Annotated in this window: 54 protein-coding genes, 1 tRNA gene and 1 pseudogene (2 of these 56 only partly in view); 31 read left to right on the top strand and 25 right to left on the bottom strand. The window is 72.9% G+C overall.

Features of this window, described 5'->3' with window-relative positions:
- The 6 genes in view from ACIBBA_RS04225 to ACIBBA_RS04250 are tightly spaced (at most 37 nt apart) and all read right to left on the bottom strand, a layout consistent with a single transcriptional unit that may run on beyond the window.
- On the bottom strand, positions 1-883 hold the 5' portion of the coding sequence (locus ACIBBA_RS04225; RefSeq protein ID WP_396693612.1) for a type II secretion system F family protein. 20 nt of this gene lie to the left of the window's left edge; the window shows 883 of its 903 coding nt (coding positions 1-883); its start codon is at positions 881-883; its stop codon lies beyond the left edge, outside the window.
- 4 nt (positions 884-887) lie between these two features.
- A complete protein-coding gene (locus ACIBBA_RS04230) occupies positions 888-2,429 on the bottom strand; it encodes a CpaF family protein (RefSeq protein ID WP_396693614.1) in 1,542 nt (513 codons plus the stop codon).
- Entirely contained in the window at positions 2,419-3,219 is an 801-nt protein-coding gene (locus tag ACIBBA_RS04235) for a ParA family protein (protein ID WP_396693616.1), read from the bottom strand. The genes ACIBBA_RS04230 and ACIBBA_RS04235 overlap by 11 nt, the downstream gene beginning before the upstream one ends.
- A gap of 2 nt (positions 3,220-3,221) precedes the next feature.
- Positions 3,222-3,881 (bottom strand): SAF domain-containing protein, encoded by a 660-nt coding sequence (locus ACIBBA_RS04240; protein ID WP_396693618.1) that lies wholly within the window; start codon positions 3,879-3,881, stop codon positions 3,222-3,224.
- Between the two features lie 37 nt (positions 3,882-3,918).
- Positions 3,919-4,893 (bottom strand): hypothetical protein, encoded by a 975-nt coding sequence (locus ACIBBA_RS04245; RefSeq protein ID WP_396693620.1) that lies wholly within the window; start codon positions 4,891-4,893, stop codon positions 3,919-3,921.
- A complete protein-coding gene (locus ACIBBA_RS04250; RefSeq protein WP_396693622.1) occupies positions 4,887-5,453 on the bottom strand; it encodes a hypothetical protein in 567 nt (188 codons plus the stop codon). Before ACIBBA_RS04250 ends, ACIBBA_RS04245 begins: the two co-directional genes overlap by 7 nt.
- A 591-nt stretch (positions 5,454-6,044) precedes the next feature.
- On the opposite strand from ACIBBA_RS04250, the gene ACIBBA_RS04255 reads away from it, so the two are divergent.
- A complete protein-coding gene (locus tag ACIBBA_RS04255) occupies positions 6,045-6,860 on the top strand; it encodes a prepilin peptidase (protein ID WP_396693624.1) in 816 nt (271 codons plus the stop codon).
- Positions 6,861-6,892: 32 nt separating this feature from the next.
- Here ACIBBA_RS04255 and ACIBBA_RS04260 read toward each other — a convergent pair whose 3' ends face one another.
- The gene (locus ACIBBA_RS04260) at positions 6,893-7,540 is read right to left on the bottom strand and encodes a phosphatase PAP2 family protein (RefSeq protein ID WP_396693626.1); all 648 of its coding nucleotides are present in this window, start codon (positions 7,538-7,540) and stop codon (positions 6,893-6,895) included.
- 156 nt (positions 7,541-7,696) lie between these two features.
- Here ACIBBA_RS04260 and ACIBBA_RS04265 point away from each other — a divergent pair.
- A pseudogene (locus ACIBBA_RS04265) lies at positions 7,697-10,094 on the top strand (glycoside hydrolase family 65 protein).
- 3 nt (positions 10,095-10,097) lie between these two features.
- Here the strand turns inward: ACIBBA_RS04265 and ACIBBA_RS04270 are convergent.
- Entirely contained in the window at positions 10,098-10,562 is a 465-nt protein-coding gene (locus ACIBBA_RS04270; protein ID WP_357047047.1) for a hypothetical protein, read from the bottom strand.
- A gap of 166 nt (positions 10,563-10,728) precedes the next feature.
- On the opposite strand from ACIBBA_RS04270, the gene ACIBBA_RS04275 reads away from it, so the two are divergent.
- Positions 10,729-11,877 (top strand): low temperature requirement protein A, encoded by a 1,149-nt coding sequence (locus tag ACIBBA_RS04275; protein WP_396693629.1) that lies wholly within the window; start codon positions 10,729-10,731, stop codon positions 11,875-11,877.
- 62 nt (positions 11,878-11,939) lie between these two features.
- On the top strand, positions 11,940-12,614 hold the full coding sequence (locus tag ACIBBA_RS04280; RefSeq protein WP_396693631.1) for a formylglycine-generating enzyme family protein: 675 nt from the start codon (positions 11,940-11,942) through the stop codon (positions 12,612-12,614).
- 128 nt (positions 12,615-12,742) lie between these two features.
- Here ACIBBA_RS04280 and ACIBBA_RS04285 read toward each other — a convergent pair whose 3' ends face one another.
- Positions 12,743-13,579: a hypothetical protein gene (locus ACIBBA_RS04285; protein WP_396693633.1), complete on the bottom strand. Its 837-nt coding sequence runs from the start codon at positions 13,577-13,579 to the stop codon at positions 12,743-12,745.
- A 173-nt stretch (positions 13,580-13,752) separates the two neighbouring features.
- Here ACIBBA_RS04285 and ACIBBA_RS04290 point away from each other — a divergent pair, with 173 nt between their 5' ends.
- The 8 genes from ACIBBA_RS04290 (at position 13,753) to ACIBBA_RS04325 (ending at position 21,300) form a co-directional block, all read left to right on the top strand.
- Positions 13,753-14,349 (top strand): hypothetical protein, encoded by a 597-nt coding sequence (locus tag ACIBBA_RS04290; RefSeq protein ID WP_396693635.1) that lies wholly within the window; start codon positions 13,753-13,755, stop codon positions 14,347-14,349.
- 37 nt (positions 14,350-14,386) lie between these two features.
- Entirely contained in the window at positions 14,387-14,716 is a 330-nt protein-coding gene (locus ACIBBA_RS04295) for a hypothetical protein (RefSeq protein ID WP_396693637.1), read from the top strand.
- 129 nt (positions 14,717-14,845) lie between these two features.
- Positions 14,846-16,108: an epoxide hydrolase family protein gene (locus ACIBBA_RS04300; protein ID WP_396693639.1), complete on the top strand. Its 1,263-nt coding sequence runs from the start codon at positions 14,846-14,848 to the stop codon at positions 16,106-16,108.
- Between the two features lie 495 nt (positions 16,109-16,603).
- Entirely contained in the window at positions 16,604-17,647 is a 1,044-nt protein-coding gene (locus ACIBBA_RS04305; protein ID WP_396693641.1) for a hypothetical protein, read from the top strand.
- Between the two features lie 158 nt (positions 17,648-17,805).
- On the top strand, positions 17,806-18,531 hold the full coding sequence (locus tag ACIBBA_RS04310; protein WP_396693643.1) for an ABC transporter ATP-binding protein: 726 nt from the start codon (positions 17,806-17,808) through the stop codon (positions 18,529-18,531).
- The gene (locus ACIBBA_RS04315; RefSeq protein WP_396693645.1) at positions 18,528-19,298 is read left to right on the top strand and encodes an ABC transporter permease; all 771 of its coding nucleotides are present in this window, start codon (positions 18,528-18,530) and stop codon (positions 19,296-19,298) included. Before ACIBBA_RS04310 ends, ACIBBA_RS04315 begins: the two co-directional genes overlap by 4 nt.
- 17 nt (positions 19,299-19,315) lie before the next feature.
- A complete protein-coding gene (locus tag ACIBBA_RS04320; protein ID WP_396693647.1) occupies positions 19,316-20,641 on the top strand; it encodes a sensor domain-containing protein in 1,326 nt (441 codons plus the stop codon).
- Positions 20,642-20,655: 14 nt separating this feature from the next.
- Entirely contained in the window at positions 20,656-21,300 is a 645-nt protein-coding gene (locus tag ACIBBA_RS04325) for a response regulator (RefSeq protein ID WP_396693649.1), read from the top strand.
- A gap of 268 nt (positions 21,301-21,568) precedes the next feature.
- On the opposite strand, the gene ACIBBA_RS04330 is transcribed toward ACIBBA_RS04325, so the two are convergent.
- Positions 21,569-21,640: transfer RNA gene (locus ACIBBA_RS04330), tRNA-Lys, on the bottom strand.
- Positions 21,641-21,736: 96 nt separating this feature from the next.
- On the opposite strand from ACIBBA_RS04330, the gene ACIBBA_RS04335 reads away from it, so the two are divergent.
- Both ACIBBA_RS04335 and ACIBBA_RS04340 read left to right on the top strand, forming a co-directional pair.
- Positions 21,737-22,039: a hypothetical protein gene (locus ACIBBA_RS04335; RefSeq protein ID WP_396693651.1), complete on the top strand. Its 303-nt coding sequence runs from the start codon at positions 21,737-21,739 to the stop codon at positions 22,037-22,039.
- Positions 22,040-22,164: 125 nt separating this feature from the next.
- A complete protein-coding gene (locus ACIBBA_RS04340; protein WP_396693653.1) occupies positions 22,165-23,247 on the top strand; it encodes an NAD-dependent epimerase/dehydratase family protein in 1,083 nt (360 codons plus the stop codon).
- 104 nt (positions 23,248-23,351) lie between these two features.
- Here the strand turns inward: ACIBBA_RS04340 and ACIBBA_RS04345 are convergent, their stop codons facing one another.
- The 3 genes from ACIBBA_RS04345 to ACIBBA_RS04355 all read right to left on the bottom strand — a co-directional run bounded on the left by ACIBBA_RS04345 (position 23,352) and on the right by ACIBBA_RS04355 (position 26,585).
- The gene (locus tag ACIBBA_RS04345; RefSeq protein ID WP_396693655.1) at positions 23,352-24,545 is read right to left on the bottom strand and encodes a hypothetical protein; all 1,194 of its coding nucleotides are present in this window, start codon (positions 24,543-24,545) and stop codon (positions 23,352-23,354) included.
- Between the two features lie 122 nt (positions 24,546-24,667).
- Positions 24,668-25,861, bottom strand: a complete 1,194-nt coding sequence (eis, locus tag ACIBBA_RS04350; protein ID WP_396693657.1) for an enhanced intracellular survival protein Eis — start codon at positions 25,859-25,861, stop codon at positions 24,668-24,670.
- 1 nt (position 25,862) lies between these two features.
- Positions 25,863-26,585, bottom strand: a complete 723-nt coding sequence (locus tag ACIBBA_RS04355; protein ID WP_357047099.1) for a PP2C family serine/threonine-protein phosphatase — start codon at positions 26,583-26,585, stop codon at positions 25,863-25,865.
- Positions 26,586-26,648: 63 nt separating this feature from the next.
- Here ACIBBA_RS04355 and ACIBBA_RS04360 point away from each other — a divergent pair, with 63 nt between their 5' ends.
- Entirely contained in the window at positions 26,649-27,707 is a 1,059-nt protein-coding gene (locus tag ACIBBA_RS04360) for an AAA family ATPase (protein WP_396693659.1), read from the top strand.
- Here the strand turns inward: ACIBBA_RS04360 and ACIBBA_RS04365 are convergent, their stop codons facing one another.
- Positions 27,708-28,268 (bottom strand): helix-turn-helix domain-containing protein, encoded by a 561-nt coding sequence (locus tag ACIBBA_RS04365; protein ID WP_396693661.1) that lies wholly within the window; start codon positions 28,266-28,268, stop codon positions 27,708-27,710.
- 61 nt (positions 28,269-28,329) lie between these two features.
- Between ACIBBA_RS04365 and ACIBBA_RS04370 the strand changes: the two genes are divergently transcribed.
- Positions 28,330-29,613 (top strand): benzoate/H(+) symporter BenE family transporter, encoded by a 1,284-nt coding sequence (locus ACIBBA_RS04370; RefSeq protein ID WP_396693663.1) that lies wholly within the window; start codon positions 28,330-28,332, stop codon positions 29,611-29,613.
- A 101-nt stretch (positions 29,614-29,714) separates the two neighbouring features.
- Here ACIBBA_RS04370 and ACIBBA_RS04375 read toward each other — a convergent pair whose 3' ends face one another.
- The 5 genes from ACIBBA_RS04375 to ACIBBA_RS04395 all read right to left on the bottom strand — a co-directional run bounded on the left by ACIBBA_RS04375 (position 29,715) and on the right by ACIBBA_RS04395 (position 32,065).
- Positions 29,715-29,987 (bottom strand): hypothetical protein, encoded by a 273-nt coding sequence (locus tag ACIBBA_RS04375; protein ID WP_396693665.1) that lies wholly within the window; start codon positions 29,985-29,987, stop codon positions 29,715-29,717.
- A 129-nt stretch (positions 29,988-30,116) separates the two neighbouring features.
- Positions 30,117-30,476 (bottom strand): hypothetical protein, encoded by a 360-nt coding sequence (locus ACIBBA_RS04380; protein WP_396693667.1) that lies wholly within the window; start codon positions 30,474-30,476, stop codon positions 30,117-30,119.
- Positions 30,477-30,535: 59 nt separating this feature from the next.
- Positions 30,536-30,787, bottom strand: coding sequence for a hypothetical protein (locus ACIBBA_RS04385; protein WP_357047112.1), 252 nt, complete (start codon positions 30,785-30,787; stop codon positions 30,536-30,538).
- 81 nt (positions 30,788-30,868) lie between these two features.
- Positions 30,869-31,342: a large conductance mechanosensitive channel protein MscL gene (mscL, locus tag ACIBBA_RS04390; protein WP_396693670.1), complete on the bottom strand. Its 474-nt coding sequence runs from the start codon at positions 31,340-31,342 to the stop codon at positions 30,869-30,871.
- 39 nt (positions 31,343-31,381) lie between these two features.
- Positions 31,382-32,065 (bottom strand): FadR/GntR family transcriptional regulator, encoded by a 684-nt coding sequence (locus ACIBBA_RS04395; protein WP_396693672.1) that lies wholly within the window; start codon positions 32,063-32,065, stop codon positions 31,382-31,384.
- 50 nt (positions 32,066-32,115) lie between these two features.
- Between ACIBBA_RS04395 and ACIBBA_RS04400 the strand changes: the two genes are divergently transcribed.
- On the top strand, positions 32,116-33,408 hold the full coding sequence (locus ACIBBA_RS04400) for an MFS transporter (RefSeq protein ID WP_396693674.1): 1,293 nt from the start codon (positions 32,116-32,118) through the stop codon (positions 33,406-33,408).
- Between the two features lie 10 nt (positions 33,409-33,418).
- On the opposite strand, the gene ACIBBA_RS04405 is transcribed toward ACIBBA_RS04400, so the two are convergent.
- Positions 33,419-33,775 carry an STAS domain-containing protein gene (locus tag ACIBBA_RS04405; protein WP_350868210.1) on the bottom strand — a complete coding sequence of 119 codons (357 nt, stop codon included), beginning with the start codon at positions 33,773-33,775 and terminating at the stop codon, positions 33,419-33,421.
- Between the two features lie 164 nt (positions 33,776-33,939).
- On the opposite strand from ACIBBA_RS04405, the gene ACIBBA_RS04410 reads away from it, so the two are divergent.
- From ACIBBA_RS04410 to ACIBBA_RS04435, 6 genes are read left to right on the top strand one after another with little or no spacing between them, the layout of a single operon-like run.
- Complete coding sequence (locus ACIBBA_RS04410) at positions 33,940-34,800, top strand: STAS domain-containing protein (RefSeq protein ID WP_396693676.1); 861 nt, start codon at positions 33,940-33,942, stop codon at positions 34,798-34,800.
- The gene (locus ACIBBA_RS04415) at positions 34,800-35,216 is read left to right on the top strand and encodes an STAS domain-containing protein (RefSeq protein ID WP_396693678.1); all 417 of its coding nucleotides are present in this window, start codon (positions 34,800-34,802) and stop codon (positions 35,214-35,216) included. The genes ACIBBA_RS04410 and ACIBBA_RS04415 overlap by 1 nt, the downstream gene beginning before the upstream one ends.
- On the top strand, positions 35,213-35,632 hold the full coding sequence (locus ACIBBA_RS04420; protein ID WP_350868205.1) for an ATP-binding protein: 420 nt from the start codon (positions 35,213-35,215) through the stop codon (positions 35,630-35,632). Before ACIBBA_RS04415 ends, ACIBBA_RS04420 begins: the two co-directional genes overlap by 4 nt.
- Positions 35,629-36,642, top strand: a complete 1,014-nt coding sequence (locus tag ACIBBA_RS04425; RefSeq protein WP_396693681.1) for a SpoIIE family protein phosphatase — start codon at positions 35,629-35,631, stop codon at positions 36,640-36,642. Before ACIBBA_RS04420 ends, ACIBBA_RS04425 begins: the two co-directional genes overlap by 4 nt.
- Entirely contained in the window at positions 36,639-38,000 is a 1,362-nt protein-coding gene (locus tag ACIBBA_RS04430; RefSeq protein WP_396693683.1) for a sensor histidine kinase, read from the top strand. The genes ACIBBA_RS04425 and ACIBBA_RS04430 overlap by 4 nt, the downstream gene beginning before the upstream one ends.
- 1 nt (position 38,001) lies before the next feature.
- A complete protein-coding gene (locus ACIBBA_RS04435; protein ID WP_396693685.1) occupies positions 38,002-39,537 on the top strand; it encodes a SpoIIE family protein phosphatase in 1,536 nt (511 codons plus the stop codon).
- Between the two features lie 341 nt (positions 39,538-39,878).
- On the opposite strand, the gene ACIBBA_RS04440 is transcribed toward ACIBBA_RS04435, so the two are convergent.
- Positions 39,879-40,694, bottom strand: a complete 816-nt coding sequence (locus ACIBBA_RS04440; protein ID WP_396693687.1) for a DUF6597 domain-containing transcriptional factor — start codon at positions 40,692-40,694, stop codon at positions 39,879-39,881.
- Between the two features lie 31 nt (positions 40,695-40,725).
- On the opposite strand from ACIBBA_RS04440, the gene ACIBBA_RS04445 reads away from it, so the two are divergent.
- The 6 genes from ACIBBA_RS04445 (at position 40,726) to ACIBBA_RS04470 (ending at position 46,799) form a co-directional block, all read left to right on the top strand.
- Positions 40,726-41,295 carry a TIGR03086 family metal-binding protein gene (locus ACIBBA_RS04445; protein WP_396693689.1) on the top strand — a complete coding sequence of 190 codons (570 nt, stop codon included), beginning with the start codon at positions 40,726-40,728 and terminating at the stop codon, positions 41,293-41,295.
- Between the two features lie 63 nt (positions 41,296-41,358).
- Positions 41,359-41,895: a PadR family transcriptional regulator gene (locus ACIBBA_RS04450; protein WP_396693691.1), complete on the top strand. Its 537-nt coding sequence runs from the start codon at positions 41,359-41,361 to the stop codon at positions 41,893-41,895.
- Positions 41,892-42,593: an ABC transporter ATP-binding protein gene (locus ACIBBA_RS04455; RefSeq protein ID WP_396693693.1), complete on the top strand. Its 702-nt coding sequence runs from the start codon at positions 41,892-41,894 to the stop codon at positions 42,591-42,593. Before ACIBBA_RS04450 ends, ACIBBA_RS04455 begins: the two co-directional genes overlap by 4 nt.
- Positions 42,590-44,113 (top strand): FtsX-like permease family protein, encoded by a 1,524-nt coding sequence (locus ACIBBA_RS04460; protein ID WP_396693695.1) that lies wholly within the window; start codon positions 42,590-42,592, stop codon positions 44,111-44,113. Before ACIBBA_RS04455 ends, ACIBBA_RS04460 begins: the two co-directional genes overlap by 4 nt.
- Before the next feature lie 113 nt (positions 44,114-44,226).
- Entirely contained in the window at positions 44,227-44,646 is a 420-nt protein-coding gene (locus ACIBBA_RS04465; RefSeq protein WP_396693697.1) for a hypothetical protein, read from the top strand.
- Positions 44,643-46,799 carry a bifunctional polysaccharide deacetylase/glycosyltransferase family 2 protein gene (locus ACIBBA_RS04470; protein WP_396693699.1) on the top strand — a complete coding sequence of 719 codons (2,157 nt, stop codon included), beginning with the start codon at positions 44,643-44,645 and terminating at the stop codon, positions 46,797-46,799. The genes ACIBBA_RS04465 and ACIBBA_RS04470 overlap by 4 nt, the downstream gene beginning before the upstream one ends.
- Before the next feature lie 84 nt (positions 46,800-46,883).
- Here the strand turns inward: ACIBBA_RS04470 and ACIBBA_RS04475 are convergent, their stop codons facing one another.
- Positions 46,884-47,078, bottom strand: a complete 195-nt coding sequence (locus tag ACIBBA_RS04475; RefSeq protein ID WP_396693701.1) for a hypothetical protein — start codon at positions 47,076-47,078, stop codon at positions 46,884-46,886.
- Between the two features lie 160 nt (positions 47,079-47,238).
- The gene (locus tag ACIBBA_RS04480; RefSeq protein WP_396693703.1) at positions 47,239-49,335 is read right to left on the bottom strand and encodes a S9 family peptidase; all 2,097 of its coding nucleotides are present in this window, start codon (positions 49,333-49,335) and stop codon (positions 47,239-47,241) included.
- Positions 49,336-49,436: 101 nt separating this feature from the next.
- Between ACIBBA_RS04480 and ACIBBA_RS04485 the strand changes: the two genes are divergently transcribed.
- Positions 49,437-50,795 carry an FAD-binding oxidoreductase gene (locus ACIBBA_RS04485; RefSeq protein ID WP_396693705.1) on the top strand — a complete coding sequence of 453 codons (1,359 nt, stop codon included), beginning with the start codon at positions 49,437-49,439 and terminating at the stop codon, positions 50,793-50,795.
- Between the two features lie 35 nt (positions 50,796-50,830).
- Here the strand turns inward: ACIBBA_RS04485 and ACIBBA_RS04490 are convergent, their stop codons facing one another.
- Complete coding sequence (locus ACIBBA_RS04490) at positions 50,831-51,262, bottom strand: hypothetical protein (protein ID WP_396693707.1); 432 nt, start codon at positions 51,260-51,262, stop codon at positions 50,831-50,833.
- Between the two features lie 206 nt (positions 51,263-51,468).
- Positions 51,469-53,553 (bottom strand): SpoIIE family protein phosphatase, encoded by a 2,085-nt coding sequence (locus ACIBBA_RS04495; protein WP_396693709.1) that lies wholly within the window; start codon positions 53,551-53,553, stop codon positions 51,469-51,471.
- Positions 53,554-53,735: 182 nt separating this feature from the next.
- On the opposite strand from ACIBBA_RS04495, the gene ACIBBA_RS04500 reads away from it, so the two are divergent.
- Positions 53,736-55,682 carry the beginning of a HAMP domain-containing protein gene (locus tag ACIBBA_RS04500; protein WP_396693711.1) on the top strand. 2,418 nt of this gene lie beyond the right edge of the window, so only the first 1,947 of its 4,365 coding nucleotides appear in the window; its start codon is at positions 53,736-53,738; the stop codon falls past the right edge of the window.

Consider the following 55,682-nt stretch of genomic DNA (forward strand, 5'->3'; position numbering starts at 1 on the left):
GGTCGGGGGCGGGCAGGAAGCGGGCCGGGCGCTGCGGCTGGCTCATCGAGCGCACCCAGGCCAGGAGGCCGATGAACGCCGCGCCGAGCGCCGCCATCACCATCTGCCCGGTCGGCGTGCCGTACGGGCGGACGTACTCGGCGTTCAGCAGCCCGTAGACGAGGGTGGCCAGGGTCATTCCGGTGAGGAAGCGGACCGCGAACCGCGGTTGGGTGCGCTTGGCCTCGACCTCCCGACGGGTCGCGACCTCGGCGGCGGCGGCCCCGGCGATCGAGCCGAGCACGTCGCCGAGCCGCTCACCCCGGTCGGTGAGGTGCAGGATCAGCGCGGCCACCACCTGGTCGCAGACCGGGTCGCCGATCTCGTCGGCGAAGGCGAGCAGGGCGGTGCGGGCCAGCCAACCGGCCTGGAGCCGGGCGGCGAGCAGCCGTACCTCCTCCTCGATCTCCTCCGGTGCGGTGCCGACCGTGCCGATGATCGACTGTTGCAGCCCCTGCCCGGTGGCGGAGACGTCCTTGAGCCGGCGGGTCCACTCGCCGACCGCCTCGATCCGGGCGATGGCCCGCTGCTCGGCCCGGCCGACGTTGAACAGCCAGGGCGTGCCGGGCACCGCCACCGCGACCAGCAGGCCGACCACCGGAAGGCCGGTGAGCAGGAAGGCCAGCGCCCCGGTCGCCACCGCGCCGAGCAGCAGCGCCTGGTGCGCCCGCCGTTCCCTGAGGGTGGTGCCCGAGCCGTACCAGAGCCAGCTCAACCCGGGGCTAGCGCCCGGCTGCGGACCGGGTGGCCGCCGGGTGCCGACCAGGGCGACGACCACCAGCAGCAGGCCGGCCACGCAGGCGGCCCCGGAGACCACAGCGATCAGTTCGATGTTGTCGCGCATGCCGTCACCGCCGGCCCAGTCGGGTCTGCCGGGACCGCCGCCAGGCGCCGGTGCCGGCCTCGATCCACCGGGTCAGCAGCCGGGCGTCGTAGCCGACGCGGAGCAGTTGGTCGCGTACCCGTTCCGGCAGGTGCCGGGGGACCGCCCGGCCGTCCGGCCCCGGGGCGAAGACGGCGGTGGTGGTGATCCGGCCGTGCTCGCCGGCCCCGATCACCTCCTCGACGTGCGAGACGAAACGGTGCTTGCGCCCGCCGATCGCGGTCTCGTCCTCGATCGTCACGTAGACGATCAGGTCGAGCGCGTTGCCGGCCATCCGGCGCGCCTGGTCGACGGTCATCTCCCGGCCGTGCGCCAGCGCCAGCTCGACGATCCGCTCGCTCACCCCGGCCGGGGTACGGGCGTGGATGGTGCACATGGAACCCCGGCTGGTGGTCATCGCCTGGAGCATCGGGACGATCTCCCGGGACCGGACCTCGCCGACGATGATCCGCAGCACGCCCATCCGCAGCGAGACCGGGATCAGGTCGGCGATGGTCACCTCACCGGCCGGCCGGCCGTCCAGTCCGCGCTCGCCGTGCCCCTCCCGGGCCTCGAAGCTCATCACCGCCCGGTGCCGCAGCCGGCGGCGGGCCGGCAACAGCTCCCGGCTCTCCTCCAGCAGCACGTACGGCTCGTCCGGCGGGATCTCGTTCATCAACGCCCGGATGACGGTGGTCTTCCCGGCCCCGGCGAGGCCCGCGACCATGATGTTCAGCCCGGCGCGCATCGACGCGCGGAGGAAGTCGCGCAGCAGCGGGTCGATCATCTCGTCCAGGTCGGCCCGGGAACCGGCGATGTCGTCCAGGCTGACGTCCAGCGTGTTGTGCTTGCGGATCACCGCGTACGGGCGGTGGCTGACCAGGAACACCGCGGCCAGCCGGCTGCCGTCGGGCAGTTGCAGGTCCAGGGTGGGCTTGGAGGTGGAGAGCGACCGCTCGGTGGCCCCGGCCCGGCGGGCCGCCGCCTGGAGGATCTCCACCAGTTCGGCGTCGCTGTCGGCGATCGGCTCGGCCCAGTCGACGCCGCCGCCGTGCCGGGTGATGCGCACCTGGTCGCAGCCGAGGATGTGGACCTCCTCGATGGTGTCGTCGACCAGCAGGGTCTGCAGCCGGCCGAGGCCGATCAGCTCCGCGGTCACCTGGTCCAGCAGCAGCCGCTCCTCGCCGGCGGGCATCGGCGTGCCGGCCCGGCGGACCGAGTCGGCGTACTCGGCGACCACCGTCACGGCGAGCCGGGCCCGCTCGGTGTCCTCCTCGTCGACGGTGAACTCCCGGCCGCGTTGCCACAGGGTGAGCCGTTCGGTCAGCTCCCGGCGCAGCTCGCGGACCACCTGGAAGTCGACCCGGGGCCGGGGTGGCGACTCCGGTGCCGGCGCGCCGGCCGGCGTCGCAGGGGCATCGGGCGGCGGGTGGTGCCGGCCGTTGGGCGGCGTCAGCGGCGGCGCGGTGGAGGTGGCGCCGCCGGGCGGCTGCCGGCGCGGATCTCCGGAGAGCGGCTCAAATCGCATCCGGCACCCCCTGCTGGACGGGCCAGGCGAGCCGCGCCCGCCGCCGGTCCAGCAGCGCGCCGACCGGCACCTCCAGCCCGGCCGCCGCGCGCATCAGCGGCCGTCCGGCCCGCACGGTCCCGCCGAGGGCGAGCACTTTGGCGGTACGCGGGTCGTCCGGCAACCGCGCGATCACCGGCAGCCGCAGCGCCCGGCTGATCTCGCTGCGACCGTGTCCACCGCCGACCAGCAGCAGCCGCAGCGTGCCCGGCGGCACCCGGTGCTCGCCGAAGTCCCGCTCGATCGCCGTCACCGTCGCCCGGGCGGCGGAGAGGTCGGGCAGCTCGGAGCGGGTCACCACCAGCACCACCGAGGCGGCGCGCAACAGCGGCCAGGGCGGGTTCGCCACGTGCAGCCGTCCGCAGTCGACCAGCACGTCGTACGGGGGCGCCCCGCGGTCGAGACCGGTGAAGAAGTCGGCGAAGCGTTGCCACAGGGGGGTGACGCTGCCGGACTGGGTCGGGTCGACCACCCCGGGCAGCAGCAGCCGCTCGCGGTGCGGCGCGTCCAGGTCCACCAGCTGCGACCAGAACGCGCTGTCCAGGTTGCCGTCGCGCAGCTCGCCGACCGCCAGCTCGCCGATGCCGCGCGGCCCGTCGAGCGCGCCACCCAGGTAGCCGGCGAGGATCGAGCCTCCGGCCGGGTCGCACTCGGCGAGTACCAGCCGCCGGTGCCAGGTCAACGCGGCGGCCAGCGCCGAGGTGGTGACGCCCGGGGAGCCCTTCGCCGACACCAGCGCGATGATCGCCATGCTCAGGCCGCCTCGGTCAGCACGACGGCGATCCGCTCCTGCGCGTTCAACGCCACCACCGCCGGCACGTCCCGGACGGCGAGCGCCAGGTAGACCACCACCTCGTCGTCGTTCTCAGAGGTGCTGGTGTCGATCACGGTCGCCTCGAACCGGGTGCCGGCCGTGGCGCTCGGCCCGGCGTTGTCGTCGGGGGTGCTGACCAGCAGGACCTTGTCACCGGGGTGCAGCTCCCGGGCGGGCACCTCGGCGAGGTCCAGGCCCAGCGCCACCTGCTGCTGCCCGGGGCCGAGCAGCGGATCGTCGGTCAGCTGGGTCATGGTCAGCAGGGTGCCCGGGGTCAGCGACACCGCGGCCCGCTTGCCGACGACCTCGTCGAGCCGGTCGGCCGCTACCGGGGAGAGCCCCTGCCCGCCGGCCACCTGCACCGGCACCAGGTCGTCGGCGCTGAGCTGCCGACCGACCTCCACCGGGCGGGCCACCGCCAGGTAGCTGCCGGTGGCCCGGACCGAGGTGACCGCGAAGGCGGCGCCGAGCCCGCCGAGGGCGATCAGCAGCACGGCCAGGCCGAGCAGGCCGGGGCGCATCCGGCGTTGCCGGACCACCTTCGGCGGGCTCACCGGTGCCTCCACCGGTCCGGTTCCGTTGCGTGTCGCCAGGCTCATCGGGCCACCGCCGTCCAGATCTGCTCGTTCGTCGCGTTCATCGCGTCACCACCTGGAGTTCGTTGATCTGGATCGGCACGGTGCCGGTGGACCGGGTCACCGGGATGACCCCGCTCTGGCCGCCCCCGCGCCAGGTCACCGTCCAGTACGTGGTGGCGTCCACCGCGTACCTGCCGGCCTTGGCGTAACCGCGGTGGTAGCCGCAGGTCGGGGAGCGTTTGCCGGCGTGCGGGCCGGAGACCTTGTACTCGGTGCCGGCGCCGGTGCAGGTGACGTGCTGACCGTCGTCCATGTCCCAGACGATCCGGTCGAACCGGGCCTCGATCGTCACGGTGAGCCCACGCTCGGTCTCGGACTCACGGATCACCGGGCCGAAGTACTGCCGGCCCTTGCTGCCCCACATCCAGACCGGCAGCCCGACCAGGCCGGGACCGGTGCTGCGGCGCGGGGCCACCGCGACCCGGGGCGGCGAGATGGTGATCCGGGCCAGCGCCCGGCGGGCCAGCTCCTCCGGGTCGGGCGGGGCGCCGTAACCGGGCGGGGGACCGTCGAGCAGTTCGGTGCGCTGATCGCCGAGGTCGCCGCCGTTGCAGGTGAGCAGGTACCACTGCTTGCCCTCGGGGGTGTCGGCCCGCTGCGGCTCCTCCAGCTTGTAGTAGCAACCGTTGCCGTTGTTGAACCAGCCGAGCACGTCGTCGTAGCAGCGAACGGTGCGGCCGGCCCAGGAACACTTGCCGGTGCCGCCGCCGGAGTCGCCGCCCCCGCCGTTGTCGCCACCCCCGCCGTTGTCCCCGCCACCGCCCGGCGTGCCGGGTTCGTCGTCCCAGACGCTGCAGTCGTGCTGCCCGGGTGGGCACTCGCCGCCCGGGTCGGCCCGGCGGGCGGCGGCCGGCGCGGTGCCGGCAGCGACCAGCAGCAACGCCACCCCGAGCACCAGCCCGAGCCATGCCCGGCGGGGTGCCCCGGTCCGGGGTGGACGGACCGGGACACCCCTTCCTCCCCAGGTCAGCACGGCTGGTCCTGGTGAGCCGCGCCCGCGCTGATCAGCCAGCGGCCGTCGGGGTAGCGGGTCGCGGTGGCGGTGGCCAGGTACCGTTTCGCGCCACTGCCGGGCACCACCCGCTGGTCCTTGGCGTAGACCAGCCGGTATCCGGTCGCGTCGAGACAGTCCTGGATCTCCACGGTGGCCGGCACCGAGTCGAGGCTGACGGCGGTCACCGTGGGGTCGGACTTCAGCGTCCCGGTACGCATCGCGCCGTGCTCCTTCGCCTCACGAATTGCCATTCGGACCCGGGTCAAGAGCGGATCCGCGAGGAACCGGGACAGTTCCGGCGCGTGCGGATCACTGCGTCGACCCGCCGTACGGGATGCGGCGAGATAGCCGGAATACGCGTTCAGCGCGGCCTTTCCCGCAGCTTGTTCGTCGGCGTTCCGATCCGTCGCGTGTTCGGCTGCCGGGTGTGCCGGCGGCTGGACGACCGCCTCCCGGCCGGTGCCGCACGCCGGCGCCGATGCCAGCGCCGCGACCGTCAACAGGCAGATTGCCGTTCGGCTGTGCTGCCATCCTTGCACCGCCGTGCCTCCTCGGTGGCGACCCGGCGGCCACCGCGTCGTCGGCCGCCGGGCATGCGGAAGCGCGCCCGAATGGTCACATCCGGAGCTGTGGATTCACTGCCGCATTTACGTTTACGGATCTTTCACAAATGCAAAGTTTCGGTGTCGTCCTATCGGCTCGGTGAGGCTTGCGTCACACCCAAGGGGCGAGCATAGGCTGACGTTCGCCGATGCAACAGAGGCAATTCATTCGAACACTCTCCGTGATGACAGGTGGTGGTGAGGGGTGGCGGCGGTCGAGTCCGACCCGGACGTGCGCCAGCGGTACGCGACGAACTCCGGCACTCTGCGCGGTTCGCCCCCGGTCGGACGGTGCGACCGCCCGGAGCAGGGCTCCGCGCGACCCGCTCGCGGCATCTGGCCCGATCCGTCCCCTGACGCCGTGCCCCGGTCAACCGGCCCGCAGGTCGGCGCGGCACGGCGTCCGGCGGCGCCGGAGGAGGCGCAGCGCGAGGTCGCTTTCCGCGCCATCCGCTACACCCTAGCGATCGTTCAGTTACGATCCGTGTTCGTCTTCGGCCGATCCGGCTGCCCGTCCGGACGGCCGTCATGGCGCTGACCGGCCCGTCGACGACCCCGTCCGGTGCCGGGCCGGCACCGAAATCGGCACCCTCCGAGGCGGTCGAGCCACCCACCCTCGGCCGGTCGGCGGGGGTGCTGGCCGCGCTGGCGCTGACCCCGCTGCTGCGACTGGCGGTGCTACGGCACGCCGTGCCGCCGGGGGCCGCACCCGGGGCCGGCTGCGCCGCCTGCGGCACGCCGGTCAACCTGCGGCACCCATGGCCGGCGCTCGGTCCGACGGCCCGCTGCGCGCGGTGCCGGTGCCGGATCGGGCCGCCGGCGGCCACCGTCGAGCTGGCCGTGCTGGCGGCCGGGGCGGTGCTGCTGCTACTCGGTACGCCCGCCGCCGACCTGGCCGCGGTCGCCTGGTGGCTCGGCTGGGCGGTGCCGCTCTGCTTCGTCGACGTGGCCGTGCACCGGCTGCCGGACCGGCTCACCTACCCGGCGGCGGCCGGGGCCTGGGCGCTGCTCGGGCTGGCCGCGCTCGCCGGCGGCGGAGCGGGGCCCTGGCTGCGGGCCACGCTGGCCGGTGCCGGGCTGGCGCTCTTCTTCGCCGCCACCACCCTGCTGCTCGGCCGGCGGGGTTTCGGGCTGGGCGACGCCAAGCTGGCGCTCGGCGTCGGCGTGCTGCTCGGCTGGTACGGCTGGCCGGTCCTGGTGGCCGGGCTGCTGCTCGCCCTCGGTCTGGCCGCTCTGGTCAGTCTCGGTCTGCTGGTGGCCGGGCGGGCCCGGTGGTCCAGCCATCTCCCGTTCGGCCCGTTCCTGGTGCTCGGCACGGTCGGCGCCCTGCTGCTGGCCAACTGACCGCCGCTCGGCGGGCGCGCCGCCGTGCCGGCTCAGCGGCGGCCGGCCCCGCCCACCGGGTCGGTGACCGGCCCCTCGGCCTGGCGCGACCGGCGGCGCAGGAGCTCGGCGGTCGGGCGGGCCAGCAACGGCGTCACCAGCAGGACGACCAGGGCGCCGAGCAGCACGCCGGCGACCACGTCGTGCGGATAGTGCACGCCGACGAAGGTGCGGGAGAACGCGGCCAGGGCGGCGATCGGCGCCGCGATCAACCCGAACCGGCGGGACAGCAGCAGGGTCGCGACCGCCAGGGCGCCGGCGATGGTGGAGTGGTTGCTCGGGAACGACCAGTCGCCCGGCGGCGGGCAGCTGCCGGCGATGATCACCCTGGTGGCCGCCCGACACGGCCGGTCCTCGTCCACCACCGTCTTGAGCCATTCGCTGCACCCGTACGCCAGGACCACCGGAACCGGCGCGACCAGGGCGAGCGCCCGGTCCCGCGGACCGCCACCGAGCCGGGTGAAGGCCGCCACCAGCAGCAGCACGCCCAGCAGCAGGATCGACACCTCGGTGAAGTGCCCGGCGAACCACTGCACCGGTTGCGGGCTGTCGGCGGCCGCGTCGACGATGTCCTGGTACCAGTTGACGCTGATCTCCGGTACGTCGGTCGCGCCGGCCTCCACCATGAGCCACCCCACCATCCGTTCATGCTGTGTTCACCTTGGGTAAAGGTACCGATTCCCGAAGTGTCACCGCAGTGTGCTTTGGTCAGCACCCCTCCCTGACCTTCGTCCTCAGCGGTCTCACAGCCGGGTCTGCCACGATCCGGGGGCGTCGTCGGAACCACAGGAGGCTGCGTGCACACCACCGCCACGGCCGGGCCGGCTGGGAGCAGGTCGTCGGAGGGTGACGAGAGCTGGCGGATCCGCCGGACGGCGGCCGACCTGGACCGGCTCGGCGAGACAGAATCGATCTTCGCGCTGAGCAACGGCTGGATCGGCTGGCGTGGCACCCTCGACGAGGGCGCGCCCTACGGGATGCCGGGCAGTTACCTCAACGGCTTCCACGAGCGGCGCGAACTCGGCTACCCGGAGGACGGCTACGCCTTCCCGGAGTTCAGCGACACTGTGGTCAGCGCGCCGAACGCCACGCTGATCCGACTCTGGGTCGACGGCGAGCCGCTGGACGTCCGCACCGGCACCCTGCGCACCCACGAACGGGTGCTGGACCTGCGGTCCGGGGTGCTGCGCCGGGAGACCGAGTGGATCTCACCCGGCGGGCGCGGCGTACGGATCCGCAGCACCCGGCTGGTCTCCCTGCCCCGGCGGCGGATCGCCGCCGTCCGCTACGAGGTGGAGCCGCTGGACGCGACCGTCGAGCTGCGGGTCTGCTCGGATCTGCTGGCCAACGAGCGGGTGCCGGAGCGCTCCGACGACCCGCGGGCCGCCTCGGTCGTCACCGATCCGCTGACCGCCGAGACGCGCCGCTCGCACGGGCCGGACGGGGTGCTGGTGCACCGCACCGAGCGGAGCGCGCAGCGGGTCGCGGTGGCGGTCGCGCATCTGGTCGACGCGCCGGAGCGCGTGTCCGCCGACAGTGACTGCACCCTGGACCGGATGCGGCTGACCCTGACCGGCCCGCTGCGCCCCGGGGAGCGGCTCCGGTTGACCAAGTTCGCCGCGTACGAGTGCGCGCCGGCGCGGGGGACGCCTCCCGACGAGCTGGCCGACCTGGTCGTCGCCGAGGCGGACGCCGCTCGGGCGGACGGCTTCGACGCGCTGCTCGCCGCACAGCGGGCCGCGCTGGACGGCGCCTGGCGGACCGCCGACGTGGAGCTGGACGGCGACCCGGAACTTCAGCAGGCGATCCGGTTCGCGCTCTTCCACCTGGTACAGGCGGGTCGGCCGGACGGCGACCGGACCATCCCGGCCAAGGGGCTCACCGGCAACGGCTACGACGGCCACGTGCTCTGGGACACCGAGAGCTACGTGCTGCCGGTGCTCACCTACCTGGCCCCGGCGGTGGCCCGCTCCGCGCTGCGCTGGCGACACGCGCACCTGCCGGAGGCCCGCGAACGGGCCGCGAAGCTGCGGCTGGCCGGCGCCACCTTCCCGTGGCGGACCATCGGCGGTCGCGAGTGCTCCGGCTACTGGCCGGCCAGCACCGCCGGGTTACACCCTCAACGCCGACATCGCCGACGCCGTCCTGCGCTACGTCGCGGCCACCGGCGACCGGGAGTTCCTCGCCGAGGCGGGCGTGGACCTGCTGGTGGAGACGGCCCGGCTCTGGCACCGCTTCGGCCACTGGTCGGACACCGGCGCCTTCCACCTGCACGGGGTGACCGGCCCCGACGAGTACGCCGCCCTGGTCAACGACAACGTCTTCACCAACCTGATGGCCCGGTGCAACCTGACCGGCGCGGCCGACGCCGTCGAGCGCCACCCCGAGCAGGCCGAGCGCCTCGGCGTCGACCCGGCCGAGGTGGCCGGCTGGCGGGCCGCGGCCGAAGCGATGTTCGTCCCCTACGATCGCAAGCGTGGGGTGCACCAGCAGTCGGCCGGCTTCACCGAGCAGCCGGAGTGGGACTTCGCCGGCACCGGCGAGGAGGAGTACCCGCTCCTGCTGCACTTCCCCTACCTGGAGCTCTACCGCAAGCAGGTGGTCAAGCAGGCCGACCTGGTGCTGGCCATGCTGCGCTGCCCCGGCGAGTTCACCGCCGAGGAGAAGGCGCGCAACGTCGCGTACTACGAGGCCCGCACCGTCCGCGACTCGTCCCTGTCGGCCGCGCCGCAGGCGGTGCTCGCCGCCGAGGTCGGCCACCTCGATCTGGCGTACGACCTGTTCGCCGAGTCGGTCCGTCAGGACCTCGCCGACCTCGGCGACAAGACCGCGGACGGGCTGCACCTGGCCTCGCTGGCCGGGTCGTGGCTGGCGCTGGTGCAGGGCTTCGGCGGGCTGCGCGACGACCGGGGCGTGCTCTCCTTCGACCCCCGGCTGCCGCGGCGCATCCACCGGCTCGCGTTCCACCTGCGGTGGCACGGCCACCGGCTGCGGGTCACGCTGACCCCCGACGAGGCCTGCTACGAGCTGCCCGACGCCGGGCCGGAGGCCACCGTCGAGCTGTGGCACCACGGCGAGCGGGTGCGGGTCGCCGGCGGGGCGCCGGTCAGCCGGGCGATGCCCCCGGTGCCCGACCCCGGGCCCGAGCCGCCCTCCCCGCCGGGCCGGCGGCCGGCCCGCCGCGCCGCGAGCTGACACTCACGCCGTCTCGAGCCCGCCGGACATCCGCTCGCGGACCTTCTCCAGCTCCTCGAAGGCGTACGCCCAGTTGTGGCACTTGAAGCTGCGCAGGCCGTCGATGGCGGTGTGGCAGTCACCGCAACGGACCCCGGGGATGGCGTCCGGCACCTCGGTGTTGACGTACTTGCGGTCGCCGAGGATCACCATGGCGATCATCGTGCGGTCGTGCACACCGGAAAGCGCCGACGAGACGATGTCGTACCAGGTCACCCGACGGCCGCACTTGGGACAGTCCGGCTCGTCGCCGCTGACCCAGAGCGGGGCGCCGATGCTGCGGGGCGGGATGCCGAGCAGCTTCTCCAGCCGCCGTACGTCCGCCTCCGGGGTGGTCCAGCGGTGCCGGCCGGGCAGCGAGGCCGGTGAGTCGTAGACGGTGCGGAACAGGTCCGAGTCGACCTGCACGGTCTCCCGCTGACTGGTCATCGGCGTTCCCCCTCGACGATCGGTGCCCCCACCGTGTCCGTCGGCGGCGGGGGGTGCAGCCGGATCAACGACACGACGGGCCGCCGGGTCGTTCTCCGCGTTCCACCGTCACCCACCCTCTCGCCCGTGGTACGACATCGGCAGGGCGCCACCGGAAGGAGTGCCGATGGCGAGCGCGCCGGAACGGCTGCTGCGGCACCGTGAAGATCCGGTGAGCGCCTCCTTCCTGGAACTCTTCTTCGACCTGGCGTTCGTTCTCGCGCTCAGTCAACTGGCCAGCATGCTGCTGGCCGACCTGGACGTCGGCGGTGCGCTGCGCACCGCGCTGCTGTTGGCCGCGCTCTGGTGGGTCTGGGTGTCGACCACCTGGTTTACCGACTGGTTCGCGCCGAGCGCCGCGGTCGTGCGGTTCATCCTGGTCGCCGCCGCGCTGGGCAGCCTGCTGATGGGCGCGGCCGTGCCGCAGGCGCTGGGTGACCGGGCGCTGCTCTTCGCGGGTGCCTTCGTCGCGCTCAACGTCGGCCGCAACGTGCTCACGAGCCTTCTGCTGCGCGGCCACCCGCGGCGTCCGCGCAGCCTGCGGATCCTGTTCTGGTTCTGCGCCAGCGGGGTGCTGTGGCTGGCCGGCGCGCTGGTGCCGGCGGCGCGGGTCCCGCTCTGGCTGACCGCCATGGCGACGGACTATGTCGGGCCGAGCATCGGATGGCCCACGCCGGGGCTCGGCCGGGCCCGCGGGGACGAGTTGCGGCTGACCGGCGGGCACCTGTCCGAGCGGTTCCAGCAGATCTTCATCATCTCGCTCGGCGAGTTGATCCTGGTCGCCGGCGTGGCGTACGCCGCGACCGACATCGGCCCGGCGCAGACCGCCGCCTTCCTGCTGGTCTTCACCATGGCCGTGCTGACCGGGCTGCTCTACATCACGCCGGCCGGCGGACATCTGGGCCAGGCCCTCGAGCGGGCCGACCCGTCCCGGCTCGGCCCGGCCTCCGCCTACCTGCACCTGGTGATGGTCGGTGGGGTGGTGGCCACCGCCGTCGGGGCGAAGCTGGCCATCGCCCACCCGACCGAGCCGGGCGCGGTGGCGGTGGTCGTCGCCGGTCCGGCTCTCTTCCTGACCGGTCGGCTGCTGCTCTCCGCCGCCATCAACCGGCGGTTCTCCTGGCCCCGGCTGGCCGCGCTGCCGGCGCTGCTCGTGGTGGGCCTGCTGACGGCGGGACTGCCCCTGCTGGTGGCGACCGCGGCCACCGCCGCGATCCTGCTCGTCGCGGCCGTGCTGGAGCGGACCGGGGTCTTCGCACCCCGCGAGCGCGGGTGAGGCGGCGCAGCTCGCCTGTCCCACCCGCCCCCGCGGTGGAGCGCGACTACGATCGGCCGTCCATGGACGAGAGCCCGGAGCACGAGATGATCGCCGTACCGGCGGGCCGGGTGACGCTCTCCGACCGGCGGACGCAGCGGCAGTGGTCGGTGCCGCTCGCGCCCTACCAACTCTCGGCGTTCCCGGTCACCCAGGCCCAGTACGCGCAGGTCACCGGCAAGCGGCTGAGCAGCCACCAGGGCGATCGACTGCCCGTCCAGAGCGTCTCCTGGTGGGACGCGATCCGCTACTGCAACGCCCTGTCCCGACGCGAGGGCCTGGCGCCCGCGTACCGGCTCGACGCGGACGGCGAGGACGTCGAGTGGGACGCCACCGTCGACGGCTACCGGCTGCCGACCGAAGCCGAGTGGGAGTACGCCTGCCGGGCCGGCACCACCGGCCCGCGCTACGGGCCGCTCGACGAGATCGCCTGGTATCGCGGCAATTCCCAGGAGCGGATCCACGAGGTGGGCGGCAAGCGCCCCAACGCGTGGGGCCTGCACGACATGCTCGGCAACGTCTGGGACTGGTGCTGGGACGTCTACGACGCCGAGGTCTACGGCAGCTACCGGGTGCTCCGGGGCGGCGGCTGGTTCGACGAGCACTGGAGCTGTCGGGCCTCGGTGCGGCGCCGCAGCCACCCGAGTTTCCAGGTCGACGACGTGGGTTTCCGCGTCGCCCGTACGCCCCGCCGCTGAGCACGTCCCTCGCCCGCTCCGTGCGACTGAGCGAGGGATCTGCCCATGGGTCGAGTCAAGCAACGTCCTCCTGAGACGGCACTGCCCGGCCGGCGAAAGTCGCCGGCCGGGCAGTGTGCCAACCCTGGTCAGTTCTGGGTGGCCAGGTCCTTCAGGCCCTCCAGCATCTCGGCGAAGTCGGCGGTCTCCGCCGGCGGCGGCGTCTCGATGCTCACCGCCTTGCCGTAGTCGGTGTAGTCGACCACCATGTCGCCCATCTTGCCCATGACCATGCCCGCCCGGCGCGGCCGGTACTGCTCGTCGACCCACAGGTCGATCTCGATCTCCTTGACGCCTTCCTTGGCGAACTGCTTCTCGACGCCCGACCGCAGCTCGGGGTCGAGCTGAGCGAAGTGGGTCGCGACGGGGGTGGTGACGGTGTAGTGGACGGTGGCCGCCCCGTTCACCATCTCCTGGCCGACGACCGTCACGCCCTCGGAGGCGAGCAGCGTCTTGACCTGCTTGGTCGGGTCGACGTCCTCGAACTGCTTGGTGAGGTCCATGCCCGCCTGCTCGCCGACGGTGCTCAGGTCCATCTTCATCCAGCGCTTGCCGCCGGTGCTGGCGCGGTCCTCCGCCGGAATCTCGACGTAGACCACGGCGCCGATCATCCGCACGGTGGTCGGGGCGCCGTCCGGGCCCGCCGTCGTCATCTCGGCCTTGACCGGGTCGCCCAGGTCCAGGACGCCCTGCATCGAGATCTGCTCGCCGCCCGCCTTGCCCTTCATCGTCAGGGTCACCGAATCGGTCTTGTCGGTGGCGTCGACCGTCTTCTGCAACGACCCCTTGAGATCACTGGCGAGCAGCTCCAGCACGCTGGGCTGCTCCGGCGCGTCCGACGAGCCGGGCTTCGAGCCGCAGGCGGACACCGCGAGTGCGGTGAGCGCCGAGACCGCCACGATCGTGGTCTTCTTCCAAAGTGACACGTAACAGCTTCTTTCCCCCGAAGGATTCTGGGGATCTCCCCAAGTAGACCGACGACAAGCTATCTCAAGCCGTCAATCCCCGGGCGACACCTCACCACCGCCCCGGTGAGGGGCCGCTTCGCCGTCGCTGCCGTGTCGCGAAAATGTCTTAACGGGCTCCTAGGCTGCCCGCTGTGACCGACGCGTACACCGTCTTCTGGGCCAGGGACCGCTGCCGCTCCATCGCCACCGCCGCGGCCGCCCACGTACCCCTGCAGGTGCTCTTCGGTGGCCCGCACCTCTCGATGCCCAGCTTCCTGCGGGCCAAGGTCCGCCCCGGTGACCTGGTGTACCCGGTCGGCGTGCACGACCAGCGGCTCTACGTGTTGGGCCGGATGCGGGTCACCGAGATCGTCGAGTGGAGCGCCGGCGCTGACGACGGGTTCGAGCGCCACCTTGATCGCTTCCCGCACTGGCGGTTCCTCGCCGGCCGTTGCCTCACGGAGGTCGTCCTGGGCGAGCACGGCACGCGCGTACGCCTCGACGCCGCGATGCCGCCCGAGGCGCTGCGGCGGCTGACCTACCGCTCGCTGCGCGCGACCCGGACCGTCAAGCATGTCAGCGACGAGGGGCGGCTCGTCCGATCCCTCGGAGTCCAGGGCATCTACCGGCTCGCCGCGCAGAGCGTCCAGGATCTGGATGCCGTCCTGGCCCAGCCACCGGGGCTGACGCCGGTGTTCGGCCGGCGGGCCCGGACGCCGACGATGGCGCCGAGCGAGGTCCTTATCTGAGTCGCTGATCGAGGTGGATCTCCATCATCATGATCAGATGGCTCAGGATGAGTTGCCTCTCGCCGACACGCTCGCGCTGGGGCGGTTGGCCTACCTCCGCCAGCGTTCGCTCGGCAGTAGGCGCTACCGGGCAGCCGACCAGGTGTGGTTCGGTGTCACGCCTCGCTACCTGCACTGGAGTCGGCCCTCGGTCTTCGACCCCCACCTCGACTCGGTGCGACGCAGCCTCCTGACCTTCGAGCGGCTGGCGAAGCGGCGCGATCCGGGTGTTGCCGAGGCCTGGCAGGCGGTTCTCGCCGCCGTGGACGGGTTGCTCGCCGAGGGCCGGCAGCGCGCCGGTCACCGGATCCGGCCACGACGTATCTGACCGGCACGGGACGCGGTCACGCCTCACCAGTTGCACGCGGGCTGACCTCGTAACCCTGGCCGCGCAACGACAGCACAATCCGGGCTTTTACCAACGTTTGTGATCGAACCGCCGAGCCGTCGTGTGACCATGAGCGGCGAGCGGCCGACCCGCCAGCGCCCCGGCACCGGTCGACCAGCCCAGGAGGTGGAGACGATGGCCAACGACAGCATGATCCGTCCCTTCCGGCTCGACACGCCGGAAGAAGCGATCGCCGACCTGCATCGCCGGATCGCGGCCACCCGCTGGCCCAGCCGCGAGCTGGTCAATGACCGCTCCCAGGGCGTACAGCTGGCGACGGTCCAGGAACTGGCCCACTACTGGACGACCGGTCACGACTGGCGCGCGTGCGAGGCGAAGCTGAACGCCCTGCCGCAGTACACGACGGACATCGACGGCGTCGAAATCCACTTCATCCACGTGCAGTCGCAGCACGAGAACGCCCTGCCGCTGATCATGACGCACGGCTGGCCGGGCTCGGTCGTCGAGCTGCTCGGGGTCATCGGCCCGCTCACCGACCCGACCGCGCACGGCGGACGGGCCGAGGACGCCTTCCACCTCGTCCTGCCGTCACTGCCCGGCTACGGCTTCTCGGGCGTGCCAACCGAGCTCGGCTGGGAGAACGGCCGCATCGCGAGCGCGTGGGCGGAGCTGATGAACCGCCTCGGCTACTCGCGCTACGTCGCCCAGGGTGGCGACGTGGGCGCCGCCGTCACGGACGCGATGGGCCGCCAGGCGCCCGACGGGCTGCTCGGCATCCACGTCAACCTGCTCGCCGGGGCGATCGGTATCAAGGACCAGCTTCCGGCGAAGTCCGCGCAGGAACGCGCGGCGCTCGACGCGCTCAACACGTTCACCACAGACGGCTTCGGCTACTTTCTGGAGCAGTCCACTCGACCACAGACGATCGGCTACTCCCTGATCGACTCACCCATCGGGCTGGCGGCCTGGATGTTCGACCACGACACGGACAGCTACTACAAGATCTCCCGCGCGATTGTCGACGGCCAGCCCACGGGCGGCCTCACCCGGGACAGCATCGTCGACAACGTCACGCTCTACTGGCTGACCGGCACCGGCACCTCGTCCGCCCGGTGGTACTGGGAATTCGGACGGTTCCTGGCCGCCGCCGGCGCGTCCGGCCAGGCTCCTCCGCCGGTCTCGGTTCCGGTCGGCTTCACGACGTTCCCCGGTGAGCTCTTTCCTGCCCCGCGCAGCTGGGTCGAGTCGGTCTACCCCGGCCTCGCGTACTACAACGAGGCCGAGCGTGGCGGCCACTTCGCCGCCTGGGAGGAGCCCGAGCTGTTCGCGGCCGAGATGCGGGCCGTGTTCCAGCCACTGCGGACATCCTGAGCCCGCCCGGTCTCGCGCTCGGTAGCGCGCCGTCCTCGATCGCCTGATCGATCAGGTTCGTGGTGGTGACAGCTTCGCGCTAGTCGTCCGAGCTGAGGCGGGGATCGGCAAGACGGCCCTGCTGGAGTACCTGAGCGCGCGCGGCGGTCGGTCGGGTTTCTGACTGCCAACCGCCCGGATCCGGGCTCGGCGGCCGATCGTGTTCGGGATTGTCCTAGATCTCTGTGGAGCCCGGGTTCTCCAAGGCCCCGACGACCTTCCGGCTCGCCGCTACGATGCAGCCTCCGAGGCACGTCGCACCAGCGGAGGGCGCGCATGCTTGGGTCCAATAGAACGGTAAGAACAAAGGCGACCATCTGGCGCTACAGATTGTGGCGATACAGGTTGACCACCGTGGGCATCGTTCTAGCCTCGTTCGGATTGGCGACATCTCTGGTGGACCCGCCCCGGCCCGTCAGTGTTGTTGCGGGTCTCGCCGGCGCTACTCTCTCCCTTATGGAGACCGGGGCAAACCGCCGGCGTTCGAAGGAAGTGCGATTCCAACTGCGGAAGGGCGACACCTACCGGGATGTGATTGGTCACTCGGCGGACCTCGGGCCAGTTGTGGAGAGCGCCCGCGACGTTGGGATTTTGCTGTCACGCGAGAATGCCGAACTGCGCAAGCGCCCCATCCGAGCTATTGTCCAGACCCCCGATTACAGGCTGCCACGTGACTTGCGGACCTGGTCGCTTGACTACTTAACCTACCGTGCGAGAACGGCAAAGATCTATAACGACAGTGCGCTCTGCCTGGTGTCGGACCTCTTGAGCGACGATGTTGTCAAGCTGAGAGCCGGTCGCTATTTCGACTTCATGTGCAGCAACCTGCTCGCCCCGTCCGACATCTGGGAGGTGGGGCGGAAGAGTCCTGCCCTTCGTGGTCGGGACCTCATCCTCGACCCAGACGGCCGACTCGTATCTTTCAAGCGCAGTCGCCTAGCGAACCTCATCGGCGTATCGACCCTGGCCTTCACTACCGACGGCCAGCTGCTCCTTGTCGCGCAGACGGACGACAACATCGGCAGTCCTGGCTTGCTCGCCCCATCCGGTTCTGGGGCACTCGAACCTAAGGACGTGCCCGAAAATACGGAGGACTGCACTATCCAGGAGATCATGATCCGCGGAGCCGAGCGCGAGTTGCGGGAAGAGTGCCATCTGACGGAGCGCGACATAAAAAGCAGCTCTCTCGTTGGGCACGGTCGCTGGATCAGCCGAGGGGCGATGCCTGAGTTCTGCGCCGTAACCCTCCTCGGCCTCACAGGTGATCAAGTGCTCGATCGGTCACCGCGGCGGGTAGAAAGGTCTTACGTCCACGAATTTATGCCAGTCAGTCTCGCGCCCCTGCGGCTCTGGGATCCCAGTCGACCGCTCGACATGCTGCCTGAGCATCGACAGGCGGTTTCCTGGCCCTTGGCACTTGGGCTCGCCTGCCTGGCAGAGTGCATCAACGACGAATCGTGGTCCTTGCGCGAGGACTTGTTGACGCGATTGGAGGGATAGTTCCGCGTATGCGGAACTAGGCATCCAATCCTGGAGGCTCTTCGTCAACAGCCCCGCCGCCGAGGTCCCGCCAGCGCGGTGGGGGGCGGAAAACCTCCAGGCGGAGTCGGATGGTTTCCGGCTTCCGACCGCCGACGGCGCTGCCTAGCGTCGATTGCATGATCGAGCTACGTGAGCTGACGAAACGCTACGGCGACCGGGTCGCCGTCGACGGGCTGAGCGTCCGGGTGCAGCCGGGGGTGGTGACCGGCTTCCTCGGCCCGAACGGATCCGGCAAGTCGACGACGATGCGGATGATCCTCGGCCTGGATGCCCCGGACCATGGCGAGGCACTGATCGGCGGCGTCCGGTACCCGGACCTGAACTGGCCGCTGAAGACGGTCGGCGCGCTTCTCGATGCCGGGGCGTTCCATCCTGGCCGCAGCGCCCGTGCGCACCTGGCCGCGCTGGCCGCGAGCAACGACATCCCTGGTTCCCGTGTCGAGCAGGTGCTGCGCATCGTCGGTCTGTCCGACGCGGCGTCGCGGCGTGCCGGTACGTACTCGCTCGGCATGCGCCAGCGGCTCGGCGTCGCTGTGGCCCTGCTCGGCGACCCGGGCGTCCTCCTGCTCGACGAGCCGGTCAACGGACTGGATCCGGAGGGCATTCGCTGGATCCGGGACCTGCTGCGCGGACTCGCCGCCGAGGGGCGGACGGTGTTCGTGTCCAGCCACCTGATCGCCGAGATGGCGCTGACCGCCGACCGGCTTGTGGTGATCGGCCGCGGCCGGCTGCTGGCCGAGACGACCGTCGCCGAACTCGCCGCCGGCGAAGACAGCCTGGAGGACGCATTCTTCCGGCTCACCTCACAGGCCACCGACTATCGCGGAGTGGGAGCGTCATGAACGGGTACGGATTCCGGCACGCCGCCCGGATGGAGCGGATCAAGCTGAGCAGCGTCCGGTCGACGTGGTGGCTGGCGATCGCCGCGGTGGTCTCGATGGCCGCGGCCGGGGCCGGCGTGGGACTCGGGTACCGATCGCACACCCCGGTCGCCACCGCCGCCCAGATCCTGAACAACAGCCTCGGCGGCGCCATCATGGCCCAGCTGCTCCTCGGAGCGCTCGGCGTCCTGATGGTGACCGGCGAATACGGTACCGGGATGATCCGCTCGACGTTCGCCGCCGTTCCGCGGCGTCGGATCGTCCTGGCCGCGAAGGTCGCCGTGTGCGGCGGCGCGGCTCTCACCGTGGGCCTGGTCGCGAGCTTCGCCGGCTATCTGGGCGGGCAGCTCGCGATCCGCGGCACCGCCATCCCGGCCGCATCCCTTTCAGACCCGGCGATCCTGCGCGCGGTCGTGCTGACCGGCGTGTATCTGGGCGTCACCGCGCTGATCGGGGTCGGCATCGGGACGATCGTGCGGCACTCGGGCGCCGCGATCGGCACGCTGTTCGGTCTGATGTTCGTACCGATGATCGTGGCCGGCCTGTTCGGCGAGAGCGGAATCCAGGTCGGCCGCTTCGTCCCGCTGTTGATGCTGCTCAACTCGATCGCGGTGACCTCGCCGGTACCCGGGCTGTTCTCCAGTTGGATCAGCGCGCTGCTGATGTGCGGGTACGCGGCGGTAGCGATTCTGTGCGGCGCCGTGCTGCTCCGCCACCGCGACGCGTGACCAGCGACAATGGGCTGGTGACCGCGCTGCGCGCTCCGTTCACCACACTGGCCCTGCGCCAGGCGGTGTTCTGCGTCGTCGGCGTGGTCAGCGCGGCCGCGATCCTGAGCGTGCCGGCGATCGGGCCGGCCCTGGGCGTTCTCTTCCTCTGGGCGACCGGAGCCCTGTCCGACCAGCCGGCACCTGCCGTCGCACCGGTGTTCCTATTCCTGGTTCCGCTCACCGTCGCGCTCCTGGTCGTGCTGGCCGCCCCGATCGGGCGCGCGATGGGAGCCGTGCATCGCTCGCTCGCCGACCGGCTGCTCGACACGCACGTGGACGCCCCGCCGCCCCGGCCGTCGAAGCGGCTCAGCGCCGTGGTCGCCGACGGACCGGGCTGGCGCGCCGTCGGGTACGGCCTGCTCAAGGTGCCACTGGCCATCCCCGGGGGCTACGGCGCGTTCTGCTACGTGTTCGGCCTGGTCAACCTCAGCTACCCGGTGTGGTGGCCGCTGTTTCGCAACCATCCGCCTGGGACGCGCCTCGGACCGGTGTGGGCGCTGACGCCGTTCGGCACCATCGGTACGCGGACGTTCACCGGGACGTTTCTCATCGCCGCGGCCGGCCTCGCCATGCTGCTGGTCGCACCGTGGTTGATGCGGGCCGGTACGACGCTGGACCTTGCCGCGATGCGACGGCTGCTCGGTCCGCGTCGACTCGCCGAGCGGGTACGCGAACTGCAGATCACCCGGGCCCGCGCGATCGACGACGCGGCCGCGATGATGCGCAGGCTGGAACGGGACCTGCACGACGGCGCGCAGATCCGGCTGGCCACGCTGGCGATGAACCTCGGCATGGCGACCGAGAAGCTCGGTGTCGACGGCCCGCCACCCGACCTCGCACAGGCGCGCGAACTGGTCGCGCTCGCCCACCGCGGAGCGAAGGATGCCCTCGCCGACCTGCGCGACCTGGTGCGCGGGATCCACCCGCCCGTCCTCGACAACGGTCTCGGCGACGCGCTGGCGACGCTCGCGACGAGCAGCGCCATCCCGGTCGCGGTGAACGTCGAGCTGCCCGACCGCCCGGCGCCCGCGATCGAGACCATCGCCTACTTCTGCGCCTCCGAGCTGCTCGCGAACGCGGCCAAACACAGCCGGGCGACCCGTATCGGGCTCGGCGTCGTCCGATCTGGCGAGCGCCTGATGGTGACCGTCAAGGACGACGGCATCGGTGGGGCGAACCCGGACGGTCCCGGCCTGTCCGGCCTGGCCCGCCGCATCGCCGTCGTGGACGGCCGGATGCGCGTGCACAGTCCGGCCGGCGGTCCGACCCGGGTCGAGCTCGAGCTGCCCACACAGGTGTGAACGGAGGCGACGACATGCGGGTGGTGATCGCGGAGGATGCCGCGATGATGCGCGAAGGGCTGGTCCGGCTGCTCACCGACCGCGGTTTCGAGGTGTGCGCGGCGGTGGCGGACGCGGATGCGTTGCGGTCCGCGATTGCCGCCCACGTACCGAACGTGGCGATCATCGACATCCGGATGCCACCGACGCACACCGACGAGGGACTGCGTGCCGCGATCGACATCCGACGCGACCATCCCGATGTCGGTGTGCTGGTGTTCTCCCAGTACGTGGAGACCCGCTACGCGACCCGCCTGCTCGCCGACCGGCCGACCGGCATCGGATACCTGCTCAAGGACCGGGTCGCCGACGTCGCCGATTTCGTGGACGCGCTGACCCGGGTGGCATCCGGTGGCACCGCACTGGATCCGGAGGTGGTCGGTCACCTGATGCGGGCCGGGCAGGGCACGGCCGGGGTGGCGTCGCTGACCCCTCGGGAGCGTGAGGTGCTTTCGCTGATGGCCGAGGGACGATCCAACGCCGGGATCGCGGCGGCTCTTGTCATCACCGCCGGAGTCGTGGAGAAGCATGTGGCCAGCATCTTCGCAAAACTCGGTCTGCCGTCCTCGGACAGCGACAACCGCCGGGTCCTGGCCGTCCTCCGCCACGTCAGCGGCTGATGTCACCTAGAGACAACAGCATCAACGTGCACTAGCCAATGCTGACGTCCGCTGCCACCTCGACGCGCTGTAGCTAGCGACGAACCAGGCCTCCGACTTGTCAGCTTGTCCACGAGTACGGCGATGCAGCAGCCGCGAGTTGCGAACGAGCGGTCCGTCCGCCGCTTCGCCGTCTGATTACCGCCGCTCTGGGCCCCGGACTCAGGAGGCCACCCGGCTCCCGATCGCGGCAAAGCGACCCGATTGAGGTCGCTGACCTGCGGAGGAGTGGGCCGCCAGGGACTCGAACCCTGAACCTATGGATTAAAAGTCCACAGCTCTGCCATTGAGCTAGCGGCCCGCGCGCTCAGGTTACCGGACAGCGGTGACCGGCGAGTCGATCAAGGCCGCCGGCGGGTCGAGGCTTGGGTGGGCCGGCGCCGGGTATCGGACCGGTATGCGGTCGAGCGGCAAGCCGGCGGTGGCGGCATCCGGCGAGGAGATCGGCCCGGACGGGGTACGCGAGCCGGGCGGCGAGGTGCATGCCTGGCTGCCGGGGCAGAACCAGACTGTCTGCGGGCTGCCGCTGAGCCGGAGCCGGCTGCGCCGGTTCCCGCATGTGCGGTTCGACTACGCGTCCACCGACGTGCTCACCGGGGCGGACCCGGTCGGCCGGATCTGCCCGCGGTGCCTGGCCGCCACCGAGGGCCGTCGGCGGGACGAGAAACACCCCTGGGTCCGCCACGCGCCGCGTCCCTGAGCTTCCCCGCCCGCCGTCACGGGGTGTCGATCCACCCCGCCCAGCATCGAGAACCCGAGGTCGCACCGGCTGCCCATGGGCGTTCGGCACGGTTGGCGGGCGGCTGGGCGGGTACCGGGTGCGGCATGCGGATCGTGGTGGTGGGGGCGAGCGGCAACGCGGGTACGGCCCTGTTGCGCCGGCTGCGCCGGGAGCGGGGGGTGGAGCTGGCCGGGGTGGCCCGTCGGCTGCCCGGCCCGGACGCGGGTGAGCCGTACGACCAGGTGGAGTGGCACTCCTGCGACGTGGGCCTGCCAGGCGCGGCGGAGCAGCTTGCCGAGGTCTTCGCCGGCGCGCACGCGGTGGTGCACCTGGCCTGGCAGATCCAGCCCAGCCACAACCAGCGGGTGCTGCACCGCACCAACGTCGGCGGCAGCCAGGCGGTGATCGACGCCGTGGTCCGGGCCCGGGTGCCGGCCCTGGTGTACGCCTCGTCGGTCGGCGTCTACGCCCCCGGCCCGAAGGACCACCCGGTCAGCGAGCGCTGGCCGGCGACCGGCGTGCCCGAATCGTCGTACAGCCGGGACAAGGCGGAGGTGGAGGCGCTGCTCGACCGGGCGGAGCGCGAGCACCCGGAGCTGCGGGTGGTGCGGATGCGGCCCGGCCTCAACTTCCAGCGCGACGCGGGCACCGAGATCAGCCGCTATTTCCTCGGCCCGTTCGTGCCGGTCCAGCTGCTCAGGTACAACCGGATCCCGCTGGTGCCGACGCACCGCAGGCTGCGGATGCAGGCCGTGCACACCGACGACGTCGCGGAGGCGTACGCCCGGGCGGTGCTGGGCGACGCGCGCGGCGCCTTCAACCTGGCCGCGGACCCGGTGCTGACCCCGGAGCTGGTGGCCCGGCACTTCCACGGCTGGACGGTGCCGGTGGCCGCCCCGCTGCTGCGCGGCGCGGCGGCCCTGACCTGGCACGCCCGGCTGCAACCGGTCGACGCGGGCTGGGTGCAGCTGGCGCTGGACGCGCCGCTGATGTCGAGCGAGCGGGCGGAGGCCGAGCTGGGCTGGGAGCCGGCGATCGACGCGCTCACCGCGCTGCGGCAACTCTTCCTCGGCATGGCCGAGCGCGGCCACACGGCCAGCCCGCCGATGTCCGCCGCCGCCACCCTCCCCGGCCGCCTGGGTGCCCTGCTGAAGGCCCGCCCCGCCGGCCAGGGCAATCCCTACTGACCCCAACCCACCGCCGTCGGCCCCCGGTGCGCGTTGATCATGAAGTTGTTGTCACGACACGCCGACACCGCGCGCAATAACTTCATGATCAACCTCAACCGGGGTCAGCTGAGTTTGGAGCCGGGGGTGCTGGGGTTGCGGGCGCCCAGGAAGAAGATGCCGGGGTAGCCGCGGGTCTCGAACTTGCCGCTCGGATTGCGGCGCAGGGTGGAGTCTTCGATCGTCATGGTCCCGGTGCGGTCGTTGCTGACGAAGAAGATCGCGCCGCCGCCCTCGTTGGCCCGGTTCTTCTCGATCACCGTGCCGGCGATCCGGACGGTGAACCGGTTGCCGTCGCAGTAGATCGCCCCGCCGCTGCCGCCGCCGGGCGTGCCGGCCTTCGCCGGGTTGGCGCCGTTGCCGATCGCCTCGTTGCCGGTGAAGAGGCTGTTCAGCACGGTCCACGAAACCCCGATGCTGCTCAGCGCCCCGCCGTTGGCGCAGGAGCCGCGGTCGAAGGTGCTGTTCACCACGTACACCGGCTTGTTCTCGTACTGGCTGAGCACCCGCAGCGCCGCGCCGCCCAGGTCGGGCCCGGTCCGGTCGCAGCGGTTGCGAACGAAGCGCGAGTTGACGACCTTGACCCGCCCGCCCCGGACGAAGATCGCCCCGCCTCCGCCACCCTCGGCCTTGTCACCGGTGGAGTTGCCCTCGAAGAAGGTGAGGTTCTGCACGGTGAGCTGCGGCTGGTCCTGGTTCTGGCAGTGCGAGGTGGTCCAACCCTGGGCCTCGTCGCAGGTGTTCATGTAGAGGATCCGGCGCTGGCCCCGCCCGCTGAGGGTGACCTTGCCGTCGCCGTCGAGCACTACCTTCGGCCCGTTGGCGTTGCGTACCTTGGCGGTGGCGGTCATCTTGATCGTCACCGGGTCCGGCCCGCAGTTGAAGGTGATGATGCCGCCGGCCGCGACCGCCTTCACCACGGCGGCCGAGGTGCAGCTCGCCGGGGTGCCCGTGCCGACCCTGCGGGTCGGCCGTGCGGTGTCGACCGCCCGTCCCTCGGCGGGCACCGCCGCGTCGCCGGCCGGGTTGCCGGCCCGGAACGTGGTCGCGGGCTTCCGTGACGGGCTCGGGCTCGCACCCGGGCCACCGAGACCCGTCCGGTTCACTCCGGCGGCGGGTTGGTCGCCGGTCGGCAGGTCGGCGGTCGCCGAGGGCGCCGCGGCCGGCGGGCCGGCGTCGCGATCGGACGAGCCGCAGCCCGGCAGGGTGGCGGCGGCGACCCCGAGGGCGAGCAGGACGGTGACGGTCTTCAGGCGCACCCCACGATGCTAGGACCGGCGCGGCGCCGGACCCGCCGCGCCGGGCCGGATTAACCCACCGCTAAGCCGACCGCGTCCAGATCGATGCCGAGCGGCCAGCGGCCGGCGGGCGAACTGGGGGATCAGAAGTCGGCGAAGAGGTACGGCACCTGGCGCGAAAAGATCCGGCGCAGCTCGGCGGCCGCGTCCACCGGCACCTCACCGAGCCCGCGCAGCGGCACCTCGGCCGGGTCGAGCACCCCGTACGCCAGGGCGGAGAGCCCGGCGGCGGTGAGCGTGGCGTCCGGCACCGGACCACCGGCGGCCGTCCCGCTGAGCAGCTCCAGCGAGCCGGTGCTGCCGTCCATCAGGTAGGTGCCGGCGAGCCAGCGGTCCCCGGTCAGCTCGACCCGCACCCGTCCCGGGCCGGCGGGCAGCCCGGCCAGCGCGTCCATCGAGAGTAGTCGGGCCATCGGGGCCGAGGAGTTCGGCCGGGCCACCCGCGCCTCGACGTGCACGGCCAGGTCGGTGAGCCAGAGCTCGGGCAGCTCGTCGGCGGCGACCTGGACGCTGATCCGTTCCACCTGGTCGATGTGCCGGGCGAAGAACTGCAACAGCAGCGCCCGGGCGAGCGGGTCGTCGGCGAGCAGGTCGTCGGCGGCCAGCTCGCCGGCGTGGTCGTCGATCCGGTACGTCACCGCGCCGGTCACCACGCCGTCGACCCGGGCGGTGAGCAGCCAGCGCTCGTCCCGATCGCGCAGCCCGACGTCGCGGTAGTCGGGGAAGGCCGCGAAGCCGTGCCGCTCGCGCAGGCAGCGCTCGGTGAACTCACGCCAGGCCGGGTAGCCGGTGCCGATCCGCTCCCACCCCACCTCACCGGGCAGGTCGGCGCGGAGCAGCGGGCCGAGGTCGGCCGGGGAGAAGGTGGCAGTACGCGGCTTGGGCAGCCCGACGTAGCCGAACTTCGCGTAGAAGCTGGGCCGGAAGGGGTAGAGCGCGGTCAGCGGGTGCCCGTCGTCGCGCATCTCGTCGAGGAGTTGGTGCAGCAGCGTCCGGACGTGCCCCTGCCGGCGGGCCAGCGGGTGGCTGGCCACCCCGGCGACGCCGGCCATCGGCAGCACGGCGCCGCGCAGGTTCTGCCGCATCGGGATGGCCGAGGCGGCGGCCAGGGTGCCGTCCTCCTCGACGATCAGCGTCCGGTTGCCCTCGTTGTACGGCAGGTAGCGGGGGAACTCCGCGGTCCGGGCCGCGCTGAGCGGCGACGGCTCGAAGGCGTACGCGGAGAGCGGGAAGCTGGTGGTCAGGCGCTCCTCGGAACCCACCCGGCGAACGGCCACGTCAGGACACCAGGGTGACGTCGGCGACCACCACGGTCACGTTGTCCGGCGCGCCGGCCTGGTGGGCGAGCTTGACCAGCTGCTCACCGCAGAGCTGCCGGTCGCCGTACGCGCCGAGGGCCACCGCGATCGCCTCGTCCTCGACGTAGTCGGAGAGGCCGTCGCTGCACAGCAGCAGCCGGTCGCCGGCCAGCACGGTGAGCGTGCCGATCGCCGGTGGGGCGTCCGCGCCCTGCACCGCCCGGGTCACCAGGGACCGTTGCGGGTGGTGGCGCGCCTGGTCGGGGGTGAGCGCCCCCTGGTCGACCAGCGCCTGGACGAACGTGTCGTCCCGGGTGAGCTGGGTCAGCTTGTTGTCCCGCAGCAGGTAGCCGCGGGAGTCTCCGACCTGCGCGAGCACCAGCGTCTCACCGGCGAGCAGCGCTGCGGTGAGCGTCGTACCCATGCCCTCGCGGGCGGGGTCGACGGTGATGGCGGCGTGGATGCGCCGGTTGGCGGTGCTCACCGCGGCGCGCAGCGCCTCCTCGGCCTCGCCCGGGTCCGTCGGCGGGGTCAGCTCGTCCAGGATCCGGATGACGATCTCGCTCGCCACCTCGCCCGCGGGCAGGCCGCCCATGCCGTCGGCGACGGCGACCAGCCGGTCACCGGCGAGAGCGGAGTCCTCGTTGTTGGTCCGTACGAGACCGATGTCGTTGAGGATGGCCGAGCGGAGGATCAGCGTCATAGGGTCAAGCTTGCCAAGAACACCCCACCGCCGTCTCTACGCACTACTACGTAGGGTTGAGGAATGATGCCGGTGTCCATGGTCGGCCGCGCCGGTGAGCTGGCTGAGCTCGACCGGGCCTGGTCCATCCTGACCGCCGATCGGCGGCCGGCGCCGACCGTCGCGGTGATCACCGGAGCCGCCGGGGTGGGCAAGAGTCTGCTGGTCGCGGCGGCCCTGGACGGCTTCGCCCCGCGCCCGGCGGTGGTCCTCTCCGGTGCCGCCCGGGTGCACAGCCCCGCCCCCTACGACTGGCTGGCGGCGGTGCTCAGTGGGCGGGACACCAGCCGGTTGGATCTGCCGCCGGACGCGTTGGCCTGGCTGGCCCAGCAGCCGACCGCGCCCCGCGAGCGGTACGCCCCGGGCACCCTGCTGCGGCTCGCCGTGCGTACCGTCCGCCTGCTCGTCGGCGCCGGCCCGGCCGTGCTGGTCGTGGAGGACCTGCACTCGCTCGACCCGGCGAGCCTGAACCTGATCGGCGAGCTGGCCACCGCCGCCGACCTGCCCGCGCTGCTGATGGTGGCGACCCGGCCCGCGGCGGAATCGGTGGCGCCGGATCTTGCGGTCCGCGCGCTGTCCCGGCTCTGCGGGGTACGCGGCGCGGTCCGCCAGCACCTCGGGCCGCTGCGCCCGGCCGAGGTCGCCGAGGTGCTGAGCCAGGTGTACGCCGGGTCGCGCCCGTCCGGGCGGCTGGTGGCCACGGTCTGGCGGCGTACCGGCGGCAACCCGTACGCGTTGACCGAGCTGCTCGCCGCGCACGCCGGCCAGTCCCCGGACGCCCTGCTCCGGCCGGCCCCGGCGCAACATCCACCGGCGCCGCGCCCACCGGCGCACCGCCGGCCCGCGTCCCGCCCGGCCGCGCCGGACGAGGCCGAGCTGACCGGCCGGGAGGTCGAGGTGCTCGGCTGCCTGGTCGCCGGGATGTCCAACAAGCAGGCCGCGAAGGCGCTCGGCATCTCGGTGCGGACGGTCACCGTGCACGTGTCCAACCTGCTGCGCAAGACCGGGTCGGCGTCCCGTACCGAGGTCGCGCTCTGGGCCGTGCAGCACCGGCTCCAGGTGCCGACGCCGGTCGACGGCTGATCAGGCGCGCGGGTAGCGCAGCAGCAGACTGGCGGCGACCTCCTCGTCGCCCACGGCCGCGTAGCTGTGCGGCACGTCCGAGGTCCAGCGCAGGTGCCCGCCGGCGGCCGCGGTGAGCGGCGCGTCCACCGGGCCGGCCCGGAGCACTCCGGTGAAGACCGTGACGTGCTCGGTGACGCCGGGCTGGTGCGCGGGGGAGAGCTGCCCCGGGCCGGGCGCCACCCGCATCCGGTACAGCTCGTAGGTCGCGTCGGTGTCGGTGAAGACCTCGAGCAGGGTGGCGTGCACCGCCGCCCCCTGCACGGTCGGCGTCGCGGCGGGCTCGGCGAGTACGGCGGTGAGCGGCACGCCGAGCTGGGCGGTGACCGCGTAGAGCGTCTCGAGGGTCGGGTTGCGGGTGCCGTTCTCCAGGCCGGAGAGGGTCGCCTTGCCCACCCCGGCCAGCCGGGCCAGCGCGGAGAGCGAGATCCCCCGCTCCTCGCGCAGGCTGCGGACCCGCCCGCCGATCACCGTCGGGTCGGCGTCGAGGGCACGGCGGTGGGCTGGTGGCGGCTGGGGCACCCCGCTATGGTGCTACAGACCATCGTTCCGTAAACGGAACACGGAGCGGAAGGGTGGACACATGGCCGGAAGGACCCAGCCGGTGCTGGCCGGTGCGGTGACCGCGCTGGTCGGCTTCGCCAGCTCGTTCACCGTCGTGCTGGCCGGCCTGCGGGCCGCCGGGGCAAGCGCCGAGCAGGCCGCGTCGGGGCTGCTGGCGCTCTGCGTAGCGTCCGGGCTCGCCGCCGCCTGGCTGGGCCTGCGGTACCGGCTGCCGATGAGCGTCGCCTGGTCCACTCCGGGCGCGGCGCTGCTGGTGGCGACCGGGCCGATGCCGGGCGGCTGGCCGGTCGCCGTCGGCGCGTTCCTCGTCTCCGGCCTGCTGATCGTGGCGGCCGGGCTGGTGCCGCCGCTCGGCCGGGCGGTGGCGGCCATCCCCAAGCCGGTGGCCGGCGCGATGCTCGCCGGCGTCCTGCTGCCGCTCTGCACCGCACCGGTGCGCGCCCTGGTCGAGGTGCCCCGCCTGGCCGGCCCGGTGGTCGTCGCCTGGCTGCTGCTGCACCGGTACGCGCGCCGCTGGGCGGTGCCCGGCGCGCTGGTGGTCGCGGTGCTGGCGATCGCGTCGAGTTCCACCGGCGGGCGCCTCGGCGCGGTCGGGCTGCGGCCGGTGGTCGAGCTGACCGCGCCGGCCTGGAGCGTGTCCGCCCTGGTCGGCCTCGCGCTGCCGCTCTTTCTGGTCACCATGGCCGCGCAGAACGTGCCGGGCACGGCGGTCCTGGTCGGCTACGGCTACCGGCCGCCGTTCAACGCCGCGTTGCGGGCCACCGGCCTGGCCAGCATGCTGGCCGCCCCGGCCGGCGGGCACGCGGTGAACCTGGCGGCGATCACCGCCGCGCTGGCCGCCGGCCCGGACGCCCACCCCGATCCGGACCGGCGGTGGATCGCCTCGGTCACGGCCGGCGCCGGGCTCGCCCTGCTCGGGCTGGGTGCCGGCGCGGCCACCGCGTTGGTGGCGGTCGCGCCGCCGGTACTGATCGAGGCGGTCGCCGGGTTGGCCCTGCTCGGCGCGCTGGCGACCGCGCTCGCCTCGGCGCTGGCCGAGCCGGCGGGGCGCGAGGCCGCCGTGGTGACCTTCGTGGTCACCGCCTCCGGGGTCACCCTGGTCGGCATCGGCGGCGCATTCTGGGGGCTGGTCGCCGGCTGCCTGATGCTCCTGCTCTTCCGCCGCCGCACAGCCGCCTCGCGGCCGGACCCGGTCGTCCCGCGGACGGACCCCGCTGCCGCGGAGCCGGACATGGACCCGCGGTCGGAGCCCGGAACGGTGGCGGAGCCACCGCTTTCCGATCTGCGTACCCGGTCGAGCTGACGGGCGCGCCGCTGGGCGCGAGACGGCGGCCCGCAGGGTTGGCGGGCCGCTGTCGAACTGCCCCAGATTTGGGACGGGGGCTTACCGGGTCGGTGGGTGGGTCAGCTGGCCGCCGCCTCGACAGCGACCGCCATGAGCCGAAGGCGTACCCCGGTGACGTTGGTTTCCACGGCGCGGCGCAGGGCCTGGGCGTTCTCCAGCGTGTCGAGGACGACCAGCGCGTGCTCGACCGTCGGGTCGTCCTCGTCCGCTCCCCACGAGCCGCGGACGAACCCCGGGCTCTGCCGGACCACCTGGGCCATGTGCTCGAACCGAGCCCGCCGCTCCGCCGGCTCGCCGGCCTCGCCCTGCTGCTCACCGATCAGCATGTACATCGCTCCACCATAGACACACGCTCCGCCGCGCCCGACCATGCGCGCCCTGGGCGAATGGTGGCCCAGATATGGGGCAGTTCGACAGGACCGCCGGCACTACCGACCGCCGGACCCTCGCCGACGGGTCGGTCACTCCTCGGCCGGCAGCTCCGTCACCGGTACGTCGAGGCGGACCCGGCCGTCGGTGACGGTGGCGATCCGCTCCGCGGGCACGTAGACCGCGCCCGCGCCGGTCGGTTCGGTGGTGACCTTCAGGTAGCCGCCGTGCAGCAGCCGGGCCGCCAGGTCGGCTGGCACATCCGGCTCCTCGACCGCGGTCGACTCGATCAGCTCGTCCAGGCTGCTGCCCGGGTCGGCGGTCGGCGCCTGCACGGTCACCGCGTTCGGGTCAGCTCGCTGGACGAGATCGACGGTGCCGACCTCGGTGCCGGCGGCATCGACCACCGGCATGCCGGTGGTGACCCGGGAGATGGAGGTCTGCTGGTTCATCCTGCCGCGGTTCCCGGGGCGGCGCGCCGCTAAACGCCGCCCCGTGTGGGCCGCGCCGCTCAGATGGTCGGTTGGGTCCAGCCGCCCGGCGGCCGGGGGGAGAGCTCACGCCAGGTGTCGGTGCCTTCGAGCAACGCCCGTACCGTCTCCTCGGCCTCGTCCGCACTGCCGTGCTCGTAGAAGCGGGAGATGCCCTCGGCGCCGCCGGCCCGCTGCTCGACGTGCCACCGGTCGCCGTCCACCCGAAGGAAGACGTCCCGCCGTGCCAGCCGCCCCCACTTCCCGTTCCACCAGTGCTTTCGCTGCTCCATGCGCGGACTCTATCGAACACACGTACGAGAAAGTGCGGCCCCTGCGGGAATCCCGCAGGGGCCGATGTGCTGGTGCCGGGTTCAGCGCTGGGTGGGTGGTTCGTGCCGCCGGCCGAGCACGTCGTCGAGCGCGCCGCGCTGCTGCACCGGCGACTGGTGGCCGGCCGCGACCAGCGCGTCCCGGATCTCGGTGAGCAGCTTGACCTCCTCGCTCGGCGCCGCGGGCGGCGGCTCCTCGCCCCGCCGACGCCGCTCGGCCAGCCGGTTCATCGGGTAGACGACCAGGAAGTACAGCGCCGCCGCGGTGAGCAGGAAGGTGATCACCGCGTTGAGGAAGGCGATCCAGTCGAACGGGATGCCGCGGAACGTGGGTGCGGTGCCGGCGAGACCCTTGTCGCTGCCGGTGATCAGCAGCACGAAGACCCGGATCAGCGGGTCCAGGAACGACTTGGTGAGCTGGGTGACCACGCCGGTGAACGCGGCACCGATGACGACACCGACTGCCAGGTCGACCACGTTGCCGCGCATGATGAAGTCTTTGAAGCCCTTGAGCATCCGTACTCCCGTGCTGTCCGGTTTTCCGTCCGGGACAACCTATGCCCCGGGAGCGGGCTCCAGAAAAGCGCCGGCCTCGCGGGCCGCCAGCTCGGGATCGCCGGCCCGGATCGCGTCCACCAGCCGGGAATGGTCGACGTGGCGCTCGGGCTCCAGGGCGTCACCCATCGCCTGGGCGACGGTGCTGCGCAGGGCCGTGCCGACCGAGGCGTAGAGCTCGGCGAGCATGGCGTTGTGCGCGGCGGCCACCACCGCGGTGTGCAGCGCGGCGTCGGCCTCGACGAACTCGTCGACCCGGCCGCCGTGCCAGGCCGCCTCGCGGGCGGCGAGCGCGCCGTCGAGCGCGGCCAGGTCCTCGGGCGTACGCCGGCGCGCGGCCAGCCGGGCGGCCTCCACCTCGAAGGCGCGCCGCACCTCGATCACCTCGGCCATCCGGTCGTCGGTGAGCCGGCGGGCCACCACCGGCGCCAGCTCGTCGGTCGACACCACGTACGTCCCCGAGCCCTGCCGGCACTCCAGCACCCCCGCGTGCACCAGCGCGCGGACCGCCTCGCGGACGGTGTTGCGCCCCACCCCGAGCGCCGCGACCAACTGCGGCTCGGTCGGGATCCGGCCGCCGATCGGCCACTCGCCGCCCAGGATCCGCTCCCGGAGCTGGGCGGTCGTCTGACGGACCCGGTGGCCGCGTGGCGGCACCGGCACGGAATTGACCGACGGTGGCACTGGTTACATCACCGGCCCGTAATTCATCCCATGATTGTAGGTTCATCAGCATGACCCCGCCACCGACCGCCACCGCGGACCAGACCCGCGCCCCCGCTGACGCCCCGCCAGCCGGCTCGGGTCCGGTGCCGACCCGGCCGGCCGACACGGCCGGTCCACTGGCCGGCGGCGCCCTGGTGCTGGTCGGGATGCTGCTCGTGGCGCTCAACCTGCGCGTCGCGATCACCAGCCTCGGCGCCCTGCTCGACGAGGTTCGCGACGGTCTCGGGCTGTCCGGGGCGATGGCCGGGGTCGTCACCACGCTGCCCACCCTCGCCTTCGCCGTCTTCGGCGCGCTCACCCCGCGGCTGATCCGTCGATACACCCCGGCCCGGGTGCTGCTGGTGGCGATGTTCGTGCTCGCCGCCGGTCAGCTGGTCCGGGTGGGCACCGACTCCGCGGCGGTCTTCCTGGCCGGCAGCGCCCTGGCGCTCGGCGGGATCGCAGTGGCGAACGTGCTGCTGCCGATGCTGGTGAAGCAGTACTTCCCGAACCGGATCGGTCTGATCACCGGGGTGTACTCGATGACGCTCACGGTCGGCGCGGCGACGGCCGCCGCCGCGGCGGTGCCGGTCGCGCACGTGCTCGGCTCGTGGCAGGCCGGGCTCGCCGTCTGGGCCGGGCTGGCCGCGGTGGCCGTACTCCCGTGGGTGCCCCTGGCGCTGCGGACGCGCGGGGCCCGGCGGGCCGCCACCCCGACGGAGGCCGGGGCCACCCGGCGGCGGATCCGCCCCGGGCGGACCCGGCTCGGCTGGGCGATGGCGGTCTACTTCGGGACGCAGTCGCTCGGCGCGTACGCGATCATGGGCTGGTTGGCCCAGATCTTCCGGGACGCCGGCTACCGGCCGCAGGACGCCGGTCTGCTGCTCGCCCTGGGGACCGCGCTGGGTGTGCCGATCGCGTTGGTGATGCCGACCCTCGCCGGCCGGCTGCGCTCGCTACGTCCGCTGATGCTGACGCTCTCCGCGGCGATGGCGCTCGCGTACCTCGGGATGGCGCTGGCGCCGCACGGCGGCGCGCTGCTGTGGGTGGTGCTGCTGGCGATCGGGCAGAGCGCCTTCCCGCTGATCCTGGCCGTCATCGGGCTGCGGGCCCGGACGGCCGAGGGGACGGTCGCGCTCTCCGCGTTCACCCAGAGCACCGGGTATCTCATCGGCGGGCTCGGCCCCCTGCTGGTCGGCATCCTCTACGAGGCGACCGCCGGCTGGACCGTGCCGATCGGCTTCCTGCTGGCCGCGCTCGCGGTGCAGACGTGCCTGGGCATGGTGGTGGCTCGTCCCCGGCACATCGAGGACGAGGGCTGAGCGGAACAGCTCAGGAAGAGGCGGGCGTCGGGTCGCCGGCCACGGCCTGCTCGACCGTCGGGTAGGTGTGCAGCACCTCGACCAGGCCGCTGACCTCGAGGATGCGCAGCACCCCGCGCTGCGGGGCGGCCAGCCGGACGACGCCGCCCGCCTCGTCGGAGCTGTTCTTGGCCCGCACGAAGACGGACAGCCCGGTGGAGTCGCAGAAGGAGACCTCGGCCAGGTCGAACACCAGGCGACTGCGGCCCTTGTCGAGCAGGTCCGTGATCTGGTCCTGAAGCTGCGGTGCGGTCGCCATGTCCAGTTCGCCCGCGACCGACACGACGACCACATCGCCGCGCTGTTCCGTGTGCACCGTCAAGGACATTCGCCAGACCTCCTGTTATCGGTGGAACGGTATCCCACGACAGGGGTCTGACGCAGAACGGGAGCCGGGATCTGGTGGCCATCGTCATTCCGTTGCACTGGAGCAACTAGTCCACCAGCACCCGGTGATAGAGTCCGGCCGGTCCAGGTCAAGGGGGTTTGGCAATGGCGTTGAACGCCGAAGAAAGCGGTCGGCTCGCCGCACTGCTGGGTGAGCACGCCGAGCGGGTCACCCAGCGCTGGACGGAGCTCGTCGCGGCGTCGCTGCGCGGCCGTCTCAGCCAGGCCGAGCTGCGCCGGCAGCTGCAGGAGCTGCACCGCGCCTTGATCACCACCGGCGAACAGGGGATCATCGACGTCGAGGCCGATCGGGCCGGCGAGCTGCGAGCCGTGCTCGCCGAGCTGTCCCGGGGTCGGGCCCGGCAGGGCTTCTCCGCGACCGAGACGGCGATCAGCGTGTTCGCGCTCAAGGACGTGCTGCTGGAGCTGCTGGAGGCCGAGGGAGGCGCCACCGCCCTCCGTGACTACGTCGCGTTCTCCGGGCTGGTCGACCAGATGGGCCTCTTCACCTTCGAGGCCTTCGTCCGGACCCGGGAGGGTCTGATCGCCGATCAGGCCGAGCAGCTGCTCGAACTCTCCACCCCCGTGGTCAAGCTCTGGGAGGGCGTCGTCGCCGTGCCGCTGGTCGGCACGCTCGACTCGGCGCGGGCCCAGGTGGTGATGGAGCGGCTGCTGCAGACCCTGGTCGACACCGGCTCGCCGTACGCGATCATCGACATCACCGGCGTTCCGGCGGTGGACACCCAGGTCGCCCAGCACATCCTGAAGACCGTGGTGGCCGCCCGGCTGATGGGTGCGGACTGCATCATCTCCGGCATCCGGCCACAGATCGCCCAGACGATCGTGGCGCTCGGCATCGAGTTCGGCGACATCGCCACCAAGGCGAGCCTCGCCGACGCGCTGCGGCACGTGCTCCGGCTCTCCGGCATCGAGACCGCACGCCGCCAGTCGCGTCGGGACGTCTGATGGAGCGGGTGCCGATCCTCAAGATCGGCGACATCCTGCTGGTCTCCATCCAGGTCGACATGTCCGACCAGACCGCGGTCCAGCTCCAGGAGGATCTCGCCGAACGGATCGTGGCGACCGGCTGCCACGGCGTGATCATCGACATCACGGCGTTGGACATCGTCGACTCCTTCGTCGGCCGGATGCTCTCCACCATCGCCTCGATCTCCAAGGTGCTCGACGCCGAGACCGTGGTGGTCGGGATGCGCCCGGCGGTCGCCATCACGCTGGTCGAGCTAGGGCTGTCGCTCAACGGCATCCGGACGGCGCTCAACGTGGAACGGGGCATGGATCTGATCGCGGCCGCGCGCGACGAGGAGCAGGAACAGGCCGCGCTCGACGACGAGGTGGACATCGAGACGACGGCCACGCCATGACCGCGGGCATCGACCTGGGCCATCCGCAGGCGCAGGCGATCCAGAGCGACGAGGACGTGGTCCGCGTCCGGCAGCTGGTCCGGACGGTGGCGGTGGCCGTGAAGCTCTCGCTGGTCGACCAGACGAAACTGGTCACCGCGGCCAGCGAGCTGGCCCGCAACACCCTGGTCTACGGCGGCGGGGGCAGCGTCGAGGTGGCGACCGTGGACAACGGCCGGCGCCGCGGCGTACGCATCGTCTTCGCCGACTCCGGGCCCGGCATCGCAGACCTCGACCTCGCGCTCACCGACGGCTACACCACCGGTGGCGGCCTCGGCCTCGGGTTGAGCGGTGCGCGCCGGCTCGTCGACGAGTTCGACATCCAGACCGGAGTCGGGGCGGGTACCCGGATCACGGTCACCAAGTGGTCTCGATGACCGAGGACACGATCACCGATCGCGGGGTCTGGTTCCGGGTGGAGTCGGCCGGCACGGGCGGTGCCGTCCGGCGCACCGCGGAGCGCCTCGGCCGCCAGCTGGAGCTGGGCGAGGCGCGCACCGCCGATCTCGCCATCGTCGCCGCCGAGCTGACCAGCAACCTGGTCAAGCACGCCGACGAGGGGACGCTGCTGCTGCGCCCGGTACGCCGCGAGCGGGAGGCCGGCGTCGAGCTGGTCGCCATCGACTCGGGGCCCGGCATGGCCGACCTCACCGTCTCGTCGCGCGACGGGCACTCCACCGTCGGCACCCTCGGCATCGGCCTCGGCGCGATCGTCCGGCAGGCGAGCTGGTTCGACGGCTACTCGCTGCCGGCCCGGGGCACCGTCCTCGCCGTGCAGGTCTGGCCGTCCAGCCCGGACGCCCCGCGCTGGGTCGGCGGGCTGACCCGGCCGATCACCGGCGAGACGGTCAGCGGCGACGGCTTCGCCGTCCGGGTGGTCGACGGGCGCCGGCAGGTGCTGGTCAGCGACGGCCTGGGGCACGGCCCGCTGGCCTCCGCCGCCAGCGACGCGGCCATCACCGCCTTCTACAGCGCGCCGGCCGGCCCGCCGGCGGTGGTGGTCCAGCACCTGCACCGGTCGATGTCGCACACCCGGGGGGCCGCGTTGGCGGTGGCCGAGCTGGACCCACTGGCCGGTGTGCTGCGCTACGCCGGGCTGGGCAACATCTCGGCGCAGGTGGTCACCCCGGGCGGCCGGCGTCGGGGGCTGGTCTCCCTGCCGGGCATCGCCGGGCACCAGCGGCCGGTGGTACGGGAGTACGACTACCCCATCGAGCTGGGCGACCTGCTGGTGATGCACAGTGACGGGGTGGTGGACCGGTGGCAGCTGGACGACTACCCGGGGCTGGCCGAGCGCTCGTCCCTGGTGGTCGCGGCGACGCTGCTGCGTGACGCCGGCACCCGGCGCGACGACGCCTGCGTGCTGGTCGCGAGGGTGACGGCATGACAGACCAGCTCGACCGCCCGCCGCTGCTCCAGATGGCGCTGCGGGTCGAGCACGACATCTTCGTTGTCCGTCAGCGCGGCCGGGAGGTGGCCGCGGCGGTCGGGCTGGAGCACCAGGACCAGGTCCGGATCGCCACCGCGCTCAGCGAGGTGGCCCGGGATCTGCTGCGCGCGGTCGGTGGCGCGGACGTCAGCTTCCATGTCGACGACGGCGCGGACGGCCGGCGCCACCTGCGCGTGGACCTCCTCCCGATCGGCCCGCTGCCCGATGACCGGTACGAGCCGCACTCCGGCGCGGTTGCGCGGCTGGTGCACAGCCTGGGCACGATCCGGCTCGGGCGGGATACGGTCGTGAGGATGTCCCGACGTGTCCCGGTTACCGCGCAGGCGCTGACCCCGGAGCGGCTTGCCGAGCTTCGTGCCGAGCTCGGCCGGAGCGTTCCGGGCAGCGCCCTGGACGAGTTGGCTGCGCAGAACGAGCAGCTGATCGCGGCCCTCGACGAGGTGCGCAGCCATCGCGACGAGCTGGCCGTCCTGAACGAGGAGCTCCAGGAGACCAACCGCGGGGTGATGGCCCTCTACGGGCAGCTCTCCGAGGAGTTGGAGGAGACCAACCGGGGCGTGGTGGCCCTCTACGCCGAGCTGGACGAGAAGTCGGCCCAGCTGCGGGCGGCGAGCGAGTCCAAGAGCCGGTTCCTGGCGAACGTCAGCCACGAGCTGCGGGCTCCGGTGACGGCGATCATCGGGCTGGGCCGGTTGCTCGCGGATTCGTCGTCCGACCCGCTCACCACCGAGCAGGCCCAGCAGGTCGGTCTGATTCGCGCCTCCGCGGCCGACCTGCTCACCCTGGTCAACGAGCTGCTCGACCTGGCCAAGGCCGAGTCGGGCCGGATCGAGCCGAACTGGGCGCAGGTCGACCTCCGACCGATCTTCGGGCAGCTTCGCGGCACGCTGCGCGCGCTGGCCACCCGCGCGGAGATGGAGCTGGTGGTGGAGGAGCCGCCAAGCCCCGCCACGTTGCGCACCGACGAGGTGCTGCTCGGCCAGGTGCTGCGCAACCTGCTGCACAACGGGCTGAAGTTCACCGATCGGGGCGAGGTCCGGCTCCGGGCGGAGCTGCGCGGCGAGCAGTGGTCGCTGAGTGTCTCGGACACCGGCCCCGGCATCGCCCCGGAGCTGCACGAACGGATCTTCGAGGAGTTCTACCAGGTGCCGGGGGCGACCCGGGTCGGCGGCACCGGCCTCGGCCTGCCGTACGCCCGGCGGCTGGTCACCCTGCTCGGTGGCACCCTGGAGCTGGCCAGCGAGCCGGGCCGGGGCAGCACCTTCACCGTCACCCTGCCCGTGGGCGGAGCCTGAGGTGGAGGCCCAGTCGACGGTGCTGGTGGTCGACGACAGCCGTACCAAGCGTTACCTGCTGGTCAGCTGGCTGACCCGGGCCGGGTTCCGGGTGTTGGAGGCGGAGAACGGCGCCGAGGCGCTGGCCCGGGTCGACATCGACCCGATCGACCTGGTGGTGCTCGACGTCCGGCTACCCGACCTGAGCGGCTACGAGGTCTGCGAACGGATCAAGGAAGCGCACCCGGCGATGCCGGTGATCCACGTGTCCGCGCACGCGGTGGACGTGGCGGACCGTGCCCAGGGCCTCACCCGAGGCGCGGACGCCTACCTCGCCGAGCCGATCGAGCCGGAGGAGCTGGTCGCCACCGCGCACGCGGTGCTCCGCTACTACCAGGCCCGGCAGCGGGCCGAGCTGCTCGCCGAACGGCTGCTCGGGCTCGCCGACACCACCGTCGCGGTGCACACCGCGCCGAACTTCACCCGGTTGTTGCAGGAGGCCGCGGCTGGCGCGGCGCAGATCTTCAAGAGCCCGGCCGCGGTGGTGGCGGAGACCTTCGACGGTGACTGCCTCGCCGGGATCGCGGCGGGCCCGGGCTCCGAGGCGACCATCGTGCCGTGGGTCGTCGACGACACGGGGGTGCCGATCGGCGCGACGGTCCGGGTCACCGACCCGGCCGAGTGGGGGCTGGTCGAATGGCCGGCGGACGACACGGTGACGGTGGCCGCCGCCCGGCTGCGCACCGACCGTGCTCCGCTCTACGTCGTGGTGCCCACCAGCACGCAGACCGCCCGGACACCGGTGCTGGTGCAGCTGGCCCAGGCGGTGGCGGCGGCGGTGGAGGCGCAGCGTTCCTTCGACGAGGAGCACCGGATCGCGGTCACCCTCCAGCGCAGCCTGCTGCCCCGTCGGATCCCCGAGATCAACGGTCTCGACCTGGCGGTGCGCTACGAACCGGCCAGCGCGCAGACCGAGGTGGGTGGCGACTTCTACGAGCTGGTGATGCTCGACGGGCACCTGCTGCTGGCCATCGGCGATGTGGCCGGGCACTCGCTGCACGCGGCGACGGTGATGGCCGAGCTGCGGCACGCCGTCCGGGCGTACGCGGTGGAGGGGCACCAGCCGGGCGCGATCCTGCACCGGGTCAACGAGCTGATGCGCACCCTGCTCCCGAACGAGTTGGCCACCATCTGCGTGCTGCTGCTGCACCCGCCCACCGGGCGGATCCGCCTGGCCAGCGCCGGGCACCTGCCGCCGCTGCTCAGTTTGGACGGCAAGGTCGAGTTCGTGCAGCACTCGGCGCCGCTGCTCGGTGTGCGTGCCGAGCGTCCGGAGGACCTGGAGTTCGTGCTGCCGGCCGGGGCGACGCTGGTCTTCTACACCGATGGCCTGATCGAGCGGCGGGACGCGACGATCGACGACGGGCTGTCCGCGCTGGCCGCCGTCGCCACGCAGGTCGACGACGACCTGGACCGCTTCTGCGAGCGGCTGCTGGTCGAACTCGCCCCGCCCGAGATCCATGACGACGTCGCGGTGGTCGCCCTGCGCCGTCGCTGAGTCGCGGCGGCGCCGGTTCGCCGGCGCACGGGGGCGGTCACCTGCGGACAATCACGTACCGTGACTGATAGCGCGAATGCGTAGCGTCACCATTACCACGCCCCGGCCACCCCTCGCCGCTCTCGCTTTGCTCTGCTTCACTATCGGCAACACCGCTCCGAGCTGCTGCTGTGGCATTCGCCGCCGTCGAACGTCGCCCGCCGCCGATGACCCTCCGTTGCTGTTTCCTCTGCTGAAGCAGAGCAAAGCATCCGGGTGGCTGGGCCGGAGGGAGCGACGAGATTACATTCCGTGGTGTCGACCGGCTGACCGGGGGGTCGATGCCGCCGCCGGGTGACCGGTCAGGCGAGCGAGCGGGCGTACGCGGCGGGCGAGGTGCCGGTGGCGGCGGTGAACTCGCGGACCAGGTGGGCCTGGTCGCTGTAGCCGAGGTCGGCGGCGAGTCGGGCCCAGTCCGGTTGCGGCCCGTCGGCGGCCTGCTCGATCGCCTCCTGCAACCGGTAGCGGCGGATCACCCACTTCGGACCGACGCCGACCCGGTCGAGGAAGAGGCGTTGCAGTCGACGGGTGGAGAGCCCGTGCCGGCGGGCGAACTCGTCCACCCGCAGCACCGTCCGGTCGGTACGGATCTCCTCGACCAGCCGGATCACCTCGTCGGTCACCGGATCGGCCTCGGGCGTCCAGCCGGTGAGCAGGTCGTCGAGCGCCTGGCAGCGCTCGGCGTCCGTACCGTCGCAGATGCCGCCGGTGTGCTCGGCGGCCGGCGGCCAGGACGCGGCGAGGTCGGCGAGGGGCCGGTGCCGGCCGGTCAGCTCGGCCACCGGGCGGCGCCAGAAGGGGCGGAAGCCGCCCGGCCGGAACTGCACGCCGCAGACCCGGCCGCGCCCGGTCAGGGTGACCGAGAAGAGGGCCAGCCCGACGCCGGCCACCTCGCCGACTTCCGGGGCCCCGCCGTCGCGGCGGAACACCACGTTCACCGCCGGGTGCGGCACGACGCGCTGCTCGAACGGCTCGGTCAGATCCCAGTCGATCAGCCAGTAGTGCTCCACGTACCGGCGCAGCCGTCCGGCGGGCAGGTGCCGGCGAAAGTGGACCTCGCGCAGCAACCGTCGGGGGTCGAGGATCCCCCGGTTGTCGCCGCGCGGCTGCTGTCGCATTTTTTCAAGACCACCCTCATACGCTGGCCCTATGGCCACAAAGACTAGCGAGCTGCTGGCGGCTGCGGCGCCGCGTACGGTCGCGGTGGTGCGCGGCATCGCCGACGACCAGCTCGACCTGCCGACACCATGCCACGACTACTCGGTGCGCGACCTGCTCAACCACCTCTTCCAGGTGGTGGTCAACTTCCAGGACCTCGCCGCGAAGCGGCCGGTCGAGTGGGCGGACAAGCCGGACCATCTCGCCGACGGCTGGCGGGACCGGTTCGAGGTCGAGACCGACCGGTTGGTCGCCGCCTGGTCCGACCCGGCCAGCCTGGAGGGAACATCGACCGGGATGGGCATGCCACAGGCCACGGTGGGCGGCATGGCGCTGCTGGACCTGACCGTGCACGGTTGGGACCTGGCCACCGCCACCGGCCAGGCGTACGCCCCGGCGCCCGAGGCGACCGCCGCGTTGCACGAGCTGGTCGCGCAGCTGGGCCCGACGGCCCGGAAGATGGGCGTCTTCGCCGAGCCGGTGCCGACCGATCCGACCGTGCCCGACCTGCACCGCCTGCTCGGCGTCACCGGGCGTGACCCGGCCTGGGCCGCCGGCTGAGAAAAGACGCCGGGCCGCCCGGGTTGCTTGACTCGGCTATTCGCTGAGCGAATAGTGGCAGGTGTGTCCACTCCGCACGTGCTGCTCGGGTTGCTCGCCACCGGCAGCAAGCACGGCTACGAGCTGAAGCGGGCGCACGACGAGCGGCTGCCCCGGGCCCGGCCGCTCGCCTTCGGGCAGGTCTACGCCACCCTCGGCCGGCTGCATCGCGACGGCCTGGTGGCCACTGCGGGCCACGATCGCGACGGTGGTCCCGAGCGCACCGCCTTCGCGCTGACCGGCGACGGTCGCGCGGCGCTGGATCGGTGGCTGTCCACCATCGAGCCTCCGATGCCCTACGTGACCAGCACCCTCTTCGCGAAGGTGGTGGTGGCGCTGCTGGTCGCCGACGTCGACCGGGCCCGGAGCTACCTGATCGAGCAGCGCCGGGCGCACACCGCCCGGCTGCGCGAGCTGACCGCGGTGAAGGTCGACCCGTCGGCGAGCCTCGACGATCTGCTGGCGGCCGACTTCGCCGTCGCTCACCTCGACGCGGACCTGCGGTGGCTGCACACCACCCTGGACCGGGTCGCCGACTGGCACCGGGAGGTGCACTCGTGACCCAGCTCCAGGCTCGCGGCGTGGTCAAGGCGTACGGGCGGACGCCCGCGCTGCGCGGTGTCACCCTCGACGTCGCCGAAGGCGAGATCGTCGCCGTCACCGGTCCGAGCGGCTGCGGCAAGTCCACCCTGCTGCACTGCATGGCCGGGATCCTGCGCCCGGACGCCGGCGAGGTGACCTGGCGCGACCAGCGGATCGACCTGCTCTCCGAGGCGGCCCGTTCCCGGCTGCGGCGCACCGAGTTCGGCGTACTGTTCCAGTTCGGTCAGCTCGTCGCCGAGCTGACCGCGGCGGAGAACGTCGCGCTTCCGCTGCTTCTCGCCGGCACGGGGCGGCGAGAGGCGCGGACGGCGGCGCTGAACTGGCTGGAGTGGCTCGGCGTGGCAGACGTCGCCGACACCCGACCGGGCGAGATGTCCGGCGGCCAGCAGCAGCGCTGCGCCACCGCCCGGGCGCTGGTCACCGAGCCGCGGGTGCTCTTCGCGGACGAGCCGACCGGCGCGCTCGACACCCTCACCGGCGAGCAGGTGCTCACCACACTCGTCCGGCTCGCTCGGGAGCAGCGCACCTCGATCGTGCTGGTCACCCACGAGCCGCGGATCGCCGCGTACGCCGACCGGGAGGTCGTCCTCCGGGACGGGAAGATCGACCAGACCGGCCTCGGCCTGGACGTGTCGCTGGCCGGCGGCCAGCGGTGAGGCCGGCGGCGCTGCTCCGGCTCGCGCTCGCCGGCACCCGCACCGACTCGGTCCGGGTGCTGCTCACCGCCCTCAGCGCCGCGCTGGCGACGCTGGCCGCGCTTGCCGCGCTCACCGTGCTGGCCATCCCCAAACCGGCGGGCGACGCCTGGGCCCAGTCGGAGCAGTACCGCAACGCGCTACTGCGCGAGCCGGGCCTGCGCGGCGGCACCGCGTTCGCCCTGCTGCTGCTCTGCGTCCCGGTGCTGGCGCTGGCGGGGCAGTGCGCCCGGCTCGGCGCCCCGGCCCGGGACCGCCGGCTCGCCGCGCTCCGGCTGGCCGGCGCCACCCCGGGCCAGGTCACCCGGCTCGCGATGCTGGAGACCGGCGTCGCCGGCCTGCTCGGGACGCTGGCCGCCCTGGCCGGCTACCTCGGCGGCCGGGAGCTGTTCGACCGGCCGGACGCGCGGGGGCAGTTGGCCCTGCCCACCGACGTGCTGCCGTCGCCCGGGGCGATGGCCGCGGTGGTGCTGGGGCTGCCGCTGGTCGCCGCGCTGGCCACCGCGGTGATGCTGCGCCGGGTCACCACCAGCCCGCTGGGCGTGACCCGCAAGGCCAACCGGGAGCGGGGGCCGCGCCCCTGGGCCGGCGTGCTGATCGGCATCGGTGTGTTCGCGTTCGCCGTGGGCGGATTGATCATCCGCTACGACCGGAGCCCCGACGGCCCACCGGTCGGGACGCTGCTGGCGCTGCTGTCCGGTGGCGGGCTGACGGCCATGATCGGCGTGGTGACCGGCACCGGCTGGATCTCGCACACCACCGGTCGGCTGCTGCGCCGCCACGCGCGGCGACCCGCCGCGCTGCTCGCCGCCGGTCGGCTCACGGCCGACCCGTGGGCGGGCAGCCGGACCTTCGCCGCCCTGCTGGCCGCACTGATCTTCGGCGCCGGCGCCGCCGCCCTGCGGGCCAACTTCGCCCTGCGGGACCAGCTCACCCGGGAACAGAACCGGCTCGCCGGCGTCGACGAGGGCAGCGACCCGTTCTATCTCGCCACCATGGATCTGGTGGACCTCGCCGTGGCCGTGGCGGTGGCGATCGCCGCCACGGGGCTGCTCGTCGCCGTGGTCGAGGGCATCGTGGCCCGGCGGCGGGCGTACGCCGCGCTGGTCGCCACCGGCGTGCCGCGGGGCACCCTGGCCCGCTCCATCGCCTGGCAGTCGGTGCTGCCCGCCGTGCCGGCGATCCTGCTGGCGCTCGCCGTCGGCACCTTCCTGTCCCGCGGGCTCTTCGGCGAGGTCAACCAGAGCAGCGCGGCCTACGAGGTCTGTGACGCCGGTGCGGCGCTCTGCGAGGACCCGGCCACCCGTCCCCAGTACACCCGGATCCTGACCAGTCCGGCGGTGAGTCGGGCGCCCGAGGTGCCGTGGGAGCAGTTGGCACTGCTCGGGGCCGGGGCGCTGGCCGCGGTGCTGGTCACCGTCGGGGTCGGCCTGTTCTTCCTGCGGGCCAGCACGGCGGTCGAGGAGCTTAGGACTGCCTGAACTCTGTAACACCCGCATCCGTCGGGGCGCTGTCTGCTCCGAGGGCCCGGACCGTCGGGCCCGACGCCGAGGCCGGACGGTCCACGGCGGCTGCGGCGGTGGGAGTTCAGCACATGCACAACCAGCCCGGCGGCGCCCCGCCGGTGTTCGTCGACCGGACCGGCCGTCGACGCCGACTGACCGTGATCGCCGGCACCGCGATGGGGCTCGGCCTGCTCACCAGCTTCGCGCTGATCCTCGCCGGCCTCTTCTTCGACCCCTCGGTGCCGCTGCCCGGCTGGTCGGACGACCGGCCGGCGCAGCCGGTCGAAGCCGGACTGGACGGACAGGGCGAGGTCGCCGACCTCCCCGGCGCGGTCCCCTCACCGATCACCCAGACCTCCGCGCCGGTCCCGGCGACCTCCCCGTCGCGGACCGGCCGTCCCACCCCGGCGGCCCCGGCCGCCCAGCCGAGCGGGTCCGACCGGCCCGGCCAGGGTGACGAGCGGCGCAACACGGCGAAGCCGAGCAGGTCCCCGGGCAAGCCACAGTGACACCCCCGCGGCACGTCGCCCGGCGCGATCCCCGAGCGCACTGGCTGCTGCTCCTGCTCGGCCTGGTCCTGCTGCTCGCCACGCTCACCGTGCACGGTCTGGTGACCGGTCTCGGCGGCGGCTCGGGGCCGGCCGCGGCCGTCACCGGCGGTGACCCGGGCGCGGCGGCGACGTCCGCGGCCGGTGTGCCGAAGCCGGTCGCCGCCGGCGGCCCGGTGCTCCGCCTGGACCGACCCGAGCCGGTCAGCCGCACCATGCCGGACCGGACGATCGCCCTCACCTTCGACGACGGCCCGGACCCGCGTTGGACGCCGCAGGTGCTCGACGTGCTGCGCCGGCACCACGCGCACGCCACCTTCTTCGTGGTCGGCGCCCGGGTCAACGAGCACCCCGAGCTGGTCCGGCGGATCCTCGCCGAGGGGCACGAGCTCGGCTCGCACACCTTCACCCACGCCGACCTCGCCAGCCAGCCGGGCTGGCGGCGCGACCTGGAGCTCTCGCTGACCCGTAAGGCGATCGCCGGGGCGACCGGACGGGAGGTCACCCTGTTGCGGCCGCCCTTCTCGTCCCTGCCGTCCGAGCTGACCGGTCCCGGGTACGAGGCGCTGCGCGACGCCGCCGGCAGCGGCCACCTCGCCGTGCTCGCCGATCGGGACACCCGGGACTGGGAGCGCCCCGGGGAGGCCCAGATCGTCAAGGCCGCCACCCCGCCCCGTGGGCGGGGCGCGGTGGTGCTGATGCACGACGGGGGCGGCGACCGCGACCAGACGGTGGCCGCGCTGGACCGGCTGCTGCCCGAGCTGACCGGGCAGGGCTACCGGTTCACCACCGTCTCGGCGGGCGTCGGCGCGCCGGAGTCGGCGCTCCCGGCGAGCGCCGGCACCCGACTGAGCGGCACCGCGCTGCGCTGGACCCAGCGCGGCGCGGGCTGGGTCGCCGGGGCGATGAACCTGCTGCTCGGGATCGCGTTGGTGCTCGGCGTCGCCCGGCTGGCGGTCCAGGTGTTCTGCGCCCAGCGGCACGTTCGCCGGGTACGCCGGAACACCGGCCCCCGGCCCGAGGTCCGCGCTCCGGTCTCGGTGATCGTGCCGGCGTACAACGAGGCGGCGAACATCGCCGCGACCGTCCGGTCGCTGGTGGCCAGCGCCTACCCGGCGTTGGAGGTGATCGTGGTGGACGACGGGTCCACCGACGGCACCGCCGACATCGTCGAGCGGATGCGGCTGCGCGGGGTGCGCGTTCTCCGGCAGGCGAACGCCGGAAAGCCGGCCGCGCTGAACACCGGGATCCGAGCCGCCCGGGCGGAGCTGCTGGTGCTGGTGGACGGGGACACGGTATTCCAGCCGGACACGGTGTACCGGCTGGTGCAGGGCTTCGCCGACCGCTCGGTGGGCGCCATCTCCGGCAACACGAAGGTGGCCAACCGCCGGCGGCTGCTCGGCCGCTGGCAGCACCTGGAGTACGTGATCGGCTTCAACCTCGACCGCCGGATGTACGACGTGCTGGAGTGCATGCCAACCATTCCCGGCGCGATCGGCGCGTTCCGCCGCGAGGTGCTGCTCGGCGTCGGCGGGGTGCCGGCGGACACCCTGGCGGAGGACACCGACCTCACCATGAAGGTGCTGCGTGCCGGCTGGCGGGTGGTGTACGAGGAGTCGGCGATCGCCTGGACCGAGGCGCCGTCGAGCCTGCGGCAGCTGTGGCGGCAGCGCTACCGCTGGTGCTACGGCACGATGCAGGCGATGTGGAAGCACCGGCACGCGCTACGCGAGTCAGGAGCGGGCGGCAAGCTCGGCCGGCGCGGGCTGCCGTACCTCATGGTCTTCCAGATCCTGCTGCCGCTGACCGCACCGGCGGTCGACGTCTTCGCCCTCTACGGGCTGCTCTTCCTGCCGTGGTCGACGCTCGCGCTGTCCTGGTTCGGGTTGCTGCTGCTCCAGGCGCTGACCGCCGGCTACGCGCTGCGGCTCGACCGGGAGCGGTTCGGGCCACTCTGGGCGCTGCCGCTCCAGCAGCTCGTCTACCGCCAGGTGATGTACCTGGTGGTGGTCCAGTCGGTGGTGACCGCGGTGATCGGCAACCGGCTGCGTTGGCAACGGATGGTCCGTACCGGCGAGGCCGCCGCCCTGGTCACCGCCGCCCGCGCCGGCTGACCCCGCCCCTCGGGGGCCGTCGGACGGGGCCGGTGGTCGTGGCGTCGGGTCGGCTGCCCAGCCGGGTCGGCCGGGGAGGTGCGGTCAGGGTTGGTGGAAGAGGCCGGCGGACCAGGCGATCAGCAGTCCGACCACGGCCGAGCAGCAGCAGACCACCAGGGCCGCGGAGAGCACGGCGAGGATCAGCAACGCCGGCCGGCGCCGGGCCGTTCCGGGCGCCGCAGCCTCCTGGTCGGACGGCCCGCCCGGCTCCTCGTCGTCGCGGTCGACCCCGGTCACCACCGTGCCCCGATCACCCGGGAAGTCTAGGCGCTTGGGCCGCCCCGCCGGGCCGATTGAGATCGTGCTGGTTCCCGGGTAGTAGTGGCCTCGATCGGTCGTCGAGGCCACTACTTCCCGATTGTTGCGTGATCTTGTTGCGCGGCGTGCGGGCGTGCGGTCAGGCCCGGCCGAGGCGGTCGAGGATCCAGGCGTTGATGAACGCCTCCTCCCGCCAGGAGTCGTAGCGACCGCTCGGGCCGCCGTGACCCGCGCCCATCTCGGTCTTGAGCAGGTAGTCGCCCTGCGGGGCGGTGGCCCGCAGCCTCGCGATCCACTTCGCCGGCTCGTGGTAGAGCACCCGGGTGTCGTTCAGGCTGGTCACCGCGAGGATCGCCGGATAGTCCACCGCCGCCACGTTCTCGTACGGCGTGTAGGACTTCATGTACGCGTAGACCTCCGGGTCGTCGAGCGGGTTGCCCCACTCCTCCCACTCGGTGACGGTCAGCGGCAGCGACGGGTCAAGGATCGAGGTGAGCGCGTCCACGAACGGCACCTGCGCGACGATGCCGGTGAAGGCGTCCGGCGCGAGGTTGGCCACCGCGCCCATCAGCAGTCCGCCGGCCGACGCGCCCCGGGCGACCAGCCGGTCGCTCGCCGTCCAGCCAGCCTTGACCAGGTGTCGGGCGGTCGCCACGAAGTCGGTGAAGGTGTTCTTCTTGGCCAGCAGCTTGCCCTGGTCGTACCAGCGCCGGCCCAGCTCGCCGCCGCCCCGGGTGTGCGCCACCGCGAAGATGACGCCCCGGTCCAGCAGGGAGAGTCGGGCCACCGAGAACCAGGGATCCATGCTGGCCTCGTACGACCCGTAGCCGTAGAGCTCGCAGGGCGCGGAGCCGTCCCGCGGTGTGCCCACCCGGCAGACCAGCGAGATCGGCACCCGGGTGCCGTCGTCGGCGAGCGCCCAGTCCCGGTGCTGCTCGTAGTCGGCCGGGTCGTACGGCCGCCCGTCCGGCCCGGGCAGCACCGGCTTCTGCTTGCGCAGCACCATCTGCCGGGTGACCAGGTCGTAGTCGTAGACCGAGTCCGGGGTGACCAGCGAGGAGTAGCGCAGCCGGATCTGCCCGGTCCGGTACTCCGGGTTGGCGTCCAGCCCGACGCTGTAGAGCGGCTCGGGGAAGTCGATGTCGTACGAGTCGCCGCCGCCGATCGGCAGCACCCGCAGCCCGGTCAGCCCGTTGGCTCGCAACGAGACGACCAGGTGGTCGGCGAACGCGTCGACCGCCTCCAGCCGGGTGCCGGGGGAGTGTTCGATCAGCGGCACCCAGTCGCCCGGCGCGTCGGCGGAGGTGTAGGCCAGCGCGAAGTCCTCGGCGTCGTCGTTGTGCAGGATCAGGAAACGGTGGGCGTGGTGCTCCACCGCGTACTCGACACCCTGCCGGCGGGGCGCGACCATCGCGGGCTGGCCGGTCGGGTTACCGGCCGGGATCACCAGCACCTCGCTGGTGATCTTGCTGTGGATGTCGATCAGGATGAACTTCTCCGAGCGGGTCAGCTCGACCCCCACCCAGAACCGCTCGTCGTCCTCCTGATGCACCACCACGTCGTCGGCCGCCGGCGAGCCGATGGTGTGCCGCCAGACCCGGTTGGGTCGCCAGGCGTCGTCGACGGTGACGTAGAAGAGCACCGAGGCGTCGGCGGACCAGGCGGTGCCGTAGAAGGTGTCGGGCACCTCGTCGGGGAGCAGCTCGCCGGTGTCGAGGTCCTTGACCCGCAGGGTGAACCGCTCGTCGCCGGAGAAGTCCGTGGAGTAGGCCAGCCAGCGGCCGTCCGGGCTGACGTCGAACGCGCCGAGGGCGAAGAAGTCGTGCCCCTCGGCCAGCAGGTTGCCGTCGAGCAGCACCTCCTCGCCGTCGAGTGGGGCGCCGTCCGCGCTGACCGGCGGCTCGGTCTCGCCGTCGCGGACCGCGCGCCGGCACTGCACGCCGTACTGCTGCCCCTCGACCGTGCGGCTGTAGTACCAGTAGCCGTCCTTGCGGGTCGGCACCGACAGGTCGGTCTCCTGGGTGCGCCGGCGGATCTCCTCGAACAGCTCCGTGCGCAGGCCGGCCAGGTGTACCGTGCGGGCCTCGGTGTAGGCGTTCTCGGCGGTCAGGTACGCGATCGTCTCCGGGTCGTCCTTGGTGGCCAGCCAGGCGTACTCGTCGACGACGGTGTCGCCGTGGTGGGTCCGCTCGCTGGGGACCTGCTTGGCCGTGGGCGCGGAATTCTCGGTGGTCACGGCGTCACGTTACCGGCCGGCCGCCGGTCACGGCCGGTACGCGCGGCCCGGCCGCCCGCATTCGACACCACAGCCATTCGAACACCTGTACGATGACCGGCATGGCGGCTGCAGCGAGTTCGATCGACCGGTCCGGCGCTCTGGAGATCACCCATCGGTTGACGGAGATCTGTGGTCCGCCGTTCGCCCGGTTCGCCGGCCCGGCCGACGAGGTGGCCGGCCGGGCCGCCCGCTGGGTCGCGGTCCCGGGCGGTTCGCAGGCGGCGGCACGGGTGCTCCGGCTGGCGGCCGCGCACGACCTGACCGTGGTTCCGCGCGGCGCCGGCACGAAGATCGACTGGGGTGCAGCCCCGGAGCAGGTCGACATCATGCTCGACACCGGCCGGCTGGCCGGCATCGGGCACGAGCCGGTCGACGCGCCGACGGTGGAGGTCGGAGCCGGCACGCCGCTGCGCGCCGTCCAGGCGACCCTGGAGCGCACCGGCCAGCGGCTCGCCGTCGACGCACCCTCGCCCGGGGCGACCCTCGGCGGGGTGCTCGCCGCCGGTGAGGCCGGCCCGCTGCGCCACCGGCACGGCAGCCCCTGCGACCAACTGGTCGGCGTCCGCTACCTGACCGCCGACGGCGAGCTGGTCAGCGCGGGCGGGGGTGCGCCGGGGCTGGATCTGGCGCGGCTGCTCTGCGGGTCGCAGGGCGCGCTCGGCGTGCTGGTCTCAGCCACCCTGCGGGTGCAGCCCGTGCCGGCCAGTCGGCTCTGGGTCTCCCGCCCGGTGTGGACCCCGCTCGAGGTCAACGACCTGGTGCGGGCCATCCTCGCCGCGCGCCTCGATCCCGCCGCCGTCGAGCTTGACCTCTCGGCCAGCGCGCCGTTGCCGCGCCGGCCGGTGCGCGCCGACGACCCGGCCGCCGCGGCCCGGGCCCGCCACCCGTCGATGACCGGTCGGGCCGACGTGCCGTCCCGGGCCGGCAGCCTCGTGGTCCTGTTGGAGGGCGGCCCGGCCGACGTGGTCGAGCGGGCCGAGCGGCTGGTGTCGCTGCTCGACGGTGGGGTCACGGTCACCCACTCCCCGCCGACCTGGTGGCGGCGCTACCCGTTCGCGCCGGGCGACACCGCCCTGCGCATCGAGGTGCCGATCACCGATCTGCACGCGGCCGTCTACGCGCTGCGCGACGCGGCCGGCGCCCCGGTGCCGGTGCGCGGCTCCGCCGGGCTGGGCGTGGTGCACGCGGCCCTGCCCGGGTCGCTGCCTCCCGATCGGGTGGCCTCGATCCTGGCCGCCGTCCGGGGGGTGCTGCTGGCCCGCCGGGGCCGGTGCGTGGTGCTCTCCGCGCCCGCCGCGGTCCGCCGCGCGGTCGACCTGTGGGGCGAGTTGACCACCCTGCCCCGGCTGCGGGCGGCCAAGGAGCACCTCGACCCACACCACCGGCTCGCCCCCGGCCGCCTACCCGGTGGCTTCTGAGTCGCCGATCCCGTGGCCCCGCCCGCCTCGGATGATCAGTCCAGCCACCACTGGTGCATGTCGGCGAGCGCCGGGGTGAAGCGGGCCACCAGCAGGATGGCGGTGGTGCCGGCGCCGACGAGCAGGAGGATCCGCGACCGCCGGGGGATGCGGTCGGCGTCCCGGGCCACCACCGCCACGGCGTAGATCGCCATCGGCACGGTGAGCACGGCACCCGCCAGGTAGAGGACCGACACCGTGGCGTAGAGCCAGAGGAACGGGTTCGCACCGTGCAGGCCGAACGGCACAAGATCCTTCGGGTCGTACGCCCCGGTCAGCATCTCGGCGGGGCCGACACCGGCGGTCAGCATCCGCCCGACGTAGAGCGCCGCGACCACGACGAAGGCGGCGATCACGGCTGCCTGGGTGACCAGGACGACGCAGGCCAGACGCGGCCGGTCGGCGGCAACATCCATGGTGGTCGACATGCCGTCAACCTACCGCTTGGCGCACCGCCGCACCGTCCGGCCGAAGGTCAGGCGCGGGGCCGCAGGGTGACCCCGTGCACTGATCCACTCGAAATCCCTGAGGACGGGCTGTCGGACCCGGACGGACACCCCGACGTCACGAAAGTCGAGTCGATCAAGCAACGCCGGTGGCGCGAGCCCGTTCGGTCGTGCCGGCCGCGAGCCGGTCAGACCGCGTCGTTGCGCAGGACCAGGATGGCGATGTCGTCGCGGGGCGCCTCGACCGAGAAGCCGATCGCGGCGGCCCGCAGCCGCGCGGCGACCACGTCGGCCGAGTAGCCGGCCAACGGCGCAGCGGCGTCACGCAGCCGTTCCGTGCCGAAGAGTTCCCGCCCACGACGCCGCTCGGTGACCCCGTCGGTGTAGAAGATCAGCGCGTCGCCGGGGGCCAGCGGCACCTCCGCCGTGGGCGTGGTGATGGTGTCGAGCAGGCCCAGCGCGGTGCCGCCGGTGCCGACGAACGCGCCACCGCCCGCGCCGCGCAGCAGCACAGGCCGGTCGTGCCCGGCCAGGTGCAGGGAGACGTCCAGCCGGTCGCCGTCGCCCGGCCCCACCGCCGCCATGGCCAGCGTGCAGTATCGGCCGCCGCCCCGCTCGACCAGCGTCTCGTTGAGCCGGGTGAGCACCTCGGGCAGCGGCTTGCCGTCGCCGACGAGCACCCGGATCACGTCGCGCACCAGCCCGGTGACCGCCGCCGCCTGCACCCCCTTGCCGGAGACGTCGCCGATCACCACCAGCCACCGCCCGTCGGGCAGCGGCAGCACGTCGTAGAAGTCGCCGCCGACGTCGGCGTCGTCACCGGTCGGCACGTACTCGGCGGCGAAGCCGATCCCGTCGACCACCGGCAGCACCGGGGGCAGCAGCGACTGCTGGAGCGTCTGTGCCACCCGGCGGCGCTCGGCGTGGATGCGGGCGTTCTCGATCGCCAGCGCGGCCCGCCGGGCCACGTCCTCAAGCACGGCGACCTCGTCCGGGTCGTGCCGGTGCCGCTGGTGCCGCCCGACGGCCAGGGTGCCGAGCCGCTGACCCCGGGCGATCAGCGGCACCGCGAAACCCTCCATCGGCCCGCCGAGCGGGACCTGCGCCGCGTTGCGGGACGCCTCGCGCAGCCGGGCCTGGATGGAATCCGGGCCGGTCTCCTGGAGCACCTTGTGCAGCTGTGGCAGGACCGACTCGTCGGCGTGACTGGAGGCCGCGAGCCGCAGCCGGCCCCACTCGTCGGTGGTGTGCACCGCGCACCACTGCCCGAGCCGGGGCACCACGAGCTGCGGGATCAGCGCCATGGTCAGCTCGACGTCCAGCGACTGGGCGAGCAGCTCGCTCGCCTCGGCCAGGAAGGTCAGCCAGGCCTGCCGCCGGACGTCCGTCCGACGCAGCCGGTCGTTCTCCAGGTGCAGCGAGAGCCGTTCGGCCGCCAGCACGGCGAGCGGCCGGGCGTACGCCGACGGCGCGGCGTCCAGCTCCAGCTCGCCGGCGTAAGGGCGGTGCACGCTCAGCTTCACCCGGAGCAGCTCGTTGCCGTCGCGGGGCTGGCGGCCGTAGCGGGCCAGCACCTGCGAGCCCGGTCCGTCGCCCCGGTCCAGCCGAATCACCCCACCGGCCGCGCCGACCATCTCGGCGACCCGGGTGAGCAGGCCGGTGGCGAAATCGGGCAACGGGTCGTCCGCGTACGGATCGGGGCTGATCTGCATCAGCTCGCTCATCGCGCCGGCGCTCGGCGCGTCGCTGGACACCGCGCCGGGCCCGTCGCCCCCGGCGCCGCTGTGCCCACCCCGGGTAACGGCGGCGGTGCCCGCTGAGGCCGGGCCGGCTCCCGAGCGGTCCAGCCGGAACCAGACGCCCTTCCCGGTGGGCAGGTAGGTGGTGCCCCAGCGGCTGGAGAAGTGGTCGACCAGGAGCAGCCCGCGACCCCGCTCGGCGACCTCGGTGATCTCGGTGGTGTCGTTGCGGACTCCGACGATCAGCTCCTCGACGGGGCCGGAGGCGAAGTCGGAGACGGTGACTGTCAGCCCGACATCATCCGCGGCGACCTCGATGTCCAGTTCGGTGCCCGCGTGTTCCACGGCGTTGGTGGTGAGTTCCGTGGTGAGCAAAAGGGCCTCGTTGAGCAGTTCGTCCAGGTCCGCCTCGGCGAGAACCGAGCGGACCAGGGCGCGCGCCGCGGCGGGCGTACGCCGGTCGGCGGGAAGGCGGACGCGCCGGACGTGCCCGTCCGGGCCTCCGGCCGCCGCGGGCCTCGCCTCCGCCGACACCCCCGTATCCTCCATCGCCACCCCGGCAGGTGCCAAGCCGATCCCCGCCTCTGGTCGCCGCCGGCAGGGGCTGTCGGGCGTGGCGAGCAGTCGCGCGAGCTGGCATCGGCGGAATCGCAGGCACAATATGGGGTGGCCGGCGTGTCGGCAGCGTCGGTGCCCCCGAGCTGAGACGAGGAATGATGACCACGGCGAAGCAGTCGGTGGCGGATCCGTCCGCGACCGACCACGAGGCGCTCCTCGGTGAGTTGACCGAGGCGCTGCGGCGGGTGGGTCGCGGCGACCTCAAGGTACGGCTGCCCCGGCGCGCGGGGGCGGCCGGGGAGGTCGCGGACGCCTTCAACGAGGTCGTCTCGCTCCAGGAGCGGCAGTACCTCGACCTGCGGCGGATCAGCCGGATCGTCGGCCGGGACGGTCGGCTCACCGAGCGCCTCGACGACGAGGGCCTGGACGGCTCCTGGGCCGAGGGGCAGCGGGCGATCAACTCGCTCATCGACGACCTGGGCCGGCCGACCACCGAGATCGCCCGGGTCATCGTGGCGGTCGCCGACGGCGATCTCTCCCAGCACATGGCGCTGGAGATCGACGGGCGACCGCTGCGCGGTGAGTACCTGCGCATCGGGCGCACCGTGAACACGATGGTCGACCAGCTGTCGTCGTTCGCCGACGAGGTGACCCGGGTGGCCCGGGAGGTGGGCACCGAGGGCAAGCTGGGCGGCCAGGCCGACGTCCGGGGCGTCGCCGGCACCTGGAAGGACCTCACCGACTCGGTGAACACCATGGCGTCGAACCTGACCGGCCAGGTGCGGTCGATCTCCCAGGTGGCGACCGCGGTGGCCAAGGGCGACCTGTCGCAGAAGATCACTGTCGGCGCGCGCGGCGAGGTCGCCGAGTTGGCCGACACGATGAACTCGCTCACCGACACGCTGCGGCTCTTCGCCGAGCAGGTGACCCGGGTGGCCCGCGAGGTGGGCACCGAGGGCAAGTTGGGCGGCCAGGCCGAGGTGCCGAACGTCGCCGGCACCTGGAAGGACCTGACCGACAACGTCAACTCGATGGCGTCGAACCTGACCAGCCAGGTGCGTAACATCGCGCAGGTCTCCACGGCGGTGGCCCGGGGTGACCTGTCGCAGAAGATCACGGTGGCCGCGCAGGGCGAGATCCTGGAGCTGAAGGACACCGTCAACACGATGGTCGACCAGCTGTCGTCGTTCGCCGACGAGGTGACCCGGGTGGCCCGTGAGGTGGGCATCGAGGGCAAGTTGGGCGGTCAGGCCCAGGTGCGCGGGGTCTCCGGCACCTGGCGGGACCTCACCGAGAACGTCAACCAGCTCGCCGGCAACCTGACCAGTCAGGTGCGCAACATCTCCCAGGTCTCCACGGCGGTCGCCAAGGGCGACCTGTCGCAGAAGATCACCGTCGATGCGCAGGGCGAGATCCTGGAGCTGAAGTCGACGGTGAACACGATGGTCGACCAGCTGTCGTCGTTCGCCGACGAGGTGACCCGGGTGGCCCGCGAGGTGGGCACCGAGGGCAAGCTGGGCGGTCAGGCGCAGGTCAAGGGCGTCTCCGGCACCTGGCGGGACCTGACCGACAACGTGAACTCGATGGCGTCGAACCTGACCAGCCAGGTGCGCAACATCGCCTCGGTGACCACGGCGGTGGCCAAGGGTGACCTCGGCCAGAAGATCACCGTCGACGCCCGGGGCGAGATCCTGGAGCTGAAGTCGACGGTGAACACGATGGTCGACCAGCTGTCGTCGTTCGCCGACGAGGTGACCCGGGTGGCCCGTGAGGTGGGCACCGAGGGCAAGCTGGGCGGCCAGGCCCAGGTGCGCGGCGTCGCCGGCACCTGGCGCGACCTGACCGACAACGTGAACTCGATGGCGTCGAACCTGACCGCCCAGGTGCGCAACATCGCCCAGGTCTCCACGGCGGTAGCCAAGGGTGACCTGTCGCAGAAGATCACCGTGGACGCGCAGGGCGAGATCCTGGAGCTGAAGTCGACGGTGAACACGATGGTCGACCAGCTGTCGTCGTTCGCCGACGAGGTGACCCGGGTGGCCCGCGAGGTGGGCACCGAGGGCAAGCTCGGCGGTCAGGCGCAGGTCAAGGGCGTCAGCGGCACC

This window comes from Micromonospora sp. NPDC051006 (genome assembly GCF_044456245.1).
In the GTDB taxonomy this organism is placed as follows: Bacteria; Actinomycetota; Actinomycetes; order Mycobacteriales; family Micromonosporaceae; genus Micromonospora.

Excerpts from the sequence above, each read along its gene's own strand:
- ACIBBA_RS04230 (WP_396693614.1), bottom strand. The coding sequence starts at position 2,429 with ATGCGATTTGAGCCGCTCTCCGGAGATCCGCGCCGGCAGCCGCCCGGC.
- ACIBBA_RS04235 (WP_396693616.1), bottom strand. The coding sequence starts at position 3,219 with ATGGCGATCATCGCGCTGGTGTCGGCGAAGGGCTCCCCGGGCGTCACC.
- ACIBBA_RS04240 (WP_396693618.1), bottom strand. The coding sequence starts at position 3,881 with ATGAGCCTGGCGACACGCAACGGAACCGGACCGGTGGAGGCACCGGTG.
- ACIBBA_RS04255 (WP_396693624.1), top strand. The coding sequence starts at position 6,045 with ATGGCGCTGACCGGCCCGTCGACGACCCCGTCCGGTGCCGGGCCGGCA.
- ACIBBA_RS04260 (WP_396693626.1), bottom strand. The coding sequence starts at position 7,540 with ATGGTGGGGTGGCTCATGGTGGAGGCCGGCGCGACCGACGTACCGGAG.
- ACIBBA_RS04270 (WP_357047047.1), bottom strand. The coding sequence starts at position 10,562 with ATGACCAGTCAGCGGGAGACCGTGCAGGTCGACTCGGACCTGTTCCGC.
- ACIBBA_RS04275 (WP_396693629.1), top strand. The coding sequence starts at position 10,729 with ATGGCGAGCGCGCCGGAACGGCTGCTGCGGCACCGTGAAGATCCGGTG.
- ACIBBA_RS04280 (WP_396693631.1), top strand. The coding sequence starts at position 11,940 with ATGGACGAGAGCCCGGAGCACGAGATGATCGCCGTACCGGCGGGCCGG.
- ACIBBA_RS04295 (WP_396693637.1), top strand. The coding sequence starts at position 14,387 with ATGGCTCAGGATGAGTTGCCTCTCGCCGACACGCTCGCGCTGGGGCGG.
- ACIBBA_RS04300 (WP_396693639.1), top strand. The coding sequence starts at position 14,846 with ATGAGCGGCGAGCGGCCGACCCGCCAGCGCCCCGGCACCGGTCGACCA.
- ACIBBA_RS04305 (WP_396693641.1), top strand. The coding sequence starts at position 16,604 with ATGGAGACCGGGGCAAACCGCCGGCGTTCGAAGGAAGTGCGATTCCAA.
- ACIBBA_RS04310 (WP_396693643.1), top strand. The coding sequence starts at position 17,806 with ATGATCGAGCTACGTGAGCTGACGAAACGCTACGGCGACCGGGTCGCC.
- ACIBBA_RS04315 (WP_396693645.1), top strand. The coding sequence starts at position 18,528 with ATGAACGGGTACGGATTCCGGCACGCCGCCCGGATGGAGCGGATCAAG.
- ACIBBA_RS04325 (WP_396693649.1), top strand. The coding sequence starts at position 20,656 with ATGCGGGTGGTGATCGCGGAGGATGCCGCGATGATGCGCGAAGGGCTG.
- ACIBBA_RS04335 (WP_396693651.1), top strand. The coding sequence starts at position 21,737 with ATGCGGTCGAGCGGCAAGCCGGCGGTGGCGGCATCCGGCGAGGAGATC.
- ACIBBA_RS04340 (WP_396693653.1), top strand. The coding sequence starts at position 22,165 with ATGCGGATCGTGGTGGTGGGGGCGAGCGGCAACGCGGGTACGGCCCTG.
- ACIBBA_RS04355 (WP_357047099.1), bottom strand. The coding sequence starts at position 26,585 with ATGACGCTGATCCTCCGCTCGGCCATCCTCAACGACATCGGTCTCGTA.
- ACIBBA_RS04360 (WP_396693659.1), top strand. The coding sequence starts at position 26,649 with ATGATGCCGGTGTCCATGGTCGGCCGCGCCGGTGAGCTGGCTGAGCTC.
- ACIBBA_RS04370 (WP_396693663.1), top strand. The coding sequence starts at position 28,330 with ATGGCCGGAAGGACCCAGCCGGTGCTGGCCGGTGCGGTGACCGCGCTG.
- ACIBBA_RS04375 (WP_396693665.1), bottom strand. The coding sequence starts at position 29,987 with ATGTACATGCTGATCGGTGAGCAGCAGGGCGAGGCCGGCGAGCCGGCG.
- ACIBBA_RS04380 (WP_396693667.1), bottom strand. The coding sequence starts at position 30,476 with ATGAACCAGCAGACCTCCATCTCCCGGGTCACCACCGGCATGCCGGTG.
- ACIBBA_RS04385 (WP_357047112.1), bottom strand. The coding sequence starts at position 30,787 with ATGGAGCAGCGAAAGCACTGGTGGAACGGGAAGTGGGGGCGGCTGGCA.
- mscL (WP_396693670.1), bottom strand. The coding sequence starts at position 31,342 with ATGCTCAAGGGCTTCAAAGACTTCATCATGCGCGGCAACGTGGTCGAC.
- ACIBBA_RS04400 (WP_396693674.1), top strand. The coding sequence starts at position 32,116 with ATGACCCCGCCACCGACCGCCACCGCGGACCAGACCCGCGCCCCCGCT.
- ACIBBA_RS04405 (WP_350868210.1), bottom strand. The coding sequence starts at position 33,775 with ATGTCCTTGACGGTGCACACGGAACAGCGCGGCGATGTGGTCGTCGTG.
- ACIBBA_RS04410 (WP_396693676.1), top strand. The coding sequence starts at position 33,940 with ATGGCGTTGAACGCCGAAGAAAGCGGTCGGCTCGCCGCACTGCTGGGT.
- ACIBBA_RS04415 (WP_396693678.1), top strand. The coding sequence starts at position 34,800 with ATGGAGCGGGTGCCGATCCTCAAGATCGGCGACATCCTGCTGGTCTCC.
- ACIBBA_RS04420 (WP_350868205.1), top strand. The coding sequence starts at position 35,213 with ATGACCGCGGGCATCGACCTGGGCCATCCGCAGGCGCAGGCGATCCAG.
- ACIBBA_RS04425 (WP_396693681.1), top strand. The coding sequence starts at position 35,629 with ATGACCGAGGACACGATCACCGATCGCGGGGTCTGGTTCCGGGTGGAG.
- ACIBBA_RS04430 (WP_396693683.1), top strand. The coding sequence starts at position 36,639 with ATGACAGACCAGCTCGACCGCCCGCCGCTGCTCCAGATGGCGCTGCGG.
- ACIBBA_RS04440 (WP_396693687.1), bottom strand. The coding sequence starts at position 40,694 with ATGCGACAGCAGCCGCGCGGCGACAACCGGGGGATCCTCGACCCCCGA.
- ACIBBA_RS04445 (WP_396693689.1), top strand. The coding sequence starts at position 40,726 with ATGGCCACAAAGACTAGCGAGCTGCTGGCGGCTGCGGCGCCGCGTACG.
- ACIBBA_RS04465 (WP_396693697.1), top strand. The coding sequence starts at position 44,227 with ATGCACAACCAGCCCGGCGGCGCCCCGCCGGTGTTCGTCGACCGGACC.
- ACIBBA_RS04485 (WP_396693705.1), top strand. The coding sequence starts at position 49,437 with ATGGCGGCTGCAGCGAGTTCGATCGACCGGTCCGGCGCTCTGGAGATC.
- ACIBBA_RS04490 (WP_396693707.1), bottom strand. The coding sequence starts at position 51,262 with ATGTCGACCACCATGGATGTTGCCGCCGACCGGCCGCGTCTGGCCTGC.